At 49.1% G+C, this 57671-nt stretch carries 48 protein-coding genes, 1 tRNA gene and 1 pseudogene (1 of these 50 running past the window's edge); 24 read left to right on the top strand and 26 right to left on the bottom strand.

The window, feature by feature from the left end:
- The 9 genes from C6Y40_RS06050 to C6Y40_RS06010 form a co-directional block, all read right to left on the bottom strand.
- Window positions 1-75 carry the 5' portion of an FAD:protein FMN transferase gene (locus tag C6Y40_RS06050; protein ID WP_105933821.1) on the bottom strand. 930 nt of this gene lie to the left of the window's left edge, so the window shows 75 of its 1005 coding nt (coding positions 1-75); the start codon lies at window positions 73-75; its stop codon lies off the left edge, out of view.
- A gap of 105 nt (window positions 76-180) precedes the next feature.
- The gene (gene nqrF, locus C6Y40_RS06045; protein ID WP_105933820.1) at window positions 181-1413 is read right to left on the bottom strand and encodes an NADH:ubiquinone reductase (Na(+)-transporting) subunit F; all 1233 of its coding nucleotides are present in this window, start codon (window positions 1411-1413) and stop codon (window positions 181-183) included.
- A 22-nt stretch (window positions 1414-1435) separates the two neighbouring features.
- A complete protein-coding gene (nqrE, locus tag C6Y40_RS06040; RefSeq protein ID WP_105933819.1) occupies window positions 1436-2044 on the bottom strand; it encodes an NADH:ubiquinone reductase (Na(+)-transporting) subunit E in 609 nt (202 codons plus the stop codon).
- Window positions 2045-2049: 5 nt separating this feature from the next.
- Window positions 2050-2682 carry an NADH:ubiquinone reductase (Na(+)-transporting) subunit D gene (locus C6Y40_RS06035; protein WP_105933818.1) on the bottom strand — a complete coding sequence of 211 codons (633 nt, stop codon included), beginning with the start codon at window positions 2680-2682 and terminating at the stop codon, window positions 2050-2052.
- Between the two features lie 12 nt (window positions 2683-2694).
- Window positions 2695-3453, bottom strand: a complete 759-nt coding sequence (locus C6Y40_RS06030; protein ID WP_105933817.1) for a Na(+)-translocating NADH-quinone reductase subunit C — start codon at window positions 3451-3453, stop codon at window positions 2695-2697.
- Window positions 3443-4645, bottom strand: coding sequence for an NADH:ubiquinone reductase (Na(+)-transporting) subunit B (locus C6Y40_RS06025; RefSeq protein WP_105933816.1), 1203 nt, complete (start codon window positions 4643-4645; stop codon window positions 3443-3445). Before C6Y40_RS06025 ends, C6Y40_RS06030 begins: the two co-directional genes overlap by 11 nt.
- A gap of 3 nt (window positions 4646-4648) precedes the next feature.
- Window positions 4649-5989, bottom strand: a complete 1341-nt coding sequence (locus C6Y40_RS06020) for a Na(+)-translocating NADH-quinone reductase subunit A (RefSeq protein WP_105933815.1) — start codon at window positions 5987-5989, stop codon at window positions 4649-4651.
- 534 nt (window positions 5990-6523) lie between these two features.
- Window positions 6524-7702: an enoyl-ACP reductase FabV gene (gene fabV, locus C6Y40_RS06015; RefSeq protein WP_105933814.1), complete on the bottom strand. Its 1179-nt coding sequence runs from the start codon at window positions 7700-7702 to the stop codon at window positions 6524-6526.
- A 180-nt stretch (window positions 7703-7882) separates the two neighbouring features.
- Window positions 7883-8503, bottom strand: coding sequence for a BamJ family beta-barrel-assembly machinery protein (locus C6Y40_RS06010; protein WP_105933813.1), 621 nt, complete (start codon window positions 8501-8503; stop codon window positions 7883-7885).
- 243 nt (window positions 8504-8746) lie between these two features.
- On the opposite strand from C6Y40_RS06010, the gene ppc reads away from it, so the two are divergent.
- Window positions 8747-11368, top strand: coding sequence for a phosphoenolpyruvate carboxylase (gene ppc / locus C6Y40_RS06005; RefSeq protein WP_105933812.1), 2622 nt, complete (start codon window positions 8747-8749; stop codon window positions 11366-11368).
- A gap of 118 nt (window positions 11369-11486) precedes the next feature.
- On the opposite strand, the gene C6Y40_RS06000 is transcribed toward ppc, so the two are convergent.
- Window positions 11487-12383 carry a hypothetical protein gene (locus C6Y40_RS06000; protein ID WP_146129511.1) on the bottom strand — a complete coding sequence of 299 codons (897 nt, stop codon included), beginning with the start codon at window positions 12381-12383 and terminating at the stop codon, window positions 11487-11489.
- 222 nt (window positions 12384-12605) lie between these two features.
- Complete coding sequence (gene mdh, locus C6Y40_RS05995) at window positions 12606-13544, bottom strand: malate dehydrogenase (protein WP_105933810.1); 939 nt, start codon at window positions 13542-13544, stop codon at window positions 12606-12608.
- Between the two features lie 338 nt (window positions 13545-13882).
- On the opposite strand from mdh, the gene argR reads away from it, so the two are divergent.
- Window positions 13883-14347, top strand: a complete 465-nt coding sequence (gene argR / locus C6Y40_RS05990) for a transcriptional regulator ArgR (RefSeq protein ID WP_105933809.1) — start codon at window positions 13883-13885, stop codon at window positions 14345-14347.
- Window positions 14348-14455: 108 nt separating this feature from the next.
- On the opposite strand, the gene C6Y40_RS05985 is transcribed toward argR, so the two are convergent.
- The gene (locus C6Y40_RS05985; RefSeq protein ID WP_105933808.1) at window positions 14456-17665 is read right to left on the bottom strand and encodes a TonB-dependent receptor; all 3210 of its coding nucleotides are present in this window, start codon (window positions 17663-17665) and stop codon (window positions 14456-14458) included.
- 572 nt (window positions 17666-18237) lie between these two features.
- Here C6Y40_RS05985 and C6Y40_RS05980 point away from each other — a divergent pair.
- The 5 genes from C6Y40_RS05980 (at window position 18238) to C6Y40_RS05960 (ending at window position 23014) form a co-directional block, all read left to right on the top strand.
- Window positions 18238-19023, top strand: coding sequence for a PhnD/SsuA/transferrin family substrate-binding protein (locus C6Y40_RS05980; protein ID WP_240621862.1), 786 nt, complete (start codon window positions 18238-18240; stop codon window positions 19021-19023).
- Window positions 19010-19981, top strand: a complete 972-nt coding sequence (locus tag C6Y40_RS05975) for a hypothetical protein (RefSeq protein WP_105933806.1) — start codon at window positions 19010-19012, stop codon at window positions 19979-19981. Before C6Y40_RS05980 ends, C6Y40_RS05975 begins: the two co-directional genes overlap by 14 nt.
- Window positions 19982-20223: 242 nt before the next feature.
- A complete protein-coding gene (udk, locus tag C6Y40_RS05970; RefSeq protein ID WP_105933805.1) occupies window positions 20224-20847 on the top strand; it encodes a uridine kinase in 624 nt (207 codons plus the stop codon).
- Window positions 20848-20858: 11 nt separating this feature from the next.
- On the top strand, window positions 20859-22070 hold the full coding sequence (locus tag C6Y40_RS05965) for a NupC/NupG family nucleoside CNT transporter (protein WP_105933804.1): 1212 nt from the start codon (window positions 20859-20861) through the stop codon (window positions 22068-22070).
- A 104-nt stretch (window positions 22071-22174) separates the two neighbouring features.
- Window positions 22175-23014 carry an isopenicillin N synthase family dioxygenase gene (locus C6Y40_RS05960; protein ID WP_105933803.1) on the top strand — a complete coding sequence of 280 codons (840 nt, stop codon included), beginning with the start codon at window positions 22175-22177 and terminating at the stop codon, window positions 23012-23014.
- 42 nt (window positions 23015-23056) lie between these two features.
- On the opposite strand, the gene C6Y40_RS05955 is transcribed toward C6Y40_RS05960, so the two are convergent.
- The gene (locus C6Y40_RS05955; RefSeq protein WP_105933802.1) at window positions 23057-23977 is read right to left on the bottom strand and encodes a M28 family peptidase; all 921 of its coding nucleotides are present in this window, start codon (window positions 23975-23977) and stop codon (window positions 23057-23059) included.
- The gene (locus C6Y40_RS05950; RefSeq protein ID WP_105933801.1) at window positions 23977-25137 is read right to left on the bottom strand and encodes a tetratricopeptide repeat protein; all 1161 of its coding nucleotides are present in this window, start codon (window positions 25135-25137) and stop codon (window positions 23977-23979) included. The genes C6Y40_RS05955 and C6Y40_RS05950 overlap by 1 nt, the downstream gene beginning before the upstream one ends.
- A 177-nt stretch (window positions 25138-25314) precedes the next feature.
- On the opposite strand from C6Y40_RS05950, the gene C6Y40_RS05945 reads away from it, so the two are divergent.
- On the top strand, window positions 25315-26082 hold the full coding sequence (locus tag C6Y40_RS05945) for a ParA family protein (protein WP_105933800.1): 768 nt from the start codon (window positions 25315-25317) through the stop codon (window positions 26080-26082).
- A gap of 14 nt (window positions 26083-26096) precedes the next feature.
- Here C6Y40_RS05945 and C6Y40_RS05940 read toward each other — a convergent pair whose 3' ends face one another.
- Entirely contained in the window at window positions 26097-26738 is a 642-nt protein-coding gene (locus tag C6Y40_RS05940; RefSeq protein WP_105933799.1) for a LysE family translocator, read from the bottom strand.
- A gap of 91 nt (window positions 26739-26829) precedes the next feature.
- On the opposite strand from C6Y40_RS05940, the gene grxB reads away from it, so the two are divergent.
- The 8 genes from grxB (at window position 26830) to C6Y40_RS05905 (ending at window position 35355) form a co-directional block, all read left to right on the top strand.
- Window positions 26830-27474, top strand: coding sequence for a glutaredoxin 2 (gene grxB, locus C6Y40_RS05935; RefSeq protein ID WP_105933798.1), 645 nt, complete (start codon window positions 26830-26832; stop codon window positions 27472-27474).
- A gap of 251 nt (window positions 27475-27725) precedes the next feature.
- Window positions 27726-28184: a methyl-accepting chemotaxis protein gene (locus C6Y40_RS05930; protein ID WP_170308420.1), complete on the top strand. Its 459-nt coding sequence runs from the start codon at window positions 27726-27728 to the stop codon at window positions 28182-28184.
- Window positions 28185-28238: 54 nt separating this feature from the next.
- A complete protein-coding gene (locus C6Y40_RS05925; RefSeq protein WP_105933796.1) occupies window positions 28239-30302 on the top strand; it encodes an amidohydrolase family protein in 2064 nt (687 codons plus the stop codon).
- Window positions 30303-30449: 147 nt separating this feature from the next.
- Complete coding sequence (locus C6Y40_RS25150; RefSeq protein WP_240621861.1) at window positions 30450-31508, top strand: M16 family metallopeptidase; 1059 nt, start codon at window positions 30450-30452, stop codon at window positions 31506-31508.
- The gene (locus tag C6Y40_RS25145; protein WP_240621860.1) at window positions 31498-33204 is read left to right on the top strand and encodes an insulinase family protein; all 1707 of its coding nucleotides are present in this window, start codon (window positions 31498-31500) and stop codon (window positions 33202-33204) included. The genes C6Y40_RS25150 and C6Y40_RS25145 overlap by 11 nt, the downstream gene beginning before the upstream one ends.
- A gap of 111 nt (window positions 33205-33315) precedes the next feature.
- Complete coding sequence (locus tag C6Y40_RS05915) at window positions 33316-34065, top strand: alpha/beta fold hydrolase (protein ID WP_170308419.1); 750 nt, start codon at window positions 33316-33318, stop codon at window positions 34063-34065.
- 70 nt (window positions 34066-34135) lie between these two features.
- Window positions 34136-34420: a hypothetical protein gene (locus tag C6Y40_RS05910; RefSeq protein WP_105933794.1), complete on the top strand. Its 285-nt coding sequence runs from the start codon at window positions 34136-34138 to the stop codon at window positions 34418-34420.
- 167 nt (window positions 34421-34587) lie between these two features.
- Complete coding sequence (locus C6Y40_RS05905) at window positions 34588-35355, top strand: AsmA family protein (RefSeq protein ID WP_105933793.1); 768 nt, start codon at window positions 34588-34590, stop codon at window positions 35353-35355.
- 62 nt (window positions 35356-35417) lie between these two features.
- On the opposite strand, the gene C6Y40_RS05900 is transcribed toward C6Y40_RS05905, so the two are convergent.
- The 6 genes from C6Y40_RS05900 to C6Y40_RS05875 form a co-directional block, all read right to left on the bottom strand.
- Entirely contained in the window at window positions 35418-35966 is a 549-nt protein-coding gene (locus C6Y40_RS05900) for a YaeQ family protein (protein ID WP_105933792.1), read from the bottom strand.
- Window positions 35967-36518: 552 nt separating this feature from the next.
- A tRNA-Leu gene (locus C6Y40_RS05895) sits at window positions 36519-36605 on the bottom strand.
- Window positions 36606-36668: 63 nt separating this feature from the next.
- The gene (locus C6Y40_RS05890) at window positions 36669-37376 is read right to left on the bottom strand and encodes a 3'-5' exonuclease (RefSeq protein WP_105933791.1); all 708 of its coding nucleotides are present in this window, start codon (window positions 37374-37376) and stop codon (window positions 36669-36671) included.
- Between the two features lies 1 nt (window position 37377).
- Complete coding sequence (locus tag C6Y40_RS05885) at window positions 37378-39210, bottom strand: putative nucleotidyltransferase substrate binding domain-containing protein (protein WP_105933829.1); 1833 nt, start codon at window positions 39208-39210, stop codon at window positions 37378-37380.
- Window positions 39211-39392: 182 nt separating this feature from the next.
- Window positions 39393-41117 (bottom strand): sodium:solute symporter family protein, encoded by a 1725-nt coding sequence (locus tag C6Y40_RS05880; protein ID WP_105933790.1) that lies wholly within the window; start codon window positions 41115-41117, stop codon window positions 39393-39395.
- A gap of 4 nt (window positions 41118-41121) precedes the next feature.
- The gene (locus C6Y40_RS05875; protein WP_105933789.1) at window positions 41122-41388 is read right to left on the bottom strand and encodes a DUF4212 domain-containing protein; all 267 of its coding nucleotides are present in this window, start codon (window positions 41386-41388) and stop codon (window positions 41122-41124) included.
- Between the two features lie 255 nt (window positions 41389-41643).
- Here C6Y40_RS05875 and C6Y40_RS05870 point away from each other — a divergent pair, with 255 nt between their 5' ends.
- From C6Y40_RS05870 to C6Y40_RS05845, 6 genes are all read left to right on the top strand, one after another.
- Complete coding sequence (locus tag C6Y40_RS05870) at window positions 41644-45075, top strand: PAS domain-containing hybrid sensor histidine kinase/response regulator (protein WP_105933788.1); 3432 nt, start codon at window positions 41644-41646, stop codon at window positions 45073-45075.
- 186 nt (window positions 45076-45261) lie between these two features.
- Window positions 45262-46167: a 30S ribosomal protein S6--L-glutamate ligase gene (gene rimK, locus C6Y40_RS05865; protein ID WP_105933787.1), complete on the top strand. Its 906-nt coding sequence runs from the start codon at window positions 45262-45264 to the stop codon at window positions 46165-46167.
- Window positions 46167-47198 (top strand): succinylglutamate desuccinylase/aspartoacylase family protein, encoded by a 1032-nt coding sequence (locus tag C6Y40_RS05860; RefSeq protein ID WP_105933786.1) that lies wholly within the window; start codon window positions 46167-46169, stop codon window positions 47196-47198. Before rimK ends, C6Y40_RS05860 begins: the two co-directional genes overlap by 1 nt.
- Entirely contained in the window at window positions 47199-47645 is a 447-nt protein-coding gene (locus tag C6Y40_RS05855; protein ID WP_105933785.1) for an ATP-dependent zinc protease family protein, read from the top strand.
- Window positions 47646-47802: 157 nt separating this feature from the next.
- Window positions 47803-48672 carry a type 2 periplasmic-binding domain-containing protein gene (locus tag C6Y40_RS05850; RefSeq protein ID WP_105933784.1) on the top strand — a complete coding sequence of 290 codons (870 nt, stop codon included), beginning with the start codon at window positions 47803-47805 and terminating at the stop codon, window positions 48670-48672.
- A gap of 8 nt (window positions 48673-48680) precedes the next feature.
- A complete protein-coding gene (locus C6Y40_RS05845) occupies window positions 48681-49583 on the top strand; it encodes a type 2 periplasmic-binding domain-containing protein (RefSeq protein WP_146129510.1) in 903 nt (300 codons plus the stop codon).
- A gap of 5 nt (window positions 49584-49588) precedes the next feature.
- Here C6Y40_RS05845 and C6Y40_RS05840 read toward each other — a convergent pair whose 3' ends face one another.
- Together C6Y40_RS05840 and acs are read right to left on the bottom strand one after the other, a co-directional pair.
- Window positions 49589-50242 (bottom strand): response regulator transcription factor, encoded by a 654-nt coding sequence (locus C6Y40_RS05840; protein WP_105933782.1) that lies wholly within the window; start codon window positions 50240-50242, stop codon window positions 49589-49591.
- 11 nt (window positions 50243-50253) lie between these two features.
- Window positions 50254-52200, bottom strand: coding sequence for an acetate--CoA ligase (acs, locus tag C6Y40_RS05835; protein ID WP_105933781.1), 1947 nt, complete (start codon window positions 52198-52200; stop codon window positions 50254-50256).
- A 260-nt stretch (window positions 52201-52460) separates the two neighbouring features.
- Between acs and C6Y40_RS05830 the strand changes: the two genes are divergently transcribed.
- Window positions 52461-53624, top strand: a complete 1164-nt coding sequence (locus C6Y40_RS05830; protein ID WP_105933780.1) for a DcaP family trimeric outer membrane transporter — start codon at window positions 52461-52463, stop codon at window positions 53622-53624.
- An 83-nt stretch (window positions 53625-53707) separates the two neighbouring features.
- On the opposite strand, the gene C6Y40_RS05825 is transcribed toward C6Y40_RS05830, so the two are convergent.
- From C6Y40_RS05825 to C6Y40_RS05815, 3 genes are all read right to left on the bottom strand, one after another.
- Window positions 53708-54874 (bottom strand): Na/Pi symporter, encoded by a 1167-nt coding sequence (locus tag C6Y40_RS05825; protein WP_105933779.1) that lies wholly within the window; start codon window positions 54872-54874, stop codon window positions 53708-53710.
- Between the two features lie 74 nt (window positions 54875-54948).
- The gene (locus C6Y40_RS05820; protein ID WP_105933778.1) at window positions 54949-56001 is read right to left on the bottom strand and encodes an aldo/keto reductase; all 1053 of its coding nucleotides are present in this window, start codon (window positions 55999-56001) and stop codon (window positions 54949-54951) included.
- Between the two features lie 19 nt (window positions 56002-56020).
- Window positions 56021-57049 carry a chemotaxis protein gene (locus C6Y40_RS05815; protein WP_146129509.1) on the bottom strand — a complete coding sequence of 343 codons (1029 nt, stop codon included), beginning with the start codon at window positions 57047-57049 and terminating at the stop codon, window positions 56021-56023.
- A gap of 327 nt (window positions 57050-57376) precedes the next feature.
- On the opposite strand from C6Y40_RS05815, the pseudogene C6Y40_RS05810 reads away from it, so the two are divergent.
- Window positions 57377-57671, top strand: a pseudogene (locus C6Y40_RS05810) (IS4 family transposase); the annotation flags it as partial.

Below are 57671 nucleotides of genomic sequence, written 5' to 3'. Positions count from 1 at the left end.
ATGCTCAACTTTTACCGCTGGCTGCCTGGAGCAGGCAGTCACTAATAAGACCACCATAACCAGCAAAAATTTCATTTGTGTCACTTTCGTCCCCTTTGGACACTACTGTAAATCGGCTTAATTATACAGGCATAATAAAAAAGGGGCTAACAGCCCCTTTTATTATTTTACGCTAATGGCTTAGCCACCGAAGTCATCCAGCAGGATGTTTTCGTCTTCTACGCCCAGGTCTTTCAACATGTTGATAACCGCGGCGTTCATCATAGGTGGTCCACACATGTAGAACTCACAATCTTCTGGTGCAGGGTGGTCTTTCAGGTAGTTTTCCAGCAATACATTGTGGATGAAACCTGTGTAACCGTCCCAGTTGTCTTCTGGCTGAGGATCAGACAGTGCAACGTGCCATTCGAAGTTGTCGTTCTCTTCCTGCAGCATATCGAAATCTTCTACATAGAACATCTCACGCAGTGAACGGGCACCATACCAGAAGCTGATCTTACGGTCAGTCTTAATACGACGTAGCTGGTCGAAGATATGAGAACGCATAGGCGCCATACCAGCACCACCACCAACGAATACCATTTCAGCATCAGTATCTTTAGCGAAGAATTCACCAAACGGACCAGAGATAGTCGCTTTATCACCAGGCTTAAGGCTCCAGATGTAAGATGACATTTTACCAGCCGGCAGGCTCAGGTTATTTGGCGGCGGAGAAGCGATACGCACGTTCAGCATGATAATGCCTTCTTCTTCCGGGTAGTTCGCCATTGAGTAAGCACGAATGGTTTCTTCATCTACTTTTGATTCGATATCGAAGAAGCCAAAGCGCTCCCAGTCACCACGATACTCTTCTGGTACATCAAAGTCTTTGTACTTAACGTGATGCGGTGGAGCTTCGATCTGAATATAACCACCGGCACGGAAAGGTACGCTTTCGCCGTTAGGAATTTTAAGCTTAAGCTCTTTGATGAAGGTTGCTTTGTTATCGTTAGAGATAACTTCACAATCCCACTTCTTAATACCAAAGATTTCTTCTTCCAGCTCGATTTTCATGTCCTGCTTAACAGATACCTGGCAAGACAGACGGCAGCCTTCACGGGCTTCACGCTTAGTGATGTGATCAAGTTCGGTAGGCAGAATTTCACCACCACCTTCTTTTACATCCACACGGCACTGGCCGCATGAACCACCACCACCACATGCAGAGGATACAAAGATACCTGCATCGGCCAGGGCACCCAGCAGTTTACCGCCTGGTGCGGTTTTGATGTCTTTCTCAGGATCATCATTGATTCTGATAGTGACGTCGCCTGATGGTACCAGCTTCGACTTGGCAAACATGATGATGAATACCAGCGCCAGTACGATGACGATAAACATCCCTACGCCAAGAAAAATTTCGATTTGATTCATAGTTTCTGCTCCCTAGCGTCGATTACAGCTGTACACCAGTGAAGGACTGGAAACCCAGCGCCATCAGACCAGCAATCATGAAAACAGAACCCAGACCACGGATACCTTCTGGCATGTCAGCATATTTCAGCTTCTCACGCACAGCAGCCAGTAACACAATAGCCAGAGCCCAACCCATACCACTACCAACACCGTAAACAATACTCTCGGTAAAGTTGTACTCACGCTGTACCGCGAAAGCTACACCACCAAAGATTGCACAGTTAACCGTGATAAGCGGCAGGAAGATACCCAGGGCGTTATAAAGTGCAGGGAAGAACTTATCCAGACTCATTTCCAGGATCTGAACCAGTGCTGCAATAACACCGATAAAGGTCAGGAAGTTCAGGAAGCTCAGGTCCGCATTCTCAAAACCTGCCCAGGCCAATGCACCCGGAGCCAGAATGTTTACATAGATAACCTGGTTAACCGGTACCGAAATACCCAGTACCACGATTACTGCAACACCCAGACCCATAGCTGTTTTTACTTTCTTAGATACGGCCAGAAAAGTACACATACCCAAGAACAGCGATAACGCCATGTTCTCAACAAAAATTGAGCGAACAAATAATGATAAATAATGTTCCACGAAACTTACTCCTTAGGCTCAACTTGTTCCGGGCGAATAGTACGGATAACCCATACCAGACCACCGATTAAGAAGAACGAGCTGAACGGCAGAATCAGCAGACCGTTAGCCTGATACCAGCCACCATTTTGAATCAGTGGCAGGATTTCGAAGCCAAGGATAGTACCGAAACCAAACAACTCTTTAATGATACCCACAACAATCAATACAAATGAGTAACCCAGACCGTTACCGATGCCGTCTAAGAAAGACATCAGCGGCGGGCTCTTCATTGCATAGGCTTCTGCGCGCCCCATTACGATACAGTTGGTTATAATCAGACCAACGAATACCGACAGCTGTTTTGATATCTCATAGGAGTAAGCCTTGAGGATTTGATCCACAACGATTACCAGCGACGCGATGATGGTCATCTGAATGATGATCCGCACGCTGCTTGGGATCTGATTTCGAATTAACGAGATAAACAGGTTAGAGAATGCTACTACGCTGGTCAGAGCCAACGACATTACTAACGCCGTTTCAAGTTTGGTAGTAATCGCAAGTGCAGAACAAATCCCCAGGATTTGTAGTGCAATTGGGTTACTGTCTAAGATCGGTCCAAAGAGGACCTTCTTCATTTCTTTAGTATCAGCCATGATAATAACCCCTTACGAACGCCAGGCTTGTTTTTTAAGGAACGGGCCAAAGCCGTTTTCGCCAACCCAGTACTGAATGGTGTTGTTTACACCATTACTGGTTAGCGTTGCGCCAGACAGCGCATCAACTGCATATGGGTTGTCTTCACCGGCCGCTTTTTTCACTTCCAGTGCAACATCGCCGTCTTTATACAGCTTTTTGCCATCCCACTTTGCCTGCCATTGTGGGTTTTGTACTTCACCACCCAGTCCTGGCGTTTCTTTTTGCTGATAGTAAATCAGCTCACGAACGGTTTTACCGTCTGAGTCAACAGCCAGGAAACCATACATCAGGTCCCACAGGCCGCTGCCGTGAACCGGCAGAATTACCCGGCTAACATCACCGGCGTCATCGCGTACCAGGTAAACTGATGCCACTTCTGCGCGACGTTGAAAACCCACATTGCTGTTTTCAACTTTGATGCTGCTATCCGGCTCTTTAGCCGCTTTATACATATCGTAGTCGTCAGACGGCGCTTCAACAAATTCACCTGTGCTCAGGTCAACAAAGCGCTGTTCAACAAACTCGTTATAAGTTGCCAGGATGTCACCGTTTGCTTGTTCCAGCAGACCCGCCGCTTGCAGGATGTTAGACATCTTGTCTTTCTTAGCATTGGTTTGCTGAATATCACGCAGGCCAACCGCCGCACCTGATACAATAATTGAACAAACTAAACAAACTGCCAGTACAACGCCGACCGTTTTTCCTAAAGATTCTTTTTTAGCCGACACGAGCTATCCTCCGCTTGATATTGCTTTGAGCGACAAAGTAGTCGAATAGTGGCGCCCACAGGTTGGCAAACAGAATTGCCAGCATGACACCCTCTGGGAATGCAGGGTTAAGTACGCGGATCAACACGGTCATAAAGCCGATAAAGAAACCGTACGCCCATTTGCCCTGGTTGGTAAATGACGCAGACACAGGGTCTGTAGCCATAAAGAACATACCAAAGGCCAAACCACCCACTACAAAGTGCCAGTGCGCCGGCATGGCGAACATCGGGTTAGTATCACTGCCAATCAGGTTAAGCAGAGTTGCAAAGAACGCTACACCCAGTGCAACACCGGCTACGATTCGCCAGCTTGCAATACGCATGTAAATAATGAACAGACCGCCCAGCATAATCGCCAGCGCAGAAACTTCACCGGCAGAACCTGGAATGAAGCCCATGAACGCGTCCATCCAAGCGTTGGTGTCGGCATAGTTTAATGAACCTGATGCACCTTCACTCAGTGAAGTCGCACCTGAGTAACCATCTGCAGCAACCCATACGCGGTCACCAGAGATTTGCGCCGGATATGCGAAGTACAGGAACGCACGACCAGAAAGAGCCGGGTTCAGGAAGTTACGGCCGGTACCACCAAAGATTTCTTTCGCGATAACCACACCGAAGGTAATACCCAGAGCAACCTGCCACAGTGGAATAGTTGCTGGCAGTGTTAGTGCAAACAGTACTGAAGTTACGAAGAAGCCTTCGTTTACTTCGTGCTTACGCACTGAGGCAAACAGTACTTCCCAGAAACCACCTACAACGAATGTCGTTGCATAAATAGGCAGCCAGAAACAAGCACCGTAGAACATCAGGCCGAGTGTACCGGCATTTGAAATGTCACCACCTAAGGCAGTAAACAGACCTGCCTGCCAGGCATCAGGTAAGGTACCAGCGCCAGCAGCAATTGCTTCCTGAGCCTGGAAACCAATGTTGTACATACCAAAGAACATGGCTGGGAAGGTAGCCATCCACACCATGATCATGATGCGTTTCAGGTCGATACTGTCACGCACGTGCGTACCAGCTTTGTTTACGTGACCAGGCGTGTAGAAAATAGTCGCGGCTGCTTCATACAGTGCATACCATTTTTCGTACTTTCCACCGGGCTCGAAGTTAGGTTCGATTTTTTCTAAATACGCTTTTAAGCCCATGAATTAACCCTCTTTCTCAATGGTGGTCAAACAATCGCGCAGAATGGAACCATAAGTGTATTTGCCGGGGCACACATAGGTACACAGCGCCAAATCTTCCTCGTCCAGTTCCAGACAGCCCAGTGTTTGAGCACTGTCAGTATCACCGGAAATTAAATCCCGTAATAATAACGTTGGCAGGATATCCAGAGGCATCACACGCTCGTAGTTACCAATTGGCACCATCGAACGCTCTGAGCCGTTGGTGGTAGTAGTCATGTCGAATTGCTTGCTACCACTAAAGTGACCGGTGTAAGCACGGGTTACGGAGTGTTTATCAGAACCAGGTGCTAACCAACCAAACAGAACTTTCTCTTTACCTTCAAGTAACAGAGAAACCTGTAAGTGGAAACGACCTAAGAAGCCGTGTACGCCCTGTGCGGTAGTACCGTTAAGTACTGAACCAGACACTACGCGAACATCACCGTCTTTCTTCTCGCTGGCAGTCAGTTCTGTCAGGTCTGCACCAACAACAGTACGTACCAGGCGAGGATTTTTTGCTGCCGGACCGCCGATTGCCACAACACGGCTGTTGTCCAGTTCACCGCTGGTCAATGTTTTACCAATGGCGATAACGTCCTGGTAATTTACTGTCCATACGGCTTTCTTGGCGCCTACCGGATCCAGGTAATGTACGTGAGTACCAGCCAGACCAGCAGGATGCGGACCATCAAACTCAGCGGTTTCTGCATTGCTGTCGCCAGCAGATACGTTTGCGCCGGCTTTCTTACAAAGATAAACCTTGCCGCCGGATAAGATGCTAAGCGCTTTTAAGCCGTTAGCGAAATCTTCCTGACGCTCAGCGATAATCACCGCTGGATCAGCTGCTAACGGGTTAGTGTCCATCGCGTTAACAAAAATTGAGCTTGGGGTTGACCCCAGTGCCGGAGACTTACTGAACGGGCGTGTACGAAGTGTCGTCCACAGTCCGGTGTCTACCAGTATCTGCTCAAGTTTTTCACGCGCAGTTGAAGTAATCTGGTCAGCAGCAATGGCTTCGAAGGTTTCAGCTTCGTTACCTTCCTGCTTTACAACAACTGATTGTAAAACACGTTTAGCACCACGGTTTACTTCTACCACTTCACCCGCAACCGGAGCAGTAAATTTAACGCCAGGATTCTTTTTATCTTCAAAAATCAGCTGACCTTTCTTTACTTTGTCTCCAACCTGCACGTGCATGGTAGGACGCATACCCACATATTCTTCTCCCAGTATGGCAGCCCGAGACACAGACAGACCATCCTGGATCTGTTGCGTCGGAGCTCCCGATATAGGGAGGTCGAGACCTTTTTTGATTTTTATCATACGTAATCGCACTACTCTAATAGAAATACCCTTTTGAATTTGCTGCGCTCCGGCAAGCCTGCCAACAGAGCCTCAATTCAAAAACGTACTTCATACAAACAGTAAAATTTGGTTGTTTAAAACCGTAACAAAGCTACAAAGCTTCGTTTCCACTTCGCAAAAATTGCAATCCAGCTGAATTGTTATTGTTGTTAGAATGTGTCGTGGTTGTTTAGTGCTAGGCGCTTGCTGTATCGCCTGTTGTCACGACCAGGTGCAGGATCCTGAACAAGGTCCCCCACTTAATTTCGGAATTTTAGCATCAACATAGCAACTTACGCTACGTTGATTAGAGATAAACCGTAATTTTTATCCCAATTATCTGTACAACTAACCTACCACATTAGTCTTATATTTAATCACAGGGGCCACGCTGTCTGGCTTGCAATGCCCGACGCACTGAATATTGTCGACATACCCCTGTGCACTAAAGTATTAACAAAATGCCATAATAAAGCCGTCATAAAGACGGCTTATATTAAATATTGAGTGGTATTACCAATTAACCATAGGATCGACATCGGCGTCGTAATCGACCCCTGACACGTCAAAGCCAAACAGTTTCAGAAACTCATGATGGTAACCAGCATAATCGCTCAGTTCGTGGAAGTTCTCCTGGGTTACCTGATCCCACAGCGCTTTAATTTTGGCCTGGGTCGCATCATTGGTTTCCTTACCGTCCATGCGGTAGCGGCTTTGCTCATCAAGGGTAGCACTGTCACCGTACAGGCACTGTGTATAAAGGCCTGCAATCTGTTCGATACAACCTTCATGCGTGCCTTCTTCTTTCATTACCTTGTAGATTAACGAAATATACAGCGGCATTACCGGAATCGCCGAGCTGGCCTGAGTCACCAATGCCTTAAGTGATGATACATGTGCATCAACCTGTAAATCAGCGTGGTCAGAATTAATTGCCGTGGCGGCACGGTCGAGATCTTCTTTGGCTTTACCAATTGTTGCCGAACCGTAAATTGGCCAGGTCAGTTCCTTACCAATGTAGGTATAAGCAGTAGTTTTACACCCTTGCGCAAGCACGCCTGCATCGGCCAGCGCATTAAGCCATAATTCCCAGTCTTCACCGCCCATTACCTTAACGGTATCGGCAATTTCTTGTTCGGTCGCCGGTTCCAGTGATACTTCGTGAATTTTGTCTTTGTCGGTATCGTAAGTTTTAGTGGTATACGCCTGCCCAACCGGTTTCAGGGTAGACTTGTAAGTTTCACCGGTGGCCGGATCGGTGCGACGAGGCGACGCAAGACTGTAAATCACCAAATCCACCTGACCGAGATCGGCCTTGATTTTGTCGATAACCTGCGCTTTTAATTCGTTCGAGAAAGCATCACCGTTAATGGTTTCGGCATACAGATTGGCAGCCTTCGCCTGCTCATGAAACGCTGCGGTGTTGTACCAGCCGGCAGTCGCCGTTTTACGCTCTGTAGGCGGCTTCTCAAAGCATACGCCCAGAGTGTCGGCACCATAACCGAACGCTGAAGTGATCCGCGACGCCAGGCCATAGCCGGTAGAGCAACCAATAACCAGTACCTTTTTAGGCCCGTCACCGAGCTCGCCAAGACCTTTAATATACTGAACCTGTTCTGCAACAACTGCAGCACAACCCTGTGGATGTGCATTTGTACAAATGAAGCCTCGAATTTTAGGCTTGATAACCATAGTGACTCTATCCTTTCTTATTTTAGCCCGTATTGTAAATGACCGGCGATTGATAACAACTCTGAACAGCTGGAGTAAGCCTAATGTTATTTTCGCCGATTGCAAACTACTCCTCAATGCCCTTAGCTAAAATAGCAAAAAGCCCGCAACCGCGGGCTTTTATGAGCGGCAGCTAATTGCTTAGGCAATTACGTCGAGCAGCTCGATATCAAATACCAGCGTGCTGTAAGGTGCAATGGCGCCACCTGCGCCCTGCTCACCGTATGCCAGGTTGTGCGGAACATATAAACGCCACTTAGACCCGACCGGCATAATTTGCAGCGCTTCGGTCCAGCCTTTGATTACGCCACCTACCGGGAATTCTGCCGGCTGGCCACGGTCGTAAGAGCTGTCGAACACAGAGCCGTCGATCAACGTGCCGTGGTAATGAGCGCGAATAGTGCTCTCTGCAGTAGGTACTTCACCGTTGCCGGCACTCACTACTTCGTACTGCAGACCAGACTCAGTTACCTGAACTTCTTCACGCTTAGCGTTTTCAGCCAGGAACTTTTCGCCTTCTTCAATCGCTGCTTTATGTTGCTCAGCTTTAGCTGCCTGCATACGCTCATGGATTTCACCAAACGCGGCACGCAGAGCGTCGTTGTCAACCTGTGGAGCCTGACCAGTGAATGCGTCTTTTAACCCTGCTACAACAGAGTCCAGATCCAGTCCGTCAAATGGATTTGATTGTAATTGCTGACCCATTTGGAAACCAATTCCGTAACTAGCCTGGGTTTCTACTGTTTTAAATAAATCTGACACAGTGTCTCCTGAAATAAAATTACACTTTTTGCGCAATTATTAATCAAAACCCGTAGTATTCTGAAAATTTTTATTACGCTTCGATTTTTCGCTGGCGTAGTGTAACACACCCAGATAATCCGTGCCCGCGACATTGTTCCGACCGGTTTGAAGAGCCCGTTTCAAGGGGCTGTTAGATAAAAAGCTATTAGACAATTTAATTAAGAGACAGTATGTTGATAGCACTGTTTTTTGGAGGACGCCATGCAATCACATTATGACGCGCAGTTGAAAGATACTGTTCGCTATTTGGGAAAAACGCTGGGACAAACAATCAAAGCTCAGCTGGGAAATGACTGGTTAGAGAAAATAGAGAAAGTTCGCCTTGACGGTCGCGCATCGTTTAAGGGTGATACAGATTCCAGTGAAAATCTGAAAGAAACTTTCAAAACCATGTCCGACAGCGAATTACTGGTAGTAGCCAGAGCATTCGCTCAGTTTCTCAACCTGGGCAATATCGCCGAGCAGGAATACAACGCCGGTCTGGATGTCGACGCATCCATCGACTCACTTTTTTCACATCTCGATAAGGCTGAACTGAGCGCACTGGAAGTGGAAGAAGCGGTAGCAAAACTGGATATTGATCTGGTGCTTACAGCTCACCCTACCGAAGTATTCCGTCGTACCCTTATTCATAAGCATAAAGAGTTAGCTTACTGCTTAAAGAGCATCCACCACGAGCAATTAAGTGATACCGAGCGTAACCGTCTGGAAACCCGTATCGCCGATTTAATCAGCCAGGCCTGGCACACCGAAGAGATTCGTTCGGTACGCCCTACCCCGGTTGACGAAGCACGCTGGGGCTTCTCAGTTATCGAAAACTCACTGTGGGATGCGGTTCCTGAGTTTCTGCGCGATTTGGATGAGCGCTTACAGCACGATTACAACGTTAAACTGCCAATCGATGCAGCCCCCATTCACTTTAGTTCGTGGATGGGCGGCGACCGTGACGGTAACCCGTTCGTTACTGCCAAGGTCACCGAAGAAGTACTGCTGCTGGCTCGTCGCCGTGCCGCTAAACTGCTGACCATCGATCTTGATCGTCTGCAGGTAGAGCTGTCGATGAACGACTGCAACGACGAACTGAAAGACGCCGTGGGCGAGCAATATGAGCCGTACCGCGCCTTATTACGCCCGCTGGTAAAACGTTGTGCAGATACCCGCGACGGTATTTACGATTTCTTCAACGGTCGTCCGTACGATTCCAGCGAGTGGATTGCGTCTAACGATGAACTGTTAGAGCCACTGCTGATGTGCTACCGCTCACTCTGCGAGTCGGGCCTGGAAGTTACTGCTAACGGCATGCTGCTCGACACGATTCGCCGCGTTAAGTGTTTTGGCGTGCATTTATTACGCCTTGACGTACGTCAGGATTCTCAGCGTCATGCTGATGTACTGAGCGAAGTAACCCGTTACCTCGGATTAGGTGACTATGCGCACTGGAGCGAGGCCGACAAACAAGCCTTCCTGCTCCGCGAGTTAAGCTCCAAGCGCCCACTGTTCCCGCGTTGTTGGGAACCTTCAGAAGATGTGAAGGAAGTGCTGGACACCTGTAAGGTGATTGCCAGCCACAGTAAGCATGGCTTTGGCATCTATACCATTTCCATGGCGAGTGAAGCGTCTGATGTGATGGCCGTACAGTTACTGCTGCAGGAAATGGGCGTTGACTGGCCAATGCCGGTAGCACCACTGTTTGAAACCCTGGACGATTTGAATAACTCACCTATCGTGATGCGTAAACTGCTGAGCATCGACTGGTATCGTGGTTATATTCAGGGTAAGCAGTTCGTCATGATTGGTTATTCTGACTCAGCCAAAGATGCTGGCGCCATTGCCGCAGGCTGGGCACAGTACGAGTCTCAGGAAGCGCTGGTTGCGCTGGCTGAGGAGTTCGACATTAAGCTGACCCTGTTCCATGGTCGCGGCGGTACAATTGGCCGGGGCGGCTTACCAGCACATGCCGCTATCCACTCGCAACCTCCGGGTTCACTGGACGGCGGTTTCCGGGTCACCGAACAGGGTGAAACCATCCGTTATAAGTTTGGTATGCCATTACTGGCTAAACGCAGCCTGGGTATTTACACCAGTGCGATTATAGAAGCCATGTTGTTCCCACCACCGGCTCCTAAAGACGAGTGGCGTGAACTGATGAAAGCCATGGCCGCTAAGGGTCGTGATTTCTATCGTGGCGTAGTTCGTCAGGATCCGGAATTTGTGCCTTATTTCAGAGTGGCTACACCTGAGCAGGAACTGGGTAAATTACCGTTAGGTAGTCGTCCCGCCAAACGTAAGCCAACTGGCGGTATCGAAAGCCTGCGTGCGATTCCATGGATTTTTGCCTGGGCGCAAACCCGTCTGGTACTACCTGCCTGGTTAGGCAGCATGAAAGCCATTGAAGCGGTTCGCCAGGAAGGTAACCACGAGAAGCTTCAGGAAATGCGTGAGAACTGGCCTTTCTTCCAGTCGCGTTTATCTATGCTTGATATGGTCTTCCAAAAAGCCGATCCACGGATCAGTGCAGAATACGATGACCGACTGGTACCCGATGAACTGAAGCACTTTGGTGAAGGTTTGCGCGCGGAGCTACAGGAAGCTATCAAGCTACAGCTGGATATCAACGGCCAGGCTGACATTATGGAAGCCGATCCACAGGGTAAAGAGTCGATGAATATTCGTGCTCAGTACCTTGAGCCTCTGCACTTCCTGCAAATCGAGTTGTTATCGCGTCTGCGTCAGTTAGATGAAGACGAGCACGATGCCACGTTGGATAAAGCCATGATGGTGGCCATCAGTGGTATTGCTATCGGTATGCGTAATACCGGCTAGCTCTTACAAGCAAAAATTGTTTGAAAAACCGCAGTTTACAAAGAGTAAATGAGGATTTTGAAAGCTGTTTTGCGCAGTAGTTTGTAACAAAAAACCACGCTTCGGCGTGGTTTTTTTATTACAACGATCTCAGGTAAGCAACACCTTCATGCAGGGCCTGATGCGAGTCCGGCGGGGTATGCTTTAAATGCGCATCAATATAAACCTGTTGATGATATAGCTTACGTAAGTGAGTATTTACCTCTTCCAAAAACGCCAAAGTTAGGGGTGTCTTTGTACACATAATATGCCCGGTGCGGATCGCTGTATTGTTGGCAATCGGCGTACTTTTAAATGATACTCCTGCAAAGTTTGCCGCTTCACGATGAATATCATAGGGATAAGCGAGAATGTAATTTCCGTGGCCTCTGGCAAGCATTCTGATGTCAGCATCATACTGATTGCTGCCCCAGCGCGTATATTTTGCAGCATCGGGTAACTGCCTTATCTGCGCATCCAGAACAGACCCGTAAGAACGCCCTTTCAGCACAATCAATTGGTGGTTTTCCCGCTGCGAAAATAGCGCCGAAAGACTAAGTAGTTCACCTTTATCATTGAGTACCTCAGCCGGAACCGCTGGCGTCTCATTTGTTTGATAAAGGCGGTGTGAGAGTAAAAAATCGACTGGCAGGCTAAAGGTAAATGCCGCTTCCCGTGCAGGACTTTTTAGCATTAACACGCTGCAGGCCGACTCGGAGTCAAAGTCCAGTGAATTGATTCGGCTGATCACATCCAGCCGGATTGTGGGCACAAAGCCCATTTGGCTAAACAATGCCCTGTAAACGTCGGCAGCTAAACCGGGCTCGGTATTCGCCTGGTCTCTGAAAGCATCGTAAAACGTTGAGCTATGGGTTACGAAGTCAATGTTGTGCCAGGGTTGCGACGGCGCCTGCTGTGCACCAGCATTAGCACAGGCTATACCGTTACAGCTCAGAAACACAGCAAGGCTCAACGCCATTCTTGTAACGAACTTCACCCCACCACCCTTTTATACTGCAAAATACCGATAGTGCTTAGCCGGGTAAGAGAATCACTGTCTGCCCGACTCATTAGCAAGCGGCGGATACCAATCCGCCTCTCGCCTAGTATAAATCAACGCCGATAGTTCGCCACATAAATGATGATTTTGTGAACACTACTTTAGGACATAAAAAAACCGGCTACGAGAGCCGGTTTCTTAAATAACGTAAGAGGACGCTTAGCCGTTTACGAAGTCAACACCCAGTTTGATGTCGCCGCGCAGGCCTTCCAGCATATCTTCTTTGGCTTTTTGTTCAAAAGCGCTCAGTTCGCCGTAAGACAGGATTTCTTCTACACCGTTTGGACCTAAACGTACAGGGTGAGAGAAGAACGCTGCGTCGTCGCTGTCGTCGGTTTGTACGTAAGTGTACTCAACCACGTTGTCGCCTTGCATAGCAGCAACCAGAGACAGACAGAAGCGCGCTGCCGCCTGACCCATAGACAAGGTAGCAGAACCGCCGCCCGCTTTAGCTTCAACGACTTCAGTACCGGCATTTTGAATGCGGGTAGTCAGTGAAGAAATCTCATCGTCAGAGAACTCTACGCCTTCAACCTGAGACAGCAGTGGCAGAATAGTAGTACCAGAGTGGCCGCCGATTACCGGTACATGCGTATTTGCAGGGTCCAGATCTTTCAGTTCAGCAACAAACGTCTCGGCACGGATAACATCGAGAGTGGTTACACCAAACAGTTTGTTCTTGTCGTAAACGCCTTTTGCTTTCAGCGTTTCGGCAGCGATTGCTACGGTGGTGTTAACCGGGTTAGTAATGATACAGGTACATGCAGAAGGACAGTTATCTGCAATACCTTCAACCAGCGCCTTCACGATACCAGCGTTGATGTTGAACAGGTCTGAACGGTCCATACCAGGCTTACGAGGAACACCTGCTGGAATTAATACTACATCACAACCGGTTAATGCTTCAGCCAGATCGTCTTTACCGTGACCGGTAACCTTAACTGCAGTAGGGATGTGGCTTAAATCTACAGCAACACCAGGAACAACCGGCGCAACGTCGTACAAAGCTAACTCAGAACCCGCTGGCAGTTGTGTTTTTAACAACAGTGACAGCGCCTGACCAATACCACCGGCAGCACCTAACACGGCTACTTTCATACCATTTCTCCTATGGAAAGAATCACGTTTAATAACGGCCGAACACACTAAAGGATGTCAGCCTAAAACTCAATCACCTATTAGTCTTATGAGGGATGAACGAGCGAATAATCGGGTTATATTCAACATAACTGCATAGTTATGCAAATATGTTGTTTTTTCATGCAAAACAAGGCAAAATAACTGGTTTTATACAGTTAGGGTAAGAATAATCATACCGGCCTGAACCCTTCGCGAGTCATAGTATACACCAAGCCGACGGGTAAGCCGAATCGATTAACCATTATTGCATAGCCACCAAGGCTACCATCACGATACTAATAAACGTCAGGATTTTAATGGCAAATCATAAGCAGGAAGAGCTCGTCAGAGCATTCAAAGACATCCTCAAGGCAGAAAGTTACGGTTCTCAGGGCGAAATTGTTGAAGGACTCAAACATCAGGGCTTCAACAATATCAGCCAAAGTAAAATATCCCGCATGCTAAGTAAATTTGGCGCGGTGCGCACCCGCAATGCCCGTGGCGACATGGTGTACTGCCTGCCGCCGGAACTGGGCATGCCAACGGCTAAAAGCCCACTCAAGCAGTTGGTACTGGATATTGTCCATAATAATGTGATGGTAATTATCCGCACCAGTCCGGGGGCTGCTCAGCTCATCGCGCGTTTGCTGGATTCACTAAGTAAAAAAGACGGTGTGCTGGGTACCATTGCCGGTGATGACACCATTTTTATTGCGCCGGCCGATGTTACTAAAATCGAAAACCTGCGCCAGCGTGTAGAGGACTTATTCGACAACGTGTAGCGTCAGCACGCGCATAGCGTTGCAATCTTTTGCCTTCACGCGCATTTCCAGACATAAAAAAACCACCCTCGCGGGTGGTTTTTTCGTTTAGGTATAAAGACTTAACTATTAGAAGTCGTACTTAACACCGAACTGAACTTGCCATACTGATTGAGACAGTACTTCTAAGTTCTCGATACGGCTTGGGCTTCTCAGGTCGAAGTATTCGTACTGGCCGTCAACGATTTGAGCAGATACTACTGCACGCTCATACTCGTAACGGGTACGCTCAATACGACCCCAGTCGTCATTTAACAGGTTACCGAAGTTCTCGATATCGAAGAACACGGTCAGCTTATGCTCTGGCATAAATGCTGGCAGTTCTTGTTGGATACGGACGTCGATAATTGTTGACCAACGAGAGTTGTCACCGTTACGTGGGGCAATGCCGCCAGCGTAGCCAGCTAACTCAGAGTTAGCGATGTAATCCATAAACTCTTGTTGCGCGGCAAGGTCACCACCAAATGAGCTGGCTGCGAACAATGGATCGTCCAGACCAGATGGTACATACAACAGGTGACCGGCATCATCGTTACGGCTCTCACGAGCACAACGACCACCATCGGCATCTAGCACACACGCGTTGTTTTCGTTAAAGGTATAGCTGTAAGGCTGACCAGAACGACGAGTCGCAAATACCGATACTTTGGTTTGATAACCGTCGATCAGCTCTTTGCTCCAGTTAAAGCGCATTTTCCACAGATGCTCGGTCTGGAAGTTTGACGTACCAGCGCGAGGCTTCTGACGGTCATAGGCCGCGAAGTCAGAGTAGTTAGAGGTTGCAGTAGAAGACGTACCGTAACCAACATCTTCAACATCTGCGTAAGTGTAGCTGGTGAAGAAATCAAACGTACCGTATGCTGTATCCCACTCGTTGGTCGCAGACACTGCGTAAAGCATTGAGTCGCCATCATCAACTGAACCTACAACCAGTGCTTCCGGACCATTGCTACAGTCGTAAACACCGCGGCCGTCTGGCGCTGTACCCACTGGGTCTTCACAGCGTTGATCGTACCAATACGTGGCATTTTCAAGCTTGTTGTACAATACGTCAGCAGAGAATACCCAGCCTTCAAGCGCATCAATCTGCGGCTCGTGTGCAACACCTAAGCTTACTTTAGTGGTTACCGGGATTTCGAAGTCAGGACGCAGTGCGTTAACTGAACCATCCGGAGCGGTATTCGCCAGGGCATCCAGCACGTCTTGTGGGATGTACTGACCAGTCGCTGCATCTGGCGTGGTTGGAACCTGGTAAGTCATACCAGAACCAAAATCTTCGTAGTCATCAGAGATAACACCGTCATTAGAGTAGCTGTTTGAAATCCAAACGCTTGGTGCACCACCAGAGAAGCGACCAATACCACCACGTACAGTAGTGTAATCACCCGCAAACCATTCGAATGAGATACGTGGCAAAATCACGTCCAGGCCGTCGATGTCGGTACTGTTGGTGAAACCGTAACGGTCGATGAAGTTTTGGTTTTCACGGATTTCGCCGCTTGACTCATACCAGTCATAACGCAGACCAAAATCAACGGTCAGGTCAGCAGAAGCTGCCCATGAATCCTGAATGTAAACAGAGTTAGATGCATAACCCCAGATTGCACGCAGATCATCTTCGTTGTTAGTCACAGCGTTGTTGTACAGCAATGCAGAGGCCTGAGCGTTTTGCAGGTCTTCCAGGCTGTCGAACAGGTATGAACCTTCAGAGTTTTGCGAGAACTGGTTGTTCACGTCTACGTCTTCGCGCTCAAAACCCGCTTTGATGATGTGATCATCCATCGAGTAAATAGCAACGGCTTTAATTTGCAGGAAGTCCTGGTCAAGCGAGTTGCCGTGACGATAACGGTCCGGACCGATTGTCAGGTAGTTCTCTTCACCGTCTACTTCGCGCAGGAATACTGCAAAGTTAGGGAACTCACCGCCATTTAACGGATCCTGACCAGTCGCCTGAGTAGTGCTGGCAATTTTCAACTGAGTCGAGAAATTCGCTGTCCAGTCTGAGAACAGGTGACCGATGAAGCTTTCGATTTTTTCTGAACGGTCATACCACGCAGAAGAAGCGCCCAGGATGTTGTCAGAAGCCAGGAAGTTATTACCGTTCTGTTCATTAATTGAGTTACCTTCGGTTCTCATATAAGTGAACTTTGCACGGTGATCGTTGTTGATGTTCCAGTCGATGTTCGCCAGAACTTTCTCGTCTTCTTCAGGACCTTTGTTAAAGTCACCGATATCGAAGCCCCAAACGTTAGAAACGATTTCGCCAACCGCTGCTACGTCATCCATAGAGATGTCTGGCTCTTCGTTCAGCGCGCCAGAACCAGTAGGTCCGTTACGCAGAGGAGCAACTGCTTCAAACTTGTCGTAAGCAACAAAGAAGAACAATTTGTCTTTGATGATTGGACCGCCTAATGTGGCTACGAAAGTTTCTTCTTCAAAGATGAAGTCGAATTCGTCGTCGCCATTCTGGTCGCCGATCATTGAGTCGTCAGTGTAGTAATAACCTACAGAGCCGTGAAATTCGTTAGTACCAGACTTGGTTACCGCGTTGATAGTACCACCGGTGAAACCGTTGTATTCAACGTCAAACGGTGCAGTCTGAATAGACAGTGATTCAATCGCATCGTAAGAAATAGGTGAACGTTGAGTAGGGTAACCGTTAGCGTTCAGACCAAAACGGTCGTTTAACGCAACACCATCAACAGTCAGTGAGTTAAAACGGCTGTTCGCACCAGCGATTGACAGCTCTTTCGCGCCACCGCTTTGCACGTTAACCGATGCAAACGGGTCAAGCTGAGCTGCATCAGTAATGTCACGGTCGATTGACGTAACTTCGCTTAACGCTTCCAGGCCAAGACTAGTGCTCAGACCTTCGTTTGAGTAACCCGCCGCAGCGCGAGTACCCGTTACCACAATAACTTCTGAACTTTCTGAAGTTTCTACAGTCACAGGAAGAGAGAAGGTTTGGTCAAGAGACAGATAAACGTTATCTACCTGAGTAGTAACAAAGCCATCGCCTTTAATGGTAATCGTGTATGGACCACCAACACGTAAACCACGCGCTGAGAACGAACCGTTAGAGGTAGTTGTTGCTGTTGACACAGTACCTGATGGTTCGTGCTTGATGGTAACAGTAGCGCCAGAGAAGTTGGCACCGGCTTCGCTAACAACACTACCACGGATCGACGATGTCGTTTCCTGTGCTATAGCTGCTGTAGATAAGCCTACAGACATCGCTACCGCGAGGGCAATGCGATTAAACTTAGATTTTGTCATCATTAGTGTGTTTCCCATTTATATTCATTAGGCGTTTGTCTCACCCCCGTAAACAAGAGTTAATACAGCAACCGTTTGCTTCCGGCAGTAAAATCAATTTGGTTCGGCCACCTTGCCGTTTTATCGGTGACATTCCATTTTTCTGAAACAGCGTAAATCGGGCCGAGATTGTTCATTATTATTGTTTCAGCAATATGACAAATTCGCTCTGGTTGAACTACTTAAAAAGTTGACAACGCTTATTATTTTTATATTTTCCTGAACGAACGGTCAGTTAATTACCGTAATTATTAGAACTCCCGGCCCTGCTCACAAGCCCAGCTATATTCTTCGCATAACCACAATGAATAAACAGCGTTTAAGCAAATTCAAAGTTACTTAATGAATAATTCATTTTTTCAGTCACTTACACTCTCAAAATAAACTTACTTATTGCATTAAATAAGTTTAACTGTTCAAATTGGACAAATAAGTAAAACTAACTCTAAAACACTTTGCACCGTTTACGACTGAATTCAACAACACGATGGCTGATTGTTGCTGCTATTTTTATTTGTAGTGGCGTGGTTGGCTTTGTGCAAAATTCACAAAAAATAAATGATATTTCACCGCAAACTACCAGCAAGTTGCAGTGCGATACGCCGTTGTCGCAAAACAGCAAAGTCTTTAACGTGTACCTTACTGAGCAATCTATAGCTGAAAAAGCCCTGCCATTACTATGTGCTAATAATGTAGTGCAACGTCAGTTTGGCGATGTAAAAGTGATTATCGGTCGTAACGACTTTGATACCTTCCGGTTTGTTAATCACGGCGTGCCGGAACTCACCCTGGTTAAAAGTAACGTGGTAGACGCCTTCGGCGCCGACCGCATCTATCACTACGACAGCATAGCAGCTCACCCCGATTACAGCGCATATTTTATTGCCCTGCGTGAAAAACCGGTGCTCACTAAGGAGTATCTGCTGGGCAAACGCATCGGTATACTCGATTACCCAAGCAGTCGTTCAGGGCATATTGTACCCAAAACGGTATTGCAGCGTTTGGGCTTGAACGATTCCAACATCAAGCTTTATTACTACAATTCGCATCAGGAACTACGCCGCGCACTGATGGCCGGAGAGGTGGATATTATCTCCAGCTACTGGGGTAAAGCTGATGAGCAGACGTTATCGCGTAATTACATTACCTCACTGGAAAACAGTGTGCCCGGCATGCGCTGGTATTTAAAGATGCAGGATAACAACACGGATTTACGCTGTGCTATTCAGCAGGTTATCACTGAGATATCCAATAACCACCCACGTAAGTACTACCGCGACGTGGTGCTAATTAACGAGTGTAATTCAAATGAAAACCTATGATATTACACCCAACGACTGGCTAAAGGGCGGCCTCGTCACCCTTCTGCTGTTTGTTATCTTCCAGCTAGGTGCCCTGGTTGGCCAAACCAGTGCCCGGTTATATGCCGAACATGAAGCTGTGGATAAAATAAAAGCGCGTATTAGCCTGGACCTGCAGTTTCTCGACGTGGGCAACCAAACGTTAAGAACGCCGCCTAATCAGGATACACTCAAGGCTTACCTTAACCGCATTAATACCATATTAAGCGAACAGCAAACCGGTGTATGGCTGGTATCACTGCAATCGGTTACTGCCAATGCCACGGGTCAGCCTGAAAATGCGCGTTTAACCCAACTGGTACTGGAAAACTCCGAACAAACCGTTAACGTGCAGCTGGCGACTAAACCGCTTTATCGCTACCTGTCATTCAGCCCGTTAGCGCTGCTGGCAGCCCTGTTGGTATCGCCGGCATTTGTTAAGGTACGAACCAGCCAACGCCGCGCAGTAAAAGCGGCAGCCCTGGCGCAACCGGTTCCAATAGTAAAAATTACGCCTAAGCTGACCGTTAACCTCAACGAGAAAACCCTCGGCAATGGCGTTAATGATGTCACCGTGCAGCTACAAAATAAACCGTTGTGCTTCTACACAGCTTTGCTGCACTACTGTATCGAAAATCCCAACGCGGTTTTACTTCACCATAAGGATATCCCACCAGAGCTGACCAACCTTGCCAGTAAAGTGTTTACCCGCTTGATGGAATTAGGCCATACCAAACGTAAACGGCCTGATTTTAACGCTAATCTGGATAAAACCCTGAGTGAGATCCGGGCCGCCCTCGATGAGGTATTTGCCGGCTTCAGTGAAGAAAAAACCCGTTACTATCCGCCGCGCGCACAGGGTGAAGGCTCACGTTCCAAGCAACACTCCTATGCCCTGCCGGTGCTGCATGCCAGCGACATAGACATTATTGGCGAATAGCGAGAATTGTAATCAGGCCTGTACAGCACAGGTATGACCCCCTGATGACAGACAGTTTGCAAGCCGGGAAAACAATGGTAACCTGAACAGATGGTCAGCATTATAATGCAAAGACTCACCATTTGCCGGGATGTCAAAACACCCCCGAACGGCGCTATCTGATTTAAAGCCTATACTGTGGGATTGATTCGCACGGTGCATTTGCGTATCTTTGCTATAAATAAAAATACGTTTTTCCCACTATGCAAACACCCCTGATTATTGCTATTTCCGGTGCTTCTGGCTCCGGTAAGTCGTTGTTCACTGAGAACCTGATTAATGCTTTTTCTGAGCAAGGTCGGCCGGTACAGATCCTCCGCGAGGACCACTATTACCGTGCCCAGGACCATTTGCCCATGGAAGCGCGGGAAAAAAACAACTACGACCATCCCAATGCCTTTGAGCACGAATTATTAAAAGCCCACCTCGGTGCCTTGCGTAATGGTGAGCCCATTGACTACCCGCATTACTGCTTTAAAACCCATACCCGGTTACCTAAAACCGAGCGGTTGCAGCCGGCTCCGGTGGTGATCCTCGAAGGCATTATGCTGCTTGCCAGAGTAGAATTACTGCCTTTATACGATGTAAAAATCTTCATCGACACACCGCTGGATATCTGTCTGATGCGCCGCATGATGCGGGATGTTAAGGAACGCGGGCGGACCATGGATTCAGTGGCCACGCAGTACGAAAAAACCGTAAAACCTATGTATCACCAGTTTATAGAACCCAGCCGTTTTACCGCCGACGTAGTGGTAACCCAGGGGGGCAAGAACCAAATTGCGCTGGACGTAATAAAATCACATATACAACAAGTTATTAAGTAAAGGATTACCCCATGATAAGTTTACTGGGCGTCGCCCTGCTGTTATGTATTGCATTCGCTTTATCAAGTAATCGACGTTCCATAAACTGGCGTACCGTGGGTGGCGCTTTCGCCATTCAGGCGGCGGTGGGCGCGTTTATCCTGTATTTCGAACCCGGTATTCAGCTATTACTGAAAACCACCGAGTTTGTGCAAAACATTATCGACTATAGTCAGGCGGGTATCGATTTTGTGTTCGGACCTATTGGTGACAAATCGCTGGGCTTTATTTTCGCCTTTAATGTGTTGCCCGTTATCATCTTTTTCTCTTCCCTGATTGCCGTTCTGTATCACCTCAAGGTGATGAACATTATCATCCGCCTGATCGGTGGTCTGCTGGAAAAGGCACTAAAAACCAGTCGCCCGGAGTCGATGTCGGCGGCCGCCAACATTTTCGTTGGACAGACCGAAGCACCACTGGTAGTACGGCCGTTTATCCCTAACATGACCCGCTCAGAGCTGTTTGCCATCATGGTAGGCGGTCTCGCTTCTATTGCCGGATCGGTAATGGCAGGCTATGCCGGCATGGGCGTTGAGCTTAAGTACCTGCTGGCTGCCAGCTTTATGGCCGCACCAGGTGGCCTGCTAATGGCTAAAATTATGCAGCCGGAAACCTCAGAGCCGCACAACGAGCTGGAAAAAACCGAAGAAGAAAAAACCCACTATGCAAACGTGTTCGACGCCGCTGCCAGCGGTGCTGCTTCCGGTTTACAGCTTGCTCTGAACGTAGGCGCGATGTTGCTGGCTTTTGTGGCCCTGATTGCCATGCTGAACGGCATCATTGGCTGGGCTGGCGGTCTGGTTGGTTTTGAAAACCTCACCATTCAGCAAATTCTCGGCTTCCTGTTACAGCCTCTCGCCTGGACGCTCGGTGTGCCCTGGTCTGAAGCGCAGATTGCCGGTAGCTTTATTGGTCAGAAGATAGTGGTTAATGAATTTATCGCCTACCTGGACTTTATTGCAGCACAGCCAGAGCTGTCTCCAATCAGTCAGGCGATTATTACGTTTGCCTTATGTGGTTTCGCCAACCTCTCATCCATTGCCATTCTGATGGGCGGTATTGGCGCCATGGCCCCAACCCGGCGTAAGGAGATCGCTCAGTTGGGTCTAAAAGCGGTTTTTGCCGCCACCTTATCAAACCTGATGAGCGCTGCCCTGGCCGGTTTTTATCTGACACTGGGCTAAATTCGGCCGTAATCAATCCGGCTTGATATGTATCAAGCCGGCGGCATTTGCAGTACCTCAAAGCCACATTATAATTTGTAAAATCAGAACGACAGGAAACCCTAATGAACTTAGTTGCCGTAGATTATCAGGCAGACAACGCTGCCGAGTTATTCGCAAAATCGCTGCATGAAACCGGTTTTGGCGTATTAAAAAATCACCCTATTCAGAAACAGCTGGTAGAAGATATCTATACAGCGTGGCAGGCGTTTTTCGACAGCGAAGATAAGTTCGATTACACCTACAATAAAGGCACTCAGGACGGTTATTTTTCCAAGTCGGTATCCGAAGTTGCCAAAGGCTTTAAGAAAAAAGACATTAAGGAATATTTTCACTACTACCCGTGGGGCATGTGCCCGCCGGAGTTGAAGCAGCAGTTGGCAGACTATTACGCCAAAACCACCAACCTCGCCGCTGAATTACTCAGCTGGGTAGAAGACAATGCACCTGATGACGTTAAGGCCAGTTTTAACGAGCCATTGCCGCAAATGATCGATGGCAGTGAGCAAACCCTGCTGCGGGTACTGCACTACCCGCCACTGGACGGCAATGAAGAGCCGGATGCTATCCGGGCAGCGGCTCACGGCGATATTAACCTGCTAACCGTATTACCGGCAGCTAACGAGCCGGGCCTACAGGTTCAGCGAAAAGACGGTTCATGGATGGATGTTCCCTGTGATTTCGGTACGCTGATTGTGAATATTGGCGACATGCTGCAGGAAGCCAGTGGCGGATATTACCCCTCTACCATCCACCGGGTAATTAATCCCGACGGTGCGGATATGACTAAATCACGTATTTCTCTGCCGTTGTTCCTGCACCCACGTCCCGACGTTAAACTGTCTGACCGCTATACTGCCGAGGCGTATTTACAGGAACGCCTGCGTGAACTGGGCGTAATCTAAGGCGTCGGTAAGAATTAGCAGCGGAGCAATGGCTCCGCTTTTTTATGGCTGTTCGGCAGCTTGGGCGCACAAAGCATCCAGCTTTTGCAGGTATTGCCAGGCAATAGCAACCGTTTCACCATAGAACGATTGATTTACCCGGGAAGCGGTATCTCTTGGCGTGTGATAGTAGTTATGCCGGCCCACACCCAAAAAAAGAAACGGGATCCCCTGTTCGGCAAAAGCGGCATGGTCGCTTACCTTGCGGCGATCGGTCAGACTCGGGTAGCGGCCGACGCGACGTTTTTCATCGGTAGCAATCATGGGCATGTTGCTGGCCAGTTCGATATCCTTGATTAGGCCGTTAAACGCCGGATGGCTGAGATTGCCACTCACCAGGACTTCCTTGCGGCCGCCCGGTTGCGAGAGCATATCGAGATTGAGATTTACAAATATCGACTTAGCCGCCACTACGTCGGACGCCACAAAGGCCCTGGCGCCAAGCAGTCCATGCTCTTCGGCGTCTGAAGCTAAAAACACCTGGTGACACTGCCGCCCACTTTGCTGACTTTGCGCGGCAAGATACAACATAGCCGCCACACCACTGGCATTATCATCTGCTCCGTTAAATATACGCCTCCCCTTACGTCCTATATGGTCGTAGTGAGCACTTACAATAATATAACGCTCCAGCTCACCTTTGAGCTGACCAACCACATTAGTGCCGGCCAGTGGTTTGTTTTTGCGGATGGCTGAAAAAGGCTGACCATAGTTGTTAAGTGCCGGCAGTGGCTCAATGCCAATTTCGGCATAGCGCTGTATCAGGTATTCGCGGCTACGCTTTGAGCCTTTACTACCCACTTCACGGCCTTCCATCATATCATCGGCCAGCACATTAAGATCCTGCACCCATACCGGCTCACTGGCGCTTGCCAGTGCACAGCATCCTATCCCCAAGACTGCGATTAACAGGGATAACTTCATTACAGCTGTTCCTCATAATAATGACTTAGTACGGCCAGCTTAGCGGCATAGCGTTGTCGATCAGCCGGCAACTCCGCACGCTTAATGGCGCGCTCCAGAAAAGTTTGTGCATCATCAGTTTCACCCGTTGCCAGCGCTGTTTTGCCCAGAGCAAATAGGATCAAGTGATTCGTTCTGTCTAACCGGTAGGCCCGGCGGTAATAATTATGAGCAAGGTTGAAATCGCCCTCTTCAAAGGCTTCATCGCCGCGGATCAGATGGTAATAAGGATTCGCTACCCTCAGTTTATGTACCTCTTTGGCCAGCTCATTGGCTTTGGAATCACGGCCGGTCAGGCGATACAAAATCGCCAGATTTTCTCTGGCCGTCAGATTTCGGGTATCAAGCTGAAGTACTTTCTGATAGGCCTCTTCGGCGTAGCGATAATTCTCGGTAAAGCGGTACAGCACCCCTAGGTTGATCCACGCAGCGGTAAACTGATCGTCCTGTTTAAGGGCCGCACTGAGATATCGAAATGCCACCGGGAAATTGCCGTATACCAGCGCATTGGCACCCTTGTTGTTGTAAAACATCGACAGTGCACGGTTTACTGACATGGTTTCTGATTTAAATTGCTGGCCCTGCATGCGGGCGTCAAAGTCCACCAGTATTGGCGTAGCGAACAGATCCCGCTTGTCGGTGAGTAGCACATTTACGTGGCCATTGAGCAGGCTAAAGCCTTGCCTGCGCGACCAGTACTCGGGAATAAACACGTCCTGTAAGCTGGCATCCAGCCCCAATCCCTTGGCCAGCGCATAGGTCATCAGAGTTAGCGACAGGCAATTGGCCTGGCGGTTTTTAAAGGTGTCTGCAACGGTTGAATTGGCATCGCTGAAGTAACTTAAACCAAGCTGTTGCTCGGCAAACAGGCTGTTTACCAACTCGTCTAAAGGCGTGGTTTGCTTTTGCTCCGCCGTCACCTTAATTTTCGTTAAAAACCGTTTGGCCTCTTCTGGCAGCGTGAGGATTTGGGCTGGCGACTCAATGTTTACTGATCTGGCAGCGGGAAATGCGTCGGTATAAACCGGGTGTAAATAATTACCTGTATCGGGCTCGGTACTGGCGCATCCGCCAAGCAAGATGAAGCTGCTGAGTACGACAACCAATGCATAAACTTTCATAGGCAGGCCGCTCCATTAAAATGGCTTATATAAGTTTAGCCCACCTCACATATATTTAACATTTTTCAAACACTTTAATCCGTTACTTTTCGGCAGGGATAACTTATGCTGAAAGCGTCGATTATTTATACAGCAAGTCCTCATCTCATCGACCGACGAGGAAATAAAGGGAGTCACATGAAACGGGTGGTATTCAATCAAAAGGGCGGTGTTGGCAAATCAACCATCAGCACCAATCTCGCCGCAGAAAGTGCCTTAAGAGGCTATAAAACCCTGTTGGTCGACTTAGATGCACAGGGTAACAGCACCCACTATGCAGGCATTGATATTAGTGAAGACACCCTTACCGTGGCCGACATGTTTAAGCAAATTGTCGGCTGGTTTTCCAAACCCCAACCGCCTACGGCATTTGTGCAGGAAACGGCTTTCGAAAACCTTTATGTCTTACCCGCAGACCCAACCCTCGCCACTATCGAGCGAGAACTGGAATCACGCTACAAAATGTTTAAGTTGCGTGAGACCCTCGAAGCGCTAAGCGAAGAATTTGAACGCATTTATATTGATACCCCACCCAATTTTAACTTTTACTCCAAAGCGGCCCTGATTGCTGCCGATGAGTTTCTGGTACCCTTTGATTGCGATCATTTTTCTGCCCAGGCCATTGAACGCTTGCTGGAAAATGTCATGGAAATCAAAGAAGATCACAACCAGTCGCTGGCACTGTCTGGCGTGGTGATCAATCAGTATAACGCTCAGGCCAAGCTGCCTGCGGCGCTGATTGGTGAGTTACAGGAAAAAGGTCTGCCCTTATTTGAAACCCGCCTGAGTAGTTCGGTGAAAGTGAAAGAATCCCACTCCCATCGAACACCGCTACCATTTTTAATGCCCAGCCATAAGGTAACCAAGCAAATTGCAGCGCTGTTCGATGAGGTAGAAGGCAGTTAAGGGTGGCCGGCTGACTAAACCGTTGCTGTCTGGCCAAAGTCCAGCAGCAGGGTGGCGCCTAAGCCAAGAAAAATCAGCCCGACCAGTTGTTCCTGACGCACCGCAATGCGCGGATTCTTTGCCATCCAGCGCCCCAGCTGATGAGACAGTTGCACCACCAGCAAGTCGCAACATAACGCGATAGCACTGAACAGTAGGCCGAGGACCAGCAAATCGGTGATCAACACATCGCCCGTTGCATGGGTAAACTGCGGCAGAAAGGCAATGAAAAACAGCGCGGTTTTAGGGTTACTCAGTTCTACCAGCAAGCTTCTGGAAACAATCCGCCGGGTAGATGCCTGAACCGGCTTGCGCAAATGCGGCGCCGCTGCAAAACGTAGCGCCGTAACGCCAAGATAAATCAGATACAGCGCGCCCAGCACCTTTATCACCGTAAATACCACAGGGACATACGCTATAACGGCCGCCAGTCCAAAAGCCGTAGCAATGGCATAACTGGAAGACCCTACAGCCATGCCAAGTGCCGCTGCGGTGCCGCCGGTCCTGCCTGAACCCAGCGTGCAAGCCATAATGTACAGATTGGAGGGGCCAGGCGACAAACTGATGATCAGCGTTGCTACCACAAAGGCCATAAGGGTATCGGGCGTTAAGGTCATGAAATGGATAACTTATTATCTTTGAAAAGTAAAGTGTGTAAGGTGAATACGTTATAGTTTATCAACAAATTCAGCCAAAAGGAGTGTCTTAATGTTCACCCTGTATCAATATTTACACTGCCCGTTTTGCGTACGCGCCGATATGGTAGCCAACTATACCGGTGTTCCTCACAAGAAGGTACTGCTGCTTAACGACGACGATGAGACCTGCCATAAGCTGATTGGCAAAAAAATGGTGCCGATATTACAACCCGACGATGGCACTGCAATGGGCGAAAGCCTGGATATCGTTGATAAAATTTTGTCTTTGGCTCCGGCAGATAAGCAGTTACAGCCTGCACAGCAAGCTGAAAAAGTTACCACTGTGCTAAGCAAATACAGCAGCGATATGAACGGTTTGCTATTCCCGCGCAATATCCTTATCGACCAACCGGAGTTTGCCACCGCTGGGGCCCGTGACTACTTTCAGGCGAAAAAAGAAAAAGTGATCGCCATGACTTTTACCGAAGCCATGTCGAAAACAGAACATTACATTGGCCGGATAAATGACATGCTTAGCAAACTGCCGCTGCTAAAGGCCTCTGCCAGCCTGGGCATGGATGATGTGCTTATCTTCCCATTCCTGCGTAACCTGACTATGGTAAAAGGCCTTGAGTGGCCACAACCGGTGAAGCAGTACGTAGATGACATCGCCGCACTAACCGATATTCACCTTTACTGGCAACAAGCCGTTTAATCCTTAACAGCCAGTCCGTTACGGGCCTTTGGGCCCGTTACCCTTGCCATTCGGGTAAATCCTCGCGAATCTTAAATCCCTAACTATACTTTTATCCTAAGTAACGGGAAATAAACCAATGGATTCCCCTCAGTTACCGCTATTATTAGCCCAGTTATTCAAGCCCTCCTGAGTTGTGTAGTCCAGGAACTTACTGACGTGCAGACTATGAATGGATTTATGCGTTTATCGATAGCAAACCTGACGCTACTGTGTATCGGCCTGATTGGCGGACTAATGCCGGTGAGCATGGCAGAGGCTTTGTTGTGGTGGCCGACGAAGTGAGACAACTGGCTACGGCAAGTCGTGGATCATCCGATAAAATATCATCGTTACTCGATACGCTGGCGCAAGTAAGCAACACAGTCATTAACGGCGTAAGCCAGAGCGCAGAAGCCGCCCGCATTTCACTAAACCTGACTGAGAAAGGTGAACGCACCGCTAGCACTGTGCGCGATAGCGCCGGCAACGTAGAGCTTCAGGCGAATGCGATGTCGGCGGCGGCCGAGCAGCAGTCAGTCACGTCAGACCAAATTGCCAAAGATGTGGTTGCGGTACAGGACGCCGCCACTCATCAAGTGTCGATTGCCGACGAACTGAAAGCACTGACAACCGATTTACAAAGCAACAATGCGCTGCTTGAGCGAACCATGGCTACTTTTAAGTCTTAGGTTAGTGGCCGCTTTGTGACATACTGAGAATGATAACAACAATAAGGATGAAACATGCGAAAACTGATTGTTTTACTCACACTTACGGGTTTAGCTGCCTGCAGTGGTGAGGCACCTGTAAGCTCAGACACAACGGCTTCACAGAGCCAGCAACCACAGGTTGAAACCGCCAGTTACAATGTACTGTTTGGCGGTACCGATGTGGGCGATATGACCATCAGTCAATCCGGCACGCTGATTGATATCAGCTACGGATTTAGCAATAACGGCCGTGGTGCCAGCAGCGAAGAAACCCTGTTACTCTCTGAAGCGGGCCTGCCAATCAGTTGGAAAATCACCGGTAAAACCACCTTCGGTAATCAGGTGAATGAAACCTATGAATTGAAAGACGGCCAGGCCAGCTGGACTTCTGCCGCCGGCAGTGGTGAAGCTGATGCCAGCAATAAGCCTATTTATATTGCCCAGAATGCCAGCCCTTATGAGCTCTACACCTACGCAAAAACCGTGCTCGATGCCGGCGGTGAGCCCTACCCTGCCTTACCGGCTGGTCAGGTAACCGTTACCCCAAAAGAATCTCTTACCTTGCAGGGTAAAGACGATGAGCTGGCCGTTACCCTGTATGCCGTTGGCGGTATCGACCTCAACCCGAGCTATATATTACTCGATGATCAACAGCAATACGTGGGCGGCGTATCACCACGGTACGCAGTGTTAAAAGCAGGGTTTGAGAATGAAGACAGCCGCCTGCGCGAACTTACGGCAACGCTTAATACCAAGCGTTATGAAGACATCGCTAATAACGTAACTCATGAATATGAACAACCGGTGCGAATTAACAATGTGCGCATTTTCGATCCGCAATCACTCAGCCTGACCGATCCGGTCTCGGTGGTCATGACCGGCGATACCATTACCGCAATCGAAGACGTCCGTTCTGCTCCCGGCGCTGATGAAATTTTTATTGAAGGTGAAGGCGGCACACTGGTAGCAGGTCTTTACGATATGCATGGCCACGTTGGTGATAATCAGGCACTCATGAATGTCATGGCCGGGGTTACCGGCATTCGCGATATGGGTAACGAAGACGACGTACTGTCGGACCTGATAGATAAGATTGACCGCGGCGTGCTGATTGGCCCTACCATTACTAAAAGCGGCTTTATTGAAGGCGTAAGTGAATTCAGCGCAGCAACCGGAGAGCTGGCAGACAGTAAAGAAAAAGCGCTGGAACTGGTTAGAAACTACGCCGAAAAAGGGTACTGGCAAATTAAGATCTACAACTCAATGAACGGTGACTGGGTTGAAGAAATGGCCGCTGAAGCCCACCGGCTGGGTATGCGGGTAGCCGGGCACGTACCGGCTTTTTACCGCGCCGATCAGATGATTGAGGCGGGTTATGATGAACTGACGCATATCAATCAGATTATGCTGGGCTGGGTGCTGGGGCCGGAAGAGGACACCCGTACCCTGTTCAGAATTACCGGCATGAAACGCTTTGTCGACTTAGATCTTAACAGCGATAAAGTGCAGCATACACTGGATTTAATGGTGAAAAATAATATCGCTCACGACCCAACCGCCGTTATCCACGAGTATGGTATGACTTCACGTAATGGCGTAACAGCCATGGCGGTGCGCGATTACATAGACCATATGCCCATTAGCGTGCAACGTTCAGCCAAATCCGCCATGCTAAATGTTGCAGACGATGCAGAGGATCAGGCCTATCTGGCCGCTTACCAGAAAATTCTTGATACCCTCGCACTCATGCATAAACGTGGCATTCTGCTGGTGCCCGGAACCGATATGGGCGGCGCTTTTTACCTGCATCGTGAGCTGGAGCTGTTTGAAAAAATAGGCATGACCGCAGCCGAAGCGCTACGGCGTGGCTCCTATGATATGGCGCAGTATCTGGGGCATACAGAACGCGGCTCTATTGAAGTGGGTAAGCAGGCCGATTTCTTTCTGGTACCCGGCGATCCTACCGAGGATCTCAAAGCCATTAAAACCATTGCCATGGTGGCTACGCAGGGTCGAATTTACTTTCCTACCGAAGTCTACCCTTCGTTTGGAATTCAGCCATTTACCGAAGTACCTGAGGTGCATGTTCCCGAATAAACCGGGTCAAATCTGAGCCGTTCACAAACATTTACAGTTTTGCTTCCGCCAGCACTTTATTAACTGGCGGAATGCTTTATGTTTAACACTGGCATAATTATGCCCGGGCGATAATCAACGCTAATAAAAAGATTAAGGATGACATTCATGACAGTAATCAAGCACCTCACCAAAGGCCTGAAACTAGGCGTTGGTGTGCTGGCACTCAGTGGTTTATGTATAACTGCTGCGTTTGCCAAAGACGACATTAACATCGACTACGAGAAATTTACCACCGATAACGGCCTCACCGTTATTGTTCATGAAGACCGCAAAGCGCCGGTAGTAGCGGTAGCGGTATGGTACAAAGTGGGCTCTAAGGATGAGCCGGAAGGAAAATCAGGTTTTGCTCACTTATTTGAGCACCTGATGTTCAATGGTTCTGAAAACTACGATGACGAGTGGTTCGGCCCATTACAGGAGGCTGGCGCTACAGGTCTGAACGGCACCACTAACTTTGACCGCACTAACTATTTCCAGACCGTTCCCACCCCAGCCCTCGACAGGATTTTATGGATGGAATCAGATCGCATGGGGCATTTACTCGGTGCGGTAACCCAGGACAAGCTCGACGAGCAACGAGGCGTTGTACAAAACGAAAAACGTCAGGGCGAAGATCAGCCCTACGGCACCTTGTTTAATCATGTAGTTGAAGCCCTGTTTCCCAGCGGCCATCCATACAATCACACGGTTATCGGCTCGATGGAGGATCTCAACTCGGCCTCGCTGGATGATGTGAAAGGCTGGTTTAATCAGTATTACGGGCCTAACAATGCCATTTTAGTGCTAAGTGGTGATATAAACGCCGCCGAGGCCAAGCCTCTGGTCGACAAATACTTTGGCGATATTGAGCCGGGCCCGGCCCTGGCCAAATGGCAATCCTGGGTACCAGAGCGTAAAGCCAATACCCGCGAAATTATTCAGGATAAGGTACCGCAAACCCGCATCTACCGTTTGTGGGTGTCGCCTGAAAATACCAGTCCGACCGCCACTGACCTGTTTATTGCAGCAAGTGTGTTAGGCGATGGTAAGAATTCACGGATGTATAAAGAGCTGGTTTACGATCAGCAAATCGCTACCAACGCCTCCGTGTTTAACTATGAACTGCAGATGGCTTCGATTTTTGGTGTCAGCGTTGACGTCAAAGCCGGTGAGGATGCCGGCTAAAGTTGAACGCGAAATGGATAAAATCATCGCCGAATTCTTACGTAAAGGCCCCAGCCGTGATGAGGTAGAGCTGGTATCCACCAAGCGCCGCGCCTCGATTATTCGTGGCCTTGAGGAAGTTGGCGGCTTTGGCGGGAAGGCCGATACCCTGGCTACCGGTGAATACATTGCCGGCGATCCCAATTACTTCAAAACTGAATTAGAAGAACTGGCTAATTCAACCCCAAAGAAGGTTAAAGCGGCCGCCCAGCAATGGTTGGGAGATGGCTGGCATCAGATTACCTTTGTGCCGTTCGAAGAGCATACCGCCAAAGCAGAAGGCGTTGACCGCAGCACTGGCCTGCCGTCAATTGATGCAGAAACCCAGCTAAGCTTCCCACAAGTGACTGAAACCGAGTTATCGAATGGCATCAAAGTGGTATTCGCACAGCGCTCTACGGTACCCTTAGTGAATGTGGCAGTGCAATTTGATGCCGGTTATGCAGCAGATGCAGGCGGCAAACTGGGCCTTGCCAGCTTTACCACCCGAATGCTGGATGAAGGTGCCGGTGACTATGACGCACTTGAGCTGGCAGCCGAACTGGAGCAACTGGGTACTAACTTAAACAGTGGCTCTAATCTCGACACCACCACCGTCAGCATGTCGATGCTGAAGGAAAACATGAAGCCATCACTGGCCTTACTGGGTGATATCCTTAAAGATCCCTCCTTTGACAAGGAAGAGATTGAGCGTCAGCGTGCACTTATATTAAGTAATATTGCTCAGCAGAAGACCCGTCCGGTAAGTATTGCCCTGACTCTGCTGCCACCGCTTATTTACGGTGACGACCATGCCTACGGTATTCCGTTTACCGGCACCGGTACGGCTGAAGATGTACAGGCAATAACTCGCAGCGATCTGGTTACCTTTAAAAACACCTGGTTGCGCCCGGATAATGCCACTATCTTCGTGGTTGGTGACACTACCTTAAACGAGATTAAGCCAGCGCTTGAGAAAGAGTTTGGTAAGTGGAAAGTGTCGGGTAGCAAAGGCAGTAAGCAAATCGCTCAGGCCGAACTACCTGAACAGGGCCAGGCGATTATTATTGACCGTCCGGGATCGCAGCAGTCGCTGATTCTGGCTGCTCATTTAGCACCGCCCACAGGTATCGACAACAACATTGCCATCGAGGCGATGAACCTGACCTTAGGTGGTGCGTTTACAGCCCGGGTTAATATGAACCTGCGTGAAGATAAAGGCTGGTCCTACGGCGCTTATACCTTCCTGCAGGATGCCCGAGGCCAGCGTCCGTTTATGGTGTATGCACCGGTTCAGACCGACCAGACCGGCCCGTCTTTACTGGAGCTGAAGAAAGAGCTGAATGGTTACTTAGGTGACAAGCCGCCAATGGCCATGGAACTTGAACGTGCGCGTCTGGATGAAGTACGCTCGCTGCCAGGGCAGTTTGAAACTGCCGGTTCGGTGCTGGGCAGCCTGCTTTCCAGTAGCCGTTTTAACCGCCAGTATAACTACCCGGAAACTCTGGTAGAAAAATACAACGGCCTCACCCTGGACGACCTTAATGAAGCTGCAGCACAAGTTATTCATCCGGATAAGCTGACCTGGCTTATCATTGGTGATGCCGAGAAAATTAAAGCTGAAGTTGAAGCCGCTGGCCTTGGTCCGGTTTCGGTACAGAGCATGAACAGCCTGTAACCTCTGTCTGCCAGCGGCCTATGCCGCTGGCAATTTTACCCTGTTGTTTGACCCCGCCTTTACCCCCTGCCCGCTAACATGCTGTTTTTTACCTTTATCAACAGGCCTGTTATGCACAAAATCATTCACCTTTGCTTACTCCTTATTCTGCTGTTATCAGCCAGACCCGTGCTTGCCACGGTGGTTGTGTTTGAGGCCGGTTTTGGCCAAACAGCACAAAGCTGGGCGCCGCTGTTAAAACATCTTCCAGCCGACTATAAAGTAATAACCTATACCCGCCCGAGTATTGCGCAAGCAAATGCAAAACCCACCAGCATTGCCGAGGACGTGCAGTATCTGATTAGCCAGCTTAAGCCTTTTCAGGGTGAGCAGATCGTTCTAGTGGGCCATTCTTATGGCGGGCTGATTGTTTCGCAGGTCGCCGAGCTTACGCCCGAGTTAATCCACGGTGTGGTATTACTCGAGCCTACCGTACTCAGCCAGCGACGCCAGTTTAAAGCCATTGATAGCCAGCGTATTGCCGCAGATGACGAGCTGATGCAGCAGTACCTGCCTGCTCACCTATTGGCCCAGTATCAATTACTGAGTCAACAACTCGACGATGCCGCTATCGACACCTATCCACTGCCCGAAGATTTACCCGTCGCTTTGTTTACCTCCACCAGACGCGCAGCAGACCCCTTGTTTTTTGAAGAAACCGAGCAAGGCAAACAGCAGTGGCTTGCCTTGCATCAGGCACTGATTTCAAATTCAGAACAGGCCTGGCATATCCGCTCAAAACAATTTGGCCATCAACCCCATAAAGACCAACCAGCTCTGGTGGCACAAGCAATTACCGAACTGTTATCGCACAAAAATTAACCTGAGCCATGCACAACGGAGACAGAGTTTGTTAATCTGCCAACAGGTTCCCCCGGATAAGGAAATACTTATGGCAAAGACCAAATTGATCATGCTGGCAGTGGCAGTATTGTTGCTTACTGGTTGTGCTGACCAAATGACCTTTGAGCAAGCACAGCAGGCCGATAAAGTGGGCTTTTTACACGGTTTATGGCACGGGCTAATCATTATCTTTTCCTGGCTCGCCTCATTGATTTTCGATGATGTAGCAATCTATGCCATTTACAACAATGGTGGTTGGTATGATTTCGGTTTTGTGCTTGGTGTAGGCGGTCTTAGCTTTAGCTCCGGTTTATTTAACAGCTCAGAATCCTAAACAGGTAATTTGCGACTTAGCGGTTGTCGACTCGTTGCGAAATGATACTTTTTAAGCGGTTTACCGTAGTTATTAAACAGCAGTGCAGGGATTTCATCGCGAGCATTGTTTGCCGTTGCGTATTTTGTAGTAGGATGCGTATAACTCATTAGATAAAGGGAAGCGTAATGAAAAAAGTTCTTATCATTTTATTGGTAGTGATTGCCGCCGTTGTGGGTGGCGTGGTGTATCTCGCCAGCGGTGCCAATGAATTTATCCGCTCGCAGATAGAAACCCAGGGAACCAAGTATTTAGACACCCCGGTGAGCGTGGCTTCGGTAGATTTGTCTTTCAGTGAAGGCCGCCTGACCATAAACGATATCGACGTGGAAAACCCGGATGGTTTTAGCGATGAAGACGCCCTCAGCCTCACCGGTATCACCCTGGACTTAGGCGGTTCTACCGAAGAGCCTTACCGTATTCAGGAAGTCACCGTTGACGGTCCGGAAATCCTGTATGAGCTGGATAGCAAAGGCCAGGGCAATCTGGTAGTGCTTAAGAACAACCTGACCGCCAATCTGCCTGAAGGCGGCAATGAGCAGCCCGCTGATCCTTCATCTCCGAGTCCGAAACTGATTGTCGATCAGGTTACCGTTAGCAACGCTAAACTGGTGCTGAATTTTGAAAACCTCGACACCGGGGAATTTGAGATTGATAAAAAGGCTTATGAAGTTACCCTGCCCACCTTTAACGCCGGTTCAATTGGTAAGCCCGACGGTTTGCCGGCTGACCAGGTGGGTGCTGCTATTGTGCAACAAATGCTGGATAACGCTATTAAACAGGCAAAAGCCGAAGCGAAAAAAGTGGTAGCCGATAAAGCCAAAGAAAAACTTGAGGAAGAAAAAGACAAGTTAATGGAAAAAGGCAAAGACAAACTTAACGGTCTGTTCAACTAGCCGTTCTCCTGCTACCGAACAATACACGACGGACGTTCCAGACGTCCGTCGCTTACCGCCTGCTACATGTGCTGTTCAATAGCCACTTCAACACTTTCCGTGACATCCGGCCCTTCGATAGTCAGCCACATCTGACCGTCCTGTACAGTAACCTGAATTTGCATTGAGCGTTGCACGACGTTTTCCAGCGTGGAAGCCAGTTCTTCAGGCACCGTAAACACCGAGAGATTCTTGCGGGTTTGCAGCTTGTTTTGTTCCTTTTTCCACCAGGCATCAAAGCTGTTGTCGGCGTAGGAGTAAATCAGCATCTGCTGGCTTTGATTACAGCCTTTCTTAATACGTTGTTCTGAGGGTTGGCCTAATTCAATCCACAGCTCAATCTCATCACTGAAGTTCTTTTGCCACAGGTCCGGTTCATCATCATCGGATAATCCCTTAGTGAACTGCAGTCGCTCATGCGCGTTCACGATGAACGCAATAATTCGCAGCATCATACGCGCATCATTTTCAGACGGATGCCGGGCAATGGTCAGGTTATGGTCGTTGTAATAGTTGCGGTCCATATCGGTGATCGACAGGTCTGCTTTAAAAATGGTTGCTTTAAGTGCCATGGTGATCCTGAATAGTGAACAATGAGAACGGCAGATGGCGCAAAAATTAATGTCGCCGGATAACGTGGCGCTATATTAGCAGCAATTCTGCCAGGGCGTACGCTACGCAGATTAAAATTTACTGAAATCGCGTTTAATTACGCACTGCTTCGCGTACAGAGGAACGACGAAAATCTGTGATTTTCGGCTGGGTAATGAGTGACCGTTATGCCAGTGGCATAACGCAGCACGAAGAACGACACGCCCGGATGGCGTGGCTGGACGGTGCTACAGGGATGTAATACACATATGAACTGTTAGCGGGAGCTTTATTAATTAAACAGTCACCAACAGGTCTTGTCCTGCTAGTTTTATAAATCGGGAGTTTGATTTTTTGAGAGTCTTTCGAGGAATGGTGCCCAGGGGTGGGTGAAGCCGTACATTTTATGCGAAGCACTGCTTCGCGTACGGATGAACGACGAAAATCTGTGATTTTCGGCTGGATTAGTCCGCCGATCTGATAAACGTTTGGATTTGCTTACGAATAGAGAATTTAAAACGTCTTTCGAGGAATGGTGCCCAGGGGCGGACTTGAACCGCCACGACCGTGAGGTCACTAGCACCTGAAGCTAGCGTGTCTACCAATTTCACCACCTGGGCCTTTGCGTTTAGCTCGTTGCTCAACGCGGGCGGAAAGATACGCTCTTGGGCTAATCTTGTCAATCACTTATTCGAACTTTTTCCTAAATTTTTGCATCCGACTGCCTGAGTGTGGGCAATATCCTGCAAACTCATCTTGCCGCTGGGGTCCATGCTGTAATATTGCGCAAACCAGAGCTGCAAAGTGGCCATCGCATCATCAAGGGCGTTGTGCGCGGGCGCCAGCGGTAAATTTAATCGCTGCCGACAAACAGTCAGGGTAGCGCTGTTAGGCGGCAGTACGTCGTGCTGTTTTTGCAACTGATACACCGCCAGCTTCAACGTATCAATGGTAATCACCTCTGGCAGATACATATCGTTAGCGGCCAGCACTTTATCCAGTACAGCTAAGTCCAGCCCGGCGTTATGAAATACCCAGACATGGGTTTGCGCATACGGCACCAGTTGCTCAAGCGCCTCTTTAATATGTGCTCCCCGGGCAATTTCATCAGCTGTCAGGCCATGGATAACCGGGCTTTGTTCCAAATCGCCGGATGCCCTGACCACCGCATAATAGCAATTGCTCAGATCGATACTGCCCGCTTTCCCTTCAGTCCAGCCAATCGACGTTATCTTGGCTTTCTGTGGGTCCAGCGAGGTCAGTTCCAGATCCACCGCCAGCAAGGGGACATCCCTGAGCATTTGGTGTTTACGACTCTCTGGTAGCGCTGCTCCGCCGCTCAGCCACTGCTGTATGCGCCGCCAGATTGGAGGCTGTTGTGGTGTCGACATATCAGGACATTCCACCAGAGAACTTCATAACAGCGGCCTGTTGGGCTCGCTCTATGGCTTGAAAAGCCGCCTTAAGCTGGTGTTTTTCAATCGACGACAAGTCGCTCACAGACACCAGATTATTGGTCACTTTATTATGTAGCTGATGACGCCAGCGCAGGCGGTTTAAGAACAACCAGATATCCCGCAGGTTATCTGCATCGCGGCTCGATAGTCCGGCGCCGGCCGGCAGCGCGGCAAGCCGCCCCAGGGTGGACGGCATGGTCAGGCCGTTTGCCAGCGCATAAAGCCGCACCAGGTTATTAATAATGGCAATAGCCCTCACCTTCAGGTCTATGGCATCTTTAACGGTGTGACCTTTTTCATAGGTAAACTTCTTAAACATCGACAGGGGCACCGAGGCATCATTGGCCTGACGTGCCAGCGCGGCCAAAAACATAGGCTGCTTCAATAAAGGCGCCCGGGCCATCTGCATTTTTCTGAATAAATCCACATCACCGGCTGCCGCCCGGGCATCCAGGAAAATATTAAAATACATTATGGCTTTATTGGTTGGCTGAGCTACCCAGCCTTTAGCCTCATTTACCGCAGCATCGAGCGATAGCCTGAGATCCGGGTTACTGGCCATGATATTACCCGGGCACAGTTTTATCCCACACTTACCAAGCCCTTTACATACATACTCTGCCATACCGGCAAAATACTCGGCTTCCTCCTGATTGGGCTCGCGCTCCAGTAATAAGCCGTTGTCCTGATCTGACCCCATGGTCTGGTCTTCCCGGGCCTGTGAGCCATAGACTATCCACGCATAATCAAGTGGAGCCGGGCCGTGTTGCTGCTGATAATAACTAATCAGCTTGCGGGTCATGATATCGGTGGCCTGTGCCAGTACTTTACCGGCAATATCAAAGTCGCCGGGCCGTTTGGCATGGGTAGCAAAGTAATGGGGCATTTGCCAGGACAGACGGGTAAGTTCGTACAGATTTTCGGCCTTGGACAGCTCGCCTATAATAAACAGCACATTACCTTTTTGATGCCGTATTACATCGGATGCGGTGACCATCCCCATCGGCTCCCGAGTAGTGCGATCGACAACCGGAAGATGGTGGATGTTACGCTCCGTCATCAGCGCCATGGCATCAAACATAGTGCGGTTCTGAATAATCATGGCCGGTTTTTCTGTCATGATAGATTTGACCGGCAGACCAACATCCAGGCCGGTGGCTACTACCCTGTTACGTAAATCACGGTCGGTCACTATGCCAGCCAGTTTGTCATTTTCGGTGATCAGCAACGACGACACATTACTCTCTGACATCACCTCGGCAGCTTGCTGTACAGACAGATTCACATCTACTTTTACCGGTGCACGCTCAATCACTTCAGACAGGGCTTTATACAGCCACATGGAGTTTGAGTCCTGCACCGCCTGATTTTGCAGGGCCTCACTTTTGGTGCCCAGGAAGAAGTTGGCGATTTCCGGCATTTCCAGGGATTTTTTAAACGCGGCCTCGCTAAACGAATACACCAGCCCCGGCGAGTCGACTTCTACTTCCAACGGGTAGGTCACACCATCAATCAGGGCATGAAAACCAAAGTAATCGCCTTCACTTAAGTGGCGCTGGGGTCCGTCACTGTCTTTCACCGAGAACTGGCCGCTTTGAATAAGAAACAGACGACCGGCATTTTCCTTGAGTAGCGTTTCCTGGCTTTCCTTAGCCAGGTAGATAAGCCGCGCTTTTTGCGCCAGCTCTTCGCGCAATTCATTTTTCAACTGGTCAAACGGTGCTGACGTTTTCAGAAAATCGATAACTTGCTGTGGCGTGCTACTCATAAGCTGTCCCCGGTCGCGTTTTTCTCTTTTAGTAGATACAGCATAGCGGGTTTTAGCCAGTAACAAACTGTGCCAGATCAACCCTGTTTATGCCTGAATTGCCTGCTTAAAAAGCAACTCAGGGATAAATAAAGAAGGCCCACCACAAGGTGAGCCTTTTCTTAATTAAATGTTAGTCAATCTTAGTGAGCCGAAGCTTCACCCGCACCTTTCGGGAAGCGGATACTTTCAACCATTTCCTGGATTTCCTGAGGTGCTTCATCAGTCATCTTGAACACGCCGTAAGCTACTGCGAAGTTCACCAGCATACCCAGGGTACCGATACCCTCAGGTGAAATGCCGAACCACCAGTTAGCAGGTACGTTAGCCGCCGGGTTCACAAACTTGAAGTAGATGATATAGGCGGCGGTAAACGCGATACCCGAGACCATACCTGCCACAGCACCTTTATCATTCATACGCTTGCTAAAGATACCCATAATGATGGCAGGGAAGAAGCTCGAGGCCGCGAGACCGAACGCGAAGGCGACCACCTGCGCTACGAATCCTGGCGGGTTAATACCAAAGTAACCGGCAATAACAATCGCCACACCGGCTGCCAGTCGGGCATAGCCCAGCTCAGCTTTATCGGAGATGTTTGGCGCAAAGTTTCGTTTCAGTAAGTCGTGCGATACCGAGGTAGAGATTACCAGCAGCAGACCCGCTGAAGTAGACAGTGCCGCGGCTACACCACCAGCTGCCACCAGCGCGATTACCCAGGCCGGCAGATTGGCGATTTCAGGGTTAGCCAGCACCATGATGTCACGGTCAACTTTCACTTCGTTAGCGCTGTTAGGGTCGGTAATGCTACCCGCTGCATAGTACATGTTGCCATCACCATTCTTATCGTTAAATTCGATAAGGCCGGTTTTTTCCCAGTTCTTAATCCAGGTAGGCGCTTCAGCGTAAGGCGTACCCGCCAGATCCGGACCATTGATGGTTTCAATCATATTTACGCGGCCAAATGAAGCCAGTGCCGGTGCAGTGGTATATAGGATAGCGATGAAGACCAGCGCCCAACCCGCACTCTTACGTGCATCACGAACTTTAGGTACAGTGAAGAAACGTACGATTACATGAGGCAGACCCGCAGTACCTACCATCAGTGCGAAGGTAATAAAGAATACGTCAATGGTGCTCTTCGTTCCGGTGGTATACTCAGCAAATCCAAGTGCCAGTGAAATCTGGTCCAGTTTCTCCAGCATGTACATCCCGGACCCGTCAGCCAGCGTTGCACCGAAGGCAGTTTGTGGCAGAATGTGACCAGTCACCATTACAGAAATAAATACACAAGGTACTAAGTAAGCAAAAATCAATACGCAGTACTGGGCAACCTGAGTGTAGGTGATGCCTTTCATACCACCCAGTACAGTGTAGAAGAATACAATTGCCATACCGATAACCACACCGGTAACAATATCAACTTCAAGGAAGCGGCTGAATACTACGCCAACACCACGCATCTGACCGGCAACATAAGTAAAGCTTACGAAGATGGCACAGAATACCGCCACAGTACGTGCGGTCTGTGAGTAGTAGCGATCACCAATGAAATCCGGTACAGTAAATTTACCGAACTTACGTAAGTAGGGCGCAAGACATAACGCCAGCAGTACATAACCACCAGTCCAGCCCATCAGGTAAACAGCGCCGTCGTAACCCATAAAGGAAATCAGACCGGCCATAGAGATAAATGATGCGGCTGACATCCAGTCCGCTGCGGTTGCCATACCGTTAAGGACAGGTGGAACACCACCGCCGGCAACATAGAAGTCGTTGGTTGAACCAGCGCGGGCCCAAATCGCGATTGCGATATACAGGGCAAACGAGGCGCCAACGATGATAAAGGTTAATAATTGTACATCCATTGGATTACTCCTCGTCTACGCCGTATTTTTTGTCTAATGCATTCATTTTGGCCATATACACAAAAATGAGTACCACAAACACGTATATTGCACCTTGCTGTGCAAACCAGAATCCCAGCTTAAAGCCAAAGAATTGGATTTCGTTTAGCACGTCTACTAAAAGAATGCCGCAGCCAAAAGACACGACAAACCAGACTACTAACAATTTGGCGAGGATGGAGAGGTTCTCCTTCCAATACGCCGTTTTGTCGTCATCACTTTTAAATGCCATCTTTCCGTCCTCATCAACAGGTTAATTCGATGTTCTATTTTTACATTTTCCTAACGGAGAGCTTCTCAGGCGACTTTAGCGCTTGCCCTGGCAATCCCAAACCGCCAAAATCGCCTAAAAACCGCATTATTAGGAGCTTCGGATATACTCTAGACGGGCCTGTCAATTCAAGAAATGAGACCATGGTCGTAGGTAAGGTCTTAGGGGGTTGGTTATAATGCAGTCAGATTTGTTAAAAACCTGTTAGGACAAGGCATGACGTTCGGTTGGGTTTCGCTCGCACTCGTTTATTTATTTTTATTATTCTATATCGCCAGCTGGGGAGATAAGAATTCTCCCACTGCCAGATGGATAACCTCACACCCGGTGATCTACTCGCTGGCACTGGCCATTTACTGTACCGCCTGGACCTTTTTTGGCGCGGTAGGCCAGGCATCGCGCGATACCTGGATATATTTACCTATTTTACTTGGGCCTGTATTGGTTTACGTGCTCGGCTACCGGTTTATTTATAAACTGACACTGGTCAGCAAAAAGCAGCATATCAACACTATTGCTGACTTTATTGCGTCCCGGTATGGCAAACGTCAGGCGGTTGCCCTGTTGGTGACCATCATCGCTTTGATGGCTACCATTCCGTACATAGCGCTGCAATTAAAAGCCATAGGTGCCACCTTTAAACTGTTAACCAATCAGCCTAACAGCCAGTTTATTATTGTCCTGGCCACCGCCTTTATTGCCCTGTTTGCCATTTATTTTGGGACTAAGCAAACCGACGTTACCGAATACCGCCGCGGCTTAATTCTGGCCATTTCCTTTGAATCTTCAATTAAACTGTTAGCGCTGGTTCTTGTAGCCATCGTCGGCTATCAGGCGTGGTACGAGCAGGAAACCAGGCCAATCCTGGAAGATTTTCTCACCACTGAAGCACTGTCTCAGTTTTCCTCTTTTACCTTTTTTGCACAGGTGATCATGGCCGCCGCTGCGGTGATTTGTTTGCCCCGTCAGTTTCACGTGGCCATTGTTGATAACCTGAGCCTGAATCACCTTAAAACAGCGCGCTGGTTGTTCCCGCTATATCTGGCAATCACCGCCGCGGTGATCCCGATTATAGCCATGGCCGGGCAATCGGTTTTTGCTGATAACCCCATTGAGCCGGATACCTACGTGTTATCACTGGCCATTTTTTCGGAGTCTTTTTTACTGCAGGTGATTGTGTTTGTTGGCGGATTGTCGGCCGCCACAGCGATGATCATCGTAGCCACACTAACACTCAGTACTATGCTGACTAACGACGTAGTGCTGCCGCGCTTACTGGCAGTAAAGCAACATTCCTCTGCTTACGGTGACTATGGTAAACGTATTCGGCTCATCCGACGGGTAATTATTGGCATTATTCTGCTACTGGCCTTTTTGTACCACCAGCAAATGACCGGTAGCCGCTCGTTACATTCGATTGGTTTGATTGCCTTTTCACTGGTTATTCAGCTTATGCCTGCGGTAATTGGTGGTCTGTACTGGAAACGCGGCCACGCCCACGGTGTATACGCAGGCCTGGTAGTAGGGTTAATAACATGGGTATTGTGGCTGGTGCTTCCCATCGTCAACAACTCCACTACAGACTTTGAGCAAAGCGAGTTACTTAGCCAGGGCGCGATTATCAGTCTGATTGCCAATGGCATGGCCTATGTCTTGTTTTCCTGGTTTGCACCAGCCCGACTGATAGACCGAATCCAGGCTGAAGCCTTCGTCTCACCTGCCGAGGTACGCAATACGCCGCTCAAAAATCAAAGCGTGAATGTTACCATTGCCGACCTTATCACGCTGCTCTCCACCTTTATGGGTACCGGGCGCTGTAAACAACTCGTCAATGAATATCAGCAGTTACACCACACCACCGTTGAAAGCTCTCAGGTGCCGGATGACGCGTTTATGGCATTTTGTGAAAGAGCGCTCGGCGGTGTTATCGGCGCTTCCAGTGCTAAGGCACTAATCGACAGTGTCCTGCGTGGTAAGAAGCTCGACTTTACCGAAGTTATTAACTTCTTCGACGATACCACTCAGGCCATGCAGTTTAACATGACCGCCCTGCTGACCTCGCTGGAGAATATGGATCAGGGCATCAGCGTTATTGATAAACACCTTAACCTGGTGGCCTGGAATAAACAGTACGCAACACTGTATACCTATCCGGAAGATTTTTTAGTGGTGGGCATGCCGATAGAAAAGCTCATTCGCTATAACGCCGAACGGGGCGAGTTCGGGGTTAATGATATTGAAGGCGAAATCGAGAAACGCCTGGAACATTTGCGCTCCGGTACGCCTCACCGGTTCACCCGCCAACGCAGCGACGGCCGGGTTATTGAGATGGTTGGTAACCCGCTTCCTGGTGGTGGCTTCGTAACCAGCTTTAATGACATTACCGGGCATGTGGAAATCCAGCAGGCGCTGGAAGAGTCCAATATCGACCTTGAGCTACGTATTAAAAAACGCACGGAAGAAGTACACTCGATTAACGCCGAGTTACGCCTCGAGATCGAGCGCCGACGCGGCGTAGAAAAGGAGCTTATCCGCGCCCGTAAACAGGCCGAAGATGCCAATGCCAGTAAAACCCGCTTTCTGGCGCTGGCCAGTCACGATGTATTGCAGCCACTGAACGCCGCCAAGCTTTATGTGTCTGCATTGCAGGAAGCCAGACTACCAGAGGCAGTGAATAACATCGTCAACAAACTCAATCACTCGGTAACCTCCAGTGAAGCGCTGATAGCCACCCTGCTGGATATCTCCCGTTTGGACCAGGGCGAACTCAAGCCCAACCCGGAGCCGGTAAATATCAAGGATTTGTGCGATCCCATCGTGGATGAATTATCCATGCGCGCCAGAGATAAAGGCCTCACCCTGCGCACCCGTTTACTGGACTGCTGGGTATACGCCGACAAAACGTTCTTGTACCGAATTATCCAGAACCTGCTGTCTAATGCCGTGAAATACACAAATTCGGGTAAAGTACTACTTTCAACCCGTAAGCGCGACGGGAAGTTGCTGATTGAAATTCGTGATACCGGCATTGGTATTTCCAAGGAGCAACAGGCGTTAATCTTTAGCGACTTCTATCGCACCAATGAAAGCTCCGAGCATGGCATAGGGCTGGGTTTGGGTGTAGTAAGGCGCTTAAGCCAGCAGATGCAGTGTAAGGTAAAAGTGGAATCTGAAGTGGGTCGGGGAAGCTGCTTCTCGCTAAGCTTCCCTATAACCCAGCCTCTGATCTCAAAGCATACGTCGCTGGCCAACCCCACCGCGTCCTTCCGCGGTTTACGGGTTTTGTGTGTAGACGACCAGCAGGAAAATCTCGACGCACTGCAAACCCTGTTAGAAAAATGGGGTGTCAGTACAGTGCTTGCGGATAACTGGGACGATGCTATCACTCAGGCCGATATTTTCTCGCCGCAAATTTTGCTGATGGATTACCAGCTTGGCAACGATCAGAATGGTCTGGACTTAATTGACGCTATTCGCCAGCATCTCGATATTGTACTGCCTGCCTCACTGGTTACCGCCACTCACGATGAGGATGTGGTGACCCGCTGTAAGGAACAAGGAGTGAATTATCTGAGCAAACCCATTAAACCCGCCAAGCTGCGCGCTTTGCTGAAAAGTATGACCCGGTATATTAAATCTGCCCACTAATTGTGGGCAGCATCTCCCCGTGACAATGGCCCTTTTTTAGGCGTATGCTATAAACAATACGGTAGACGGTGAGTCTTGTTATTACTCAATATTTATCACCGTCACGACAAATTTTATTTACTTTACAATACTCTCACACAAGGCAAAGTATGCCGTTTTTTGCCGCAACCAGAATTAGGCTGAACCATGCGAATTGCAATACTATCCCGAAATCCCCGCCTTTACTCTACCCGCCGCCTCAAAGAGGCTGCAGAGCAGCGCGGACACGCCGTGGATATCATAGACACCATGCACTGCTATATGGACATTACCAGCAGCGATCCGTCGGTTCGCTATAAAGGTGAGAGACTACCTGACTATGATGCGGTTATTCCGCGCATTGGGGCATCGGTGACCTTTTATGGCACCTCGGTGGTACGTCAGTTTGAAATGATGGGCACATACAGCATCAACGAGTCAGTAGCCATCAGCCGTTCCCGGGATAAACTTCGCTCCTTACAGCTTTTATCCCGTAAAGGGATTGGCATGCCCCGTACCGGCTTCGCCCATCATCCGGATAAAGTCGACGACGTAATTAAAAACGTTGGCGGCGCACCGGTGGTTATAAAATTACTTGAGGGAACCCAGGGGATCGGGGTAGTGCTGGCTGAAACTCAAAAAACTGCCGAGGCAATGATCGAAGCCTTTATGGGTCTTAATGCCAGCATTCTGGTTCAGGAATATATTAAAGAAGCTGGTGGTGCCGATATTCGTTGTTTCGTTGTTGGTGGCAAAGTGATTGCCGCAATGAAACGCCAGGCAGCGCCGGGCGAGTTTCGTTCTAATCTGCACCGTGGTGGCTCAGCCAGCCTGGTGCGTTTATCACCAGCAGAGCGAAAAACCGCTATCAACGCAGCGAAAACCATGGGCTTAAACTGTTGTGGTGTCGATATTTTGCGCTCTTCACGCGGACCAGTGGTTATGGAAGTAAACTCCTCCCCTGGTTTGGAAGGTATTGAAAAAGCGACCAGTAAAGATGTGGCCAGCATGATTATTCAGTTTATCGAAACGTCAGCAAAGCCACACAAAACGAAAACGAAAGGAAAAGGCTGATGGCCACCAAAGGGCTTGTGATTGGCGGTGAAACCATACTGGCTGGTGAAACGAAGAAAATCGCCCTGGATATGCCGCCTCTTTATACTGCTACCAGTATGAGTATTCCGGTGTATGTGAAGCGCGGTAAGCGTGCAGGCCCTACGTTATTCGTGAGTGCGGCAATCCACGGTGATGAGCTGAACGGCATTGAAATTATTGCCCGTCTCATTAAATCCCGGGCCATCGACAGGTTAAAGGGCACGCTCATCGCCGTTCCAACCGTTAACGTTTACGGCGTGCTTAACCAGTCACGGTATTTACCGGACCGGCGCGATCTCAACCGCAGCTTTCCGGGCAGTCGAAAAGGCAGCCTGGCCGGGCGTTTGGCGCATTTGTTTTTTAATGAGGTGGTCAGTAAGTGCGATGTCGGCATCGACCTGCATACCGGTGCGATTCACCGCAGTAATTTACCGCAAATCCGCGCAGACCTCGACGACGAGGAAGTCCTCGCAATGGCGCAGGCCTTTGGAGTACCTGTGCTACTGAACGCCGATATCCGTGATGGTTCCTTACGTGCTACAGCCAGTGAAGCCGGCATCAAAATTCTGTTGTACGAAGCCGGGCAGGCCCTACGTTACGACGAGTTTTCCATTCGGGCCGGGGTAAAAGGCATTATCAACACCATGCGTCATCTGGGTATGCTCAATAAAAGCCGCGCCAAAGGCGTGCCGATTAAACCCTATATCGCCCGCTCCAGCGGCTGGGTTCGGGCGCCTGAAAGCGGTTTTATTAACCACCTGGCGCAGCTGGGCGATCATGTAGAAAAAGGCGATAAACTGGCCACGATAGCCGATTCTTACGGCCAGTTTCTGGGCACTCTCACCAGCCCCGCAGAGGGAGTAGTAATTGGAAAACAAAATATCCCGTTAACCCAGGAAGGCGAGGCGATCTATCACATCGCCTATTTTAAAACACCAGATACTGTTGCAGAGCAGGTGGGAATGCTGCAAGACGATCTGGTACCTAATGACACTACGGTGGCCTTGTAAATGAGCAAATCCAGTAAAACCAAACAAATGATTGGCGCCCTTGAATATGGCAGTATGCCAGAACTGGGGATCAGTAACTTAGTCATGCGGGTGGATACCGGCGCCGCAACGTCATCGCTGCACGTAGACAATATCGAAGAATTCGAGCGCGACAACGAACGTTGGATTCGCTTTGATATTCACCCGGATATTCACGACGTTGCCCGCAAGGTACGCTGCGAAAGTAAGGTGCTCAGCCAGAAGAAAATTAAAAGCTCCACCGCAGACCGGCAGCGGCGCTATGTCATAAACACGCGCCTGCAGATGGGTACCCGGTCATGGAAAATTAAACTGACACTGACTGACCGTTCAGAAATGACTTATCTGATGCTGTTGGGCAGGCAGGCTATGGTAGGAAAATTTTATGTGGATCCGGAGTACGAGTTTATCCTGCCGGCACAGTCATAACCCTCCAACAATACGCCAGCCCTTACGGTACCGAACCGATAGCATACTTCTTCAGCCGGTTCTTACTTTTCAAGCGGTATTTCGCTACAACCAACTGTGCAGGATCAGACACCATCACCTATACTCTAACGGTTATCAATAGGGAATTGCGCTGCTCATGTATAAAATGGCGTTATTTATTATCGCTCTGATGGGTGTTTATCCTGCAGTGGTTCGTGCCATGGAAATCGTTCGTATACCAACCTTTACCGTTCAGGACCCAATCATTGAATACCTTAATAACCAGTTAGAGCTGGCTCTTGCTATAACTGAAGAGGACTTTGGCCAGGTCAGGCTCGTGCATTTGAAAATTCCAATGGAAGAAGAACGCCAGTTACGAAATCTCAACCAAAATATCACGGATATTGCCTGGGCCACCTGTTCGCTAGCACGTAATGAAAACTATCAGCCTGTGCTTATCCCGCAAATTGCAGGCCTTTTTGGCATTCGCGTTAGCGTTATTCGTGAAGGTGACCAGCGGTTATTGGAAATCAATGATATCGACACTCTGAAGGAGCTTATTGTAGTGCAGTCTCCAAAATGGCAAGACTATGACATATTGGTAAATAACGGTTTTACTGTTCTGCCCTCAGATCGCTTTTCTGCCTACCGTGCAATTCAAGAAGGCCTGGCTGATTTTTACCCCAGAGGTATAGCAGAAGTTACCGGCGAAATGCAGGCGACAAATACAGAAGGTCTGGCTATAGCACCTCAACACGTCTTACGCTATCCACTACTGTATTTGGTTTATGTAAAAAAAAGCAATATGGCGCTGGCTGAAAGACTCACCCAGGGTTTTCAGCATAATCTGGAAAGCGGTGTATTTCAGACCCTCATGCAATCCCAGCCATGGTTCAAAAGAGCGAAATCCATGCTGCTGGGAAGAACGGTTATTGACCTTGAGAATGAAGATTCCCTGGGCGAGTGCCTGCAAGTTCAGGATCAACATAAATCATTACTGCAGGCGCCCTATACTACTAATGATTAGTCAGTAGCATGAGAACACGTCCACGGATAAGGTTAATCATTGCAACCATGCTCGCCGGCTGGTTATGTCTCACGTCTGCCAACGGTCTGGCACAACCTACCGCTTTTGGTGAAGTAAGCGAAATTAATATTCCCACTTATCAGCCAGGTACGGGTGAATTTTATTTTTACATCAAAACCTTACTGAGTCTGGCCCTGGCACAAACTGATAACCAGTATGGCCCTGTAATACTAGTACCTGACGCCCGGGTGGTTTCTCAGGAACAACAGTTTGAAGAGTTAACCCTCGGGCTGACCGACATCACCTGGTCAATTACCACAATAAAAAGGGAGCAGCAGCACATTGCAGTGCGGGTGCCTTTAACCGCTGGCTTATTTGGTTATCGGGTGATGCTGGTACGAGAAAAAGACGAGCGCTTTGCGATGCCGCTTTCTATTACCGCCCTCAAGGCACTTACTGCAATACAGGGAACCGGCTGGCCGGACAACAGTATACTGACTTATAACGGTTTTCAGTTAATAACAGACAGCTATGATGAAACCTTTAAGAGGCTCAGTGACGGCAGTGCAGATTACTTTCCACGAGCTGCTCATGAGGTTTTTGAAGAACTGGCGATGCGTGCATCCGGGGACCTGGTTATTGCCAGCCACCTCACCCTGCAATACGATAACCCGATGTTTTTCTTTGTCTCTAAGCGCAAACCCGAGCTCGCCCGCCGGTTAGAAAAAGGGTTAGCAATTCTCGCCGCCAATGGCGACTTGTCCCGCCTGCTTACCTCCCAGCATTTCTATATCAGAGCGCGTAACCTGCTCGCAGGCAGAACGCTTATCAGTCTGGAGAACCCACTACTGTCCGATGCCACCAAAGCAGCGACAGCACGCTTCGACAGCCCGCTTGAGCACTTATTTTAAAACAACTATTTGCCTGATGTGGCCGGCGGTTCCAGTTCCAGCTGTGAAGCAATCAGAACCGCCTGGGTGCGGTTGTTGATTCCCAGCTTCTTAAAGATTGCCGTAACGTGAGCTTTTACTGTGGCTTCAGCGATATCGAGGTTATAGCCGATTTGCTTGTTAAGCAGCCCATCACGCATGTAACAAAGCACTTTGTATTGAGAAGGTGTAAGGCTTGACATTTTATCCGCCAGTTCTGAGAACTCTTCGTCGACATCTTCGATTTTTTCGCTGATTGACTCAGGCAGCCAGATGTCGCCGTCGAGGATCACCTCCACCGCTTTGGCAATGTTATCGGCACTGGTGGTTTTAGGAATAAAACCGAGCGCACCCACGCCCACAATTTTAGAGATGATGGTCGCATCTTCAGTGCCAGAAACCACCGCTACAGGTAAGTCGGGATAGAGTTTACGGATATGTAATAAGCCAAACAAATCGTTACTGCCCGGCATATGTAAATCAAGTAATAACAAGTCGACATCCTCTTTTTCGAGAATGTCGGCAGTGGCAGTAAGGTCGCCAGCCTCGAGGATAGTGAGGTCTGGCAACGACAATGACAACGCTCCCTTTAGCGCATCGCGGTATAAAGGGTGATCGTCGGCAATCAGCAGCGTTATCATTGTTACTCCGTTTACTTGTTAAGACGCTCCTCTATGAGTGTATCAACAACCGACGGATCCGCCAACGTTGACGTGTCGCCTAATTGCTCATGCTCATTAGCTGCAATCTTACGCAGGATACGACGCATAATTTTACCTGAACGGGTTTTCGGCAGACCACGCGACCATTGGATCATATCCGGTGTTGCGATTGGGCTCAGTTCGGTACGTACCCAGGCACGGATTTCTTTAGTCAGCTCGTCGTCAGGCTCCACGCCTTCATTCGGTGTGATGTACACGTAGATGCCCTGACCTTTAATATCGTGCGGATAACCCACTACCGCAGCTTCTGCCACTTTAGGGTGAGCAACCAGCGCACTTTCGATTTCTGCAGTACCTAAACGGTGGCCAGATACATTGAGTACATCATCTACGCGGCCAGTGATCCAGTAGTAACCATCTTCATCACGACGGGCACCGTCACCGGTAAAGTAAACGCCTTTATAAGCACTGAAGTAGGTATTAATGAAACGCTCGTGGTCGCCATAGACTGTGCGGGCCTGGCTAGGCCAGCTTTCTTTAATCACCAGGTTACCTTCGCTGGCGCCGTCCAGCTCTTTACCTTCTGCGTCGAACAGCGCTGGTTGAATACCGAACATCGGGCGTGAAGCAGAACCCGGCTTAAGTGGTGTTGCACCAGGCAGCGGCGTGATCATCATACCGCCGGTCTCGGTTTGCCACCAGGTATCCATAATAGGACAACGGCTTTCACCGATAACGCGGTAGTACCATTCCCAGGCTTCCGGGTTGATTGGCTCACCTACCGAACCTAACAGACGCAGAGAAGACAGATCGCAGCCTTCCACCGGCGCATCACCGTGGGCCATCAGCGCACGGATAGCAGTAGGCGCAGTATACAGAGAGTTTACTTTGTACTTTTCAACAACCTGAGCAATACGACGTACATCCGGATAAGTGGGTACACCTTCAAAGAATACCTGCGTAGCACCGTTAATCAGCGGGCCGTAGGTCATGTAGCTGTGACCGGTGATCCAACCCACATCGGCGGTACACCAGTAAATATCATCTTCGCGATAATCGAAGGCATATTTAAAGGTCATTGCCGTATATAGCAGGTAACCGCCGGTAGTGTGAACCACACCTTTAGGGGTACCGGTAGATCCTGAGGTATACAGAATAAACAGCGGATCTTCTGCGTTCATCACTTCTGGCTCGCACTGCGCAGAGCAGTCTTCTACCAGCGAGTCCCACCACACATCAACGCTGTCATCAAAGGCAACATCACCGCCCGTTAACTTATGCACGATAACGTTTGTGATAGAAGGACAGGCATCATTGGCCAGCGCGCGGTCAACGTTTGCTTTAAGCGGTACACTGCGACCGGCACGACGGCCTTCGTCACAGGTAATTACTACCTTGGCACTGCTGTCGTTAATACGGTCGGCAATAGCGTTTGGCGAGAAACCACCAAAAATGACTGAGTGCACAGCACCAATGCGCGCACACGCCAGCATGGCGTACGCTGCCTGCGGCACCATCGGCATGTAAATAGCAACGCGGTCGCCTTTTTCGACGCCCAGCTTTTTCAGGCCGTTGGCCAGCTTACAGACTTCATAATGAAGCTGTTGGAAACTAATTTCATCACTGTCTTCAGGCGAGTCGCCTTCCCAGAAAATGGCAGTTTTCTTTGCGTTTTCAGCCAGGTGACGATCAATACAGTTATAACTGGCATTGATCTCACCATCTTCGAACCATTTAATTGAGACGTCATCGGCGCCGAAGTGAGTATTTTTTACTTTTGTAGGCTTGGTATACCAATCCAGCGTGCTGGCATGTTCGCCCCAGAACCCTTCAGGATCTTCAACCGACTTCTTGTACATCTCGAAGTATTGCTCTTCAGTCAGGTGTGTAGATGCTTTGATGTCCTCTGGAACCGGGTATATCTTGCTGGCAGTCATTTGATGTGCCTCCAATTTTTTAATAAAAAGCAGTGATATTGTTGATAGATCAATGTAGCCGTTCCTGACCAAAGAAAAATGCGACTTTGGTCTTATCGAATGCGAAAATTCTATTTACTTACCATGTGTTACGACTTTCGTCTTATAGACCATCCGCTTATTTGCAATTGGTCTAAACTCATCCAAATTATTATTCGTTAACTGTATTTTTACACTTTTTTTACCAATCATCCAATTCCTGGACAAATGGGACGAGAAACATGAAAACCACTATGAAAACAATTACCCGCGCAGTAACACTGGCAGTAGCTGGCTTTGGTATGGCATCCGCCAACGCCGCTACCATCGGCTCAACAGACGTTAAATACACCGGTTACATCAAAGTAGATGGCATCTACAGTGATTACTCCAACGGTGAAGGTCATCCTCTGAACCGGGATTTTTATGTACCTTCCACTATTGCTGTTGGCGCCTCTGATGATGATATTGGCGGCCGCTTTGACGGCCAAGCAAGGCAGTCTCGCTTTCGTCTGACCACCAATACACCGGTAGATGGCGGTGACAGCATCACAGGTGTGCTGGAACTTGATTTCATGATAACCAAAGGCGACTACGACAACGAGCGGATTTCTAACTCTTATCTGCCTCGTATGCGTCACGCTTTCTTAAAATACAAAAACTGGTTAGTGGGCCAAACCTGGACCACCTTTATGGACGTGGGTGCGTTACCGGAGTCTCTGGACTTTATCGGTACCACCGATGGGATTACCTTCGGTCGTCAGGTAATGGTGCGTTATTCACAAAACGGTTTTGATTTTGCTCTGGAAAACCCGGAAACCACCGTAGTAGGTGTGGGTGCGACAGACGACAACTCAGTACCAGACGTGATTGGTGCCTACACGCATAAAGCTGACTGGGGTCACGTGAAAGTAGCCGGTATCTTACGCCAGTTATCTTATGAGGTTGGCGGTATTGATGCCTCGGATACCGGTATGGGTGTATCTATTACCTCAAAGGTAAAGTTAAGTGATACCGACGACCTGCGTTTCACTTTCTTCACAGGTAGTGGCCTTGGCCGTTATGCTGCACTGAATGCCGCGCAGGGTGCCGTGTACAACGAAGAAACCGGCAGCCTGGACGCCATTGATTCAACTGGTTACGGTGTGGCTTATCGCCACATGTGGACCGACAAAGCCCGCACCAGCATCATGTTTTCGGCCTTCGATGCCGACGCTGAGCAAGTCACTGAAGTCACCATGGTTGATTACACCGACAAAACCTACAGTGCCCGCGTAAACTACATTTATTCGATGACTAAAACCGTTACGGTGGGTGCTGAATATGCTTACGCTAAGCGTGAAACCGATGCAGGTCTTGAAGGTGATATGAGCCGCGTGCAATTTTCTGCGAAGTACGCTTTTTAAGACTACACTTTAAAAGGCAGCGTGTGCGCGCTGCCCGTTGTGTTCGGTTGTTCCCAAGTTGGCCACATTGATTGTGGCCTTTTTTATGGCAGCTTAAATCCCGACAACAATAAAAAGCCGAAAGGCATCGCAAAAAAGACTCCCAGAATATACACCAGACCCAATACTTTTTGTTTGGCGACCCTGTCAGCCAGCACTCCAGACAACAGCGGCGGGATTTCCCGTAACCACGGTAGGCCAAAAATCAACAGCACTGCCAGCAGGTTATAAACAAAATGCACCAGCGCGATTTGCAGAGCAGGTTCTGCCATAAGGCCCCCTACCCCGAGCGCGGCAATAATCGCGGTAATGCAGGTACCGATATTCGCGCCCAGCGTAAAAGGATATATATCTCTGGCGGTAAGTACGCCACTGCCGACTAACGGCACCATAAGCGACGTAGTGGTTGACGAAGACTGCACCAGTACGGTTACCGCCGTGCCAGACGCAATACCAGAAACCGGCCCTCGGCCGATACTGCTGTACAGCAAAGCCTTGGCCTTGCCGACCATCAGCGCTTTCATTATTTTGCCGAGATAAGTAATGGAGAGGATAATCAGAATTATGCCTGCTGCTATCATCAGCGCCCCAGCAAAGCCTGAAGATAAGCCCGATAGCATCGACTCCAGTTGCTTGCTTACCGGCGAGGTGACCGCTTTAATAGGATTAAACCCACCAACCTCCAGCACCTCGTCGCTGTGCATCCAACTCACTAATACGCCACTGATATTCTCAAGCAGGTTGAACATGATTTCCAATGGCAGGAAGAGCAGTACCGCCATTAGATTAAAAATGTCATGAATCGTCGCGGCCTGAAAAGCTTTGCGGTATTCATCAGCATTTTTTATATGCCCCATACTCACAATGGTATTGGTAATACTGGTGCCAACATTGGCCCCCATCATCATCGGCACCGCCAGGGTTATGGGAAGGCCACCGGCCACCATCGCCACAATAATCGAGGTGACTGTGCTGGATGACTGAATTAAAGCGGTGGCGAGAATACCGATGATAAGTCCAGTAACCGGGTTTTCAGCAAACTCAAAGAGTGACTCTGCATGGCCGGCGGTCATCGCCTGAAAACCATTGCCAATTACCGATACGGCAACCAGCATGAGGTATATAAGCCCTAGTAAGACCACCCACTGATGGCGGTTTGGTTGAGGTGCAGCGCCCGCCTGGCTGCCTAATGGAAGTGATGATGTGGACATAAACCGAAGGTGGAAAGTAAACCAACCTTCAGTCTATGGACGTTACATGACAAATCGATGAAGGGGTAAACGCCCTAGAACGGTATAGGGTAGCGCTTGATTACCTGGTTGATTTGTCTCTTGATGTCTTCTGACAGGTCTATTTCAAAGGCTTCAATATTCTCTTTCAACTGTGCCACACTGGTTGCGCCAATAATGGTAGATGTCACGCCGGGGACCTGTTTACACCACGCCAGCGCCAGTTGTGCGGGGGTAATTTTAGCGCGCTCTGCTATTTCCATATAGCGCGCCGTTGCCTCGTGTGCTTCGGTGGTATTTCTGAATAACCCCTGACGCTGCACAAAGGTCCAGCGACTGCCTTTAGGTCGTTCATCATTCTGGTATTTACCGGTCAGCAATCCGGTTGCCAGTGGCGACCAGGGCAGATAAGCAATGTTTTCAAACACACAGGTCTCAATCAGATAAGGCCAGTCTTTTAGATGTAACAGACTGAACTCATTCTGGATGGAAACTGGCTTAGGCACACCCATCTCCTGACACAGATTTAAAAATGTATGGATCCCCCAGGGCGTATCATCAGAAAGCCCCCAGTGGCGGATTTTGCCGGCATCAATAGCTTCACCAATACCTTTGACAATATCGCGCATGCCTTCGCGCTCGTGCTCCACATCGGTATCCTGTGGGTTAGTACGCCACGGCCAGTGTTTGGCAAAATGTGGCGAGGTACGGTTTGGCCAGTGCAACTGATACACATCAACGTAGTCGGTTTGCAGCCGCCGCAGAGAGTCATCCAGTGCCATAGCAATGGTGTTACTGCTAATAGGACTGGCGTCACGAATATAAGCCAGACCACTGCCGGCAATCTTGGTCATTAACACCAGCTTTTCACGCTTATCCTGGTTAGCTGCCAGCCAGTTTCCTATGAAGCGCTCAGTATCAGCGTAGGTCGCTTCGTTCGGCGGAATAGGGTACATTTCGGCGGTATCGATAAGGTTAATACCGTAATCGACCGCGTAATCCAGCTGGTCGTTCGCATCCTGCTGGGTATTCTGGATACCGAAAGTCATGGTACCCAGGCAAATTTCCGATACCTGTAAATCACTGCTACCTAGTTGATTAAATTGCATCTCTGCCCTCTTAAAAATGTTATGGCGCAATCTCCGCGGGCTTTGAGTCAGTCGCTTCTAACTTAGCCAGTCGCCGCTCAATTTGCCGGCGGCTTTCAACCATTTCATTGGCCAGTGCAGCCAGCGAGCGAAACTCCGAAAATCCCAGTTGCTTTGGGTCTATACGTTGATATTGCCGTTTACAGCGGTAAAAAAACAGTACGAAGTTAGCAAAAGACCGGTGAAAGGTGGCAAAACTTTTGACCAGTAACAAGATTAGTGCGACTGACGTCAGTACAGCAATAACCGTACTGAACACTGTAGCCTGTTCTTTGTGTGATACCAGCACTGGCTGTAAGGCGTTATCCAGCGCTTTAAGATCCTCTTCAACCCGATGGGCTTGTTGGCGAAACTGACCGCGCAGGCCCTGCTGTTCGGTAAGGCCGATTTGCTGCTTCACCTTAGCCAGGCGATTCACCTGCTGGCGAAAATCAATCAGCAGACGTTCTACTTCCACAGGTAACGATTGACTGCTAAGTATGACTGACAGCGTTTGTCTGAGCGCTTCCAGCGTTTCCTCATCGGCGATAAGCTGATAGTCGGCGGCCAGATAAGTGGTTCGGCCCAGCAAATTTACCAGGGCTGGCGTGAGTCCTTCAGCCCGGGCATTTAACGCCGAGGAAAGCTGGCGCAGTTCACCGTTGATGCCGGTATCTGCGGTAAGGCCGTATACTTCCATCAACTGAGTCAATTTATAAAAATGACGCGCGTAAAGTTCGCTATTTACGGCGATATCACTGACCAGGCTAGCGGGTAATTTGTATTGGCCAATGACTTGATCGAGGCTGTTAACCGTGGCGATAAAACGTTGGTATTGCTCACGAAACCGCTCGATGTAGCGACGGTCATGGCGCAGTAAAAAATCTTTTTCGTGACGCCTTAACTGCAGTAAGTCAGTTTGCATTTGCTGTAACGCTACATTCTGTTCGTTCAGCGCACTTAACTTCTGACCAAAATAGTGCTGGTTAATGGTCATTAACACCATGCCCAGCACACATAAAGTTGTCATAAGGAGTAACCGGGACTTAATTGAATCCCATTTCATCGCTTTACCTCGCTGGCAAATAAAGCCCGACGCTACGATAACTTTGTGACGTTTACATGAAGAATTACTTGGAGAATTGCGCCTATCGTAAAATCACCTTAGCTAACGTATGACAACTGAAAAGGATAGCTATGAAAACGCTCCAGAACGCAGTGAGTTTCAGGCTATTTGAATATGACTTTAATACTGAGCTATCCCCACGAATAGTAAAATAAAGTCAAAGAGTTAGGGAACATTCATGGCATTTGGTGATCAGATCTTTCGCCAAAAAAAACCAACACAGAAAACACCATGAATGCACGCTCTATATTGAACAATCTTGTCTCTTTTGTCAGCCATAAAATGCATAAAACCCGCAAACAGGCCGTTGTCGCCTGTGTGCGAAGCTTGATTGAGAGCGGTTCGGCCACTGTGACCAGTATGGGGCGCGGTATCCGTTCCAATGCCTATGAGAAACACCGTATTAAGCGGGCTGACCGGCTGTTATCTAATGGTCACCTCCAGCGTGAAGTACCGTTTATCTATGCAATGATTTGCCGGTTATTTTGTACCTGTAAACATCCTGTCATTGCCGTTGACTGGTCAG

This window comes from Marisediminitalea alba, from assembly GCF_002993365.1.
In the GTDB taxonomy this organism is placed as follows: Bacteria; Pseudomonadota; Gammaproteobacteria; order Enterobacterales; family Alteromonadaceae; genus Alteromonas; species Alteromonas alba.
This window is presented reverse-complemented; position numbering and strand designations above follow the sequence as displayed.

Bases quoted from the DNA above. Each gene is read 5' to 3' on its own strand.
- C6Y40_RS06035 (WP_105933818.1), bottom strand. From the start codon at position 2,682: ATGGCTGATACTAAAGAAATGAAGAAGGTCCTCTTTGGACCGATCTTA.
- C6Y40_RS05830 (WP_105933780.1), top strand. From the start codon at position 52,461: ATGAAAACCACTATGAAAACAATTACCCGCGCAGTAACACTGGCAGTA.
- C6Y40_RS05880 (WP_105933790.1), bottom strand. From the start codon at position 41,117: ATGGATGTACAATTATTAACCTTTATCATCGTTGGCGCCTCGTTTGCC.
- C6Y40_RS05965 (WP_105933804.1), top strand. From the start codon at position 20,859: ATGATAAGTTTACTGGGCGTCGCCCTGCTGTTATGTATTGCATTCGCT.
- mdh (WP_105933810.1), bottom strand. From the start codon at position 13,544: ATGAAAGTAGCCGTGTTAGGTGCTGCCGGTGGTATTGGTCAGGCGCTG.
- C6Y40_RS05845 (WP_146129510.1), top strand. From the start codon at position 48,681: ATGAGAACACGTCCACGGATAAGGTTAATCATTGCAACCATGCTCGCC.
- C6Y40_RS05945 (WP_105933800.1), top strand. From the start codon at position 25,315: ATGAAACGGGTGGTATTCAATCAAAAGGGCGGTGTTGGCAAATCAACC.
- rimK (WP_105933787.1), top strand. From the start codon at position 45,262: ATGCGAATTGCAATACTATCCCGAAATCCCCGCCTTTACTCTACCCGC.
- C6Y40_RS05870 (WP_105933788.1), top strand. From the start codon at position 41,644: ATGACGTTCGGTTGGGTTTCGCTCGCACTCGTTTATTTATTTTTATTA.
- C6Y40_RS05910 (WP_105933794.1), top strand. From the start codon at position 34,136: ATGGCAAAGACCAAATTGATCATGCTGGCAGTGGCAGTATTGTTGCTT.
- C6Y40_RS05940 (WP_105933799.1), bottom strand. From the start codon at position 26,738: ATGACCTTAACGCCCGATACCCTTATGGCCTTTGTGGTAGCAACGCTG.
- C6Y40_RS06025 (WP_105933816.1), bottom strand. From the start codon at position 4,645: ATGGGCTTAAAAGCGTATTTAGAAAAAATCGAACCTAACTTCGAGCCC.
- C6Y40_RS06020 (WP_105933815.1), bottom strand. From the start codon at position 5,989: ATGATAAAAATCAAAAAAGGTCTCGACCTCCCTATATCGGGAGCTCCG.
- fabV (WP_105933814.1), bottom strand. From the start codon at position 7,702: ATGGTTATCAAGCCTAAAATTCGAGGCTTCATTTGTACAAATGCACAT.
- C6Y40_RS25145 (WP_240621860.1), top strand. From the start codon at position 31,498: ATGCCGGCTAAAGTTGAACGCGAAATGGATAAAATCATCGCCGAATTC.
- C6Y40_RS05960 (WP_105933803.1), top strand. From the start codon at position 22,175: ATGAACTTAGTTGCCGTAGATTATCAGGCAGACAACGCTGCCGAGTTA.
- nqrF (WP_105933820.1), bottom strand. From the start codon at position 1,413: ATGAATCAAATCGAAATTTTTCTTGGCGTAGGGATGTTTATCGTCATC.
- C6Y40_RS05900 (WP_105933792.1), bottom strand. From the start codon at position 35,966: ATGGCACTTAAAGCAACCATTTTTAAAGCAGACCTGTCGATCACCGAT.
- C6Y40_RS05815 (WP_146129509.1), bottom strand. From the start codon at position 57,049: ATGACAACTTTATGTGTGCTGGGCATGGTGTTAATGACCATTAACCAG.
- C6Y40_RS05850 (WP_105933784.1), top strand. From the start codon at position 47,803: ATGTATAAAATGGCGTTATTTATTATCGCTCTGATGGGTGTTTATCCT.
- C6Y40_RS05825 (WP_105933779.1), bottom strand. From the start codon at position 54,874: ATGTCCACATCATCACTTCCATTAGGCAGCCAGGCGGGCGCTGCACCT.
- C6Y40_RS05820 (WP_105933778.1), bottom strand. From the start codon at position 56,001: ATGCAATTTAATCAACTAGGTAGCAGTGATTTACAGGTATCGGAAATT.
- C6Y40_RS05840 (WP_105933782.1), bottom strand. From the start codon at position 50,242: ATGATAACGCTGCTGATTGCCGACGATCACCCTTTATACCGCGATGCG.
- C6Y40_RS05915 (WP_170308419.1), top strand. From the start codon at position 33,316: ATGCACAAAATCATTCACCTTTGCTTACTCCTTATTCTGCTGTTATCA.
- udk (WP_105933805.1), top strand. From the start codon at position 20,224: ATGCAAACACCCCTGATTATTGCTATTTCCGGTGCTTCTGGCTCCGGT.
- C6Y40_RS05985 (WP_105933808.1), bottom strand. From the start codon at position 17,665: ATGATGACAAAATCTAAGTTTAATCGCATTGCCCTCGCGGTAGCGATG.
- C6Y40_RS05875 (WP_105933789.1), bottom strand. From the start codon at position 41,388: ATGGCATTTAAAAGTGATGACGACAAAACGGCGTATTGGAAGGAGAAC.
- ppc (WP_105933812.1), top strand. From the start codon at position 8,747: ATGCAATCACATTATGACGCGCAGTTGAAAGATACTGTTCGCTATTTG.
- C6Y40_RS05890 (WP_105933791.1), bottom strand. From the start codon at position 37,376: ATGTCGACACCACAACAGCCTCCAATCTGGCGGCGCATACAGCAGTGG.
- C6Y40_RS05925 (WP_105933796.1), top strand. From the start codon at position 28,239: ATGCGAAAACTGATTGTTTTACTCACACTTACGGGTTTAGCTGCCTGC.
- argR (WP_105933809.1), top strand. From the start codon at position 13,883: ATGGCAAATCATAAGCAGGAAGAGCTCGTCAGAGCATTCAAAGACATC.
- C6Y40_RS05950 (WP_105933801.1), bottom strand. From the start codon at position 25,137: ATGAAAGTTTATGCATTGGTTGTCGTACTCAGCAGCTTCATCTTGCTT.
- C6Y40_RS05885 (WP_105933829.1), bottom strand. From the start codon at position 39,210: ATGAGTAGCACGCCACAGCAAGTTATCGATTTTCTGAAAACGTCAGCA.
- C6Y40_RS05905 (WP_105933793.1), top strand. From the start codon at position 34,588: ATGAAAAAAGTTCTTATCATTTTATTGGTAGTGATTGCCGCCGTTGTG.
- grxB (WP_105933798.1), top strand. From the start codon at position 26,830: ATGTTCACCCTGTATCAATATTTACACTGCCCGTTTTGCGTACGCGCC.
- C6Y40_RS05855 (WP_105933785.1), top strand. From the start codon at position 47,199: ATGAGCAAATCCAGTAAAACCAAACAAATGATTGGCGCCCTTGAATAT.
- acs (WP_105933781.1), bottom strand. From the start codon at position 52,200: ATGACTGCCAGCAAGATATACCCGGTTCCAGAGGACATCAAAGCATCT.
- C6Y40_RS05975 (WP_105933806.1), top strand. From the start codon at position 19,010: ATGAAAACCTATGATATTACACCCAACGACTGGCTAAAGGGCGGCCTC.
- C6Y40_RS25150 (WP_240621861.1), top strand. From the start codon at position 30,450: ATGACAGTAATCAAGCACCTCACCAAAGGCCTGAAACTAGGCGTTGGT.
- C6Y40_RS05860 (WP_105933786.1), top strand. From the start codon at position 46,167: ATGGCCACCAAAGGGCTTGTGATTGGCGGTGAAACCATACTGGCTGGT.
- C6Y40_RS05955 (WP_105933802.1), bottom strand. From the start codon at position 23,977: ATGAAGTTATCCCTGTTAATCGCAGTCTTGGGGATAGGATGCTGTGCA.